Raw genomic sequence first — 56,448 nt, 5'->3', positions numbered from 1 at the left:
GGCAGCGTGGTTTCCATGCTGCGAAGTGTACCGTGCTGGAATGCGCAGGGGTATGAGTAAAATTGCCTGCTGGAACCTCACTTTTTCGCATTACGGATCGCGCCGTGGATTTTGCTGCACCTGCCTCGATCGACAGTTTTCTGGACGCCGTCTGGCTCGAGGACGGATTGGCGGAAAATACGCTGTCCGCCTACCGGCGCGACCTGACCGCCTTTGCGCGCTGGCTGCATGACAACCATCGCAAGGACATCGACGCCGCGCAAGCGGCCGACATCCAGGACTGGTTCGTCGCCCGGCATGCCAGCTCCAAGGCGACCACCGCCAACCGCCGCCTGGCGGCGCTCAAGCGATACTATCTTTGGGCCCTGCGCCAGGGCCGGGTGGGCGCCGATCCCTGCCTCACGCTCAAGGCGGCCAAACAGGCCGCGCGCTTTCCCAAGACCTTGTCCGAAGAGCAGGTCGACGCCCTGCTGCAGGCGCCCGACGACCGCGCGCCGCGCGGCCTGCGCGACCGGGCCATGCTCGAGACGCTGTACGCCACCGGGCTGCGGGTGTCCGAGCTGGTGGGCCTGAACGTGCTCGATGTCAACCTGAACGAAGGCGTGCTGCGGGTGAACATGGGCAAGGGCGGCAAGGACAGGCTGGTGCCGCTGGGCCAGGAAGCCGCGCATTGGATAGATCGCTATCTGGCCGAAGCCCGGCCTGCGTTGTTAGGGTCGCGCCGCTGCGACGCGCTGTTCGTGACCGCTCGCGCGGCGCCGATGACCCGGCAGTCGTTCTGGCTGATCGTACGCAAATATGCCCTGCAGGCCGACATCCACGTACCCCTGTCGCCTCACGTGGTGCGACATGCTTTCGCCACCCACCTGCTCAACCACGGCGCCGACCTGCGCGTGGTCCAGATGCTGCTGGGACATTCGGACATCTCCACCACCCAGATCTACACGCACGTCGCGCGCGAACGGCTGAAGACGCTGCACGCCGCGCATCATCCCCGCGGCTGACAATCGGAACATCTCATGGCCAAGGACAAACACGTTTCGGAAACACCCGCCACGCAATTGCTGCGGCGGCACAAGATCGAGTTCGGCGAACATCCGTACGAGTATGTGGACCATGGCGGCGCCATGGAATCTTCGCGCCAGCTTGGCGTGGACCCGCATCAGGTGGCCAAGACGCTGATCATGGAAGACGAGAACGGCCAGCCGCTGGTCGTGCTGATGCATGGCGACTGCGAGGTGTCGACCAAGAACCTGGCCCGCCAGATCGGCGCGAAAAAAGTGTCGCCCTGCGCCCCCGCCACGGCGCAACGGCATTCGGGCTACCTGGTGGGCGGCACTTCGCCCTTTGCGACGCGCAAGAAGATGCCGGTGTGGCTGGAAGAAACCCTGCTCGACTATCCCGTCATTTATCTCAATGGAGGGCGCCGGGGCTATCTCGTCAGCCTCGCTCCGTCGGCGATCGTGCAATTGCTCGGCGCCAAACCCGTTCAGGCGGCGCTGCCCAAGCATTAATCGGGCATGGGTATGCCGTAGGCTTCCAGCTCCCGGCCCACCGAACTGTCCCACAGCTGCGCAATCTGCCCGACCGTCCAGCCGCCCGCACTGTAGGCGTAGCGGATTTCTTGCGGATGGCTCCACAGCGAAAGCTTGTCGCCGCCCAGGCCGATGCACTGCCCGGTAATTCCCTGCGCCGCCTGCGAGGCCAGGAACACGAACAGCGGCGCGACGTCTTCCGGCAGGCCCAGGCCCATGCCGGCGCGCAGCTCGGGCGGAAGGTCCTTGCCCTGGGCCAACAATTCGGCATAGGGCGCCATGGCCGGAATGCCGGCCACCATCTGGGTAAAGGCCATGGGCAGCACGGCATTGACGGTGACGTCCAGGCGGGCGCACTCCAGCGCCCAGGTGCGGGCAAAGGCGGCGATGCCGGCCTTGGCCGCCGCATAATTGGTCTGGCCGAAGTTGCCGCGCTGCCCCGCCAGGGACGAGACCAGGATGAGCCGCCCGCCCTCGCCCTGCTCGCGGAAGCGCCGCACCGCGGCGCGCGCGCAGGTAAAGGTGCCGCGCAGATGCGTCTCGATGACGGCGTCGAAATCGTCGTCGGTCATGTTCCACAACACCTTGTCGCGCAGGATGCCCGCGTTGGCGCACAGGATGTCCAGGCGACCGAAGGCCTGCACAGCCCTGTCCACGCAGCGCTGCGCCGCCTGCGACGAGCCTATGGCCACGACCTCGGCCACCGCCCTGCCGCCATCGGCGTGGATGGCCTCCACGGCCTCTTGCGCCGCCTGCTCGTCCACGTCGTTGACGACCACCGCGGCTCCCGCCTTGGCCAGCGCCTTCGACACCGCCAGCCCCAGCCCTCGGCCGCCACCGGTGACGACGGCCGCTTTTCCATTGAGATCTATTTCAGTTGCCATATAAACGCTCGTTGATTTGCTATTTGCCCCGATATACCGGAGCGCGCTTTTCCATGAAGGCGCGCGGCCCCTCCCGGGCGTCTTCGGTCGCCATCACCCTGCGGTAAGCCTGCTTCTCGAGCTTGAACGCCTCTTGCCGGGACAGACCGATGGAGTCCACCGCCGTCTTCTTGATTTCGGCCGCGGCCAAGGGCGCGTTGCCGGCGATGCGCCGCGCGATCCGCTCGGCCAGGGGAAGCACCTCGGGCCCGTGCACCACGTAGTTCACCAACCCCCATTGCAAGGCCTTTTGCGCATCGATCGCTTCGCCCGTCAGCATCAATTCCATCGCCCGGCAATAAGGCAGTTGCGCCGGCAGCCGCGCCAGCGAGCCGGCAAACGGTATCAGCCCCCTTTGCACCTCGGGCCAGGCAAAACGGGATTCGTGCGAGGCGATGCGGATGTCGGTGCCCAACAGCAGTTCAGCGCCGGCGGCCACGCAGACGCCATTGACGGCGGCGATGATGGGCTTGTTCATGGCCCCGTCGCACAAGGACGACACAGGCATCACCTCCGGATCATTGAGCAGGCGTTCGTCCCAATCGTCTTGCGGCAGCCGGTCGCCCGTCAGCAAGGGCAGCGTAGAGCCAAGATCGCCGCCGGCGCAGAAAGCCTTGTCGCCCGCGCCGGTCAAAATGACGACGCGCACCGCCTCGTCGAGACGGGCATCGCTCAGCGCATCGGCAAGGCGGCACAGCATTTCGGGCGTCAAGGCATTGCGCGCCTCGGGCCGATTCAGCGTGATCGTGGCGATATGTTCTTGCTTTTCGTATTTGAGCACTTCAGCGGTCATGATCGTTTGTCCCGTATGAGCTGGGATGATCATAGCAAGCCTCGGATCATGAGCTTGTCATCAAAAAGAATGACGCGGCGGGCGGAAACGGCGGGCGCGGCAGCGATGCAATCGGCCTCAAGCCTCGGCACTAAAGAATTCAGACTGGATCAATTCTCGGTCAAATGCCTGATGGAATTCTCAACCGCACTCGATCATGATCTGAAAAATCACGATCCGCCCCGCCTTCAATACAGCCAGGCCCGTGCATGGCAGATTGTTTTTGACCTTTTGCACGCTCGGGCACAGGAGATCGACATGAATCACAATCATTTGTTGTTGGGCGCGGCTTGCCTGCTGATCAGCGGTACGGCATTCGGCCAATTCAAGATTGTTTATGGCTCTGAGGGAAGATCCAGCAGTTATTCACAAGAAGCAAGTGCGATAGCAACATATTCCACCAATTGCCGTAGGCACTCCGACTACCCTTCGTTGTATCCCGAGCCCGAGGCGGCGAACATCATAGAAGAAAGCACCGGGAAAGCCACGCCTATTGATTGCTCTTCAGCAAAAAAAATGCTGGAGGCGCACAACGCGAGGAAACAGCAAGAAACCAAGCAAAAGATCGAACAAAAGGCAGAAGCGGACGCAGGCTGGGAGGTCCAGGTCCAGCAGAAGAACGGCTCCTGGCGGAGCTCATATAAAAAATCGACGGAGGATCGTGCGCGCTATTTTGCAGGCATCGAATGCTTGAAATGGAAGTCCCCGATAAGAATCGTCGATACTGCCTCTGGCAGGGAGCATGCGCTGTATTGCGACCCCAGGGTCGGAAAAATCACCGACGACGGCAAGCCCGCGCCAGTCGCCCTGCTCACGGAACCGGAGGCCGGCCAGCGCGCGAAAGAAGTGAAGGCGCAATGTCGCAGCAATGCTTTCATGAGTGCCATGCTCGATTGCGACTGTATTGAAAAAAATGCCAAGGTCGAGCTGCTGCAAAGCGAGGCCCGCGTCGGTGTGGACGCCATCCTCAAGAAGGTCACTCATCCCGTCAGCAACGAATGCGTCAGTCGCACAAATGCATATGCATGGACCCGCAGCTCTTGTGTGTCGGTGATGGAGGCCCACCGGCCGCAGGACGTCGAGGAATTTTGTAGTTGTACAGCCGATGCAACGGCATCCGGCTTCGTGAAAGACCCGACGTTCAACCTGGCTCACTACGAGAGGCTGCGCAAGGCAGCGATGAAGCAATGCGGACTCGGCAAGAAGGCCGGTTGACAGGCTATTGGCGCCCCCGGCAGGAATCGAACCTACAATCTTCCCTTAGGAGGGGAAAGTTATATCCATTTAACTACAGGGGCAAAGCAGCGAAAGTATAGCAGGCGCGAGGCGGCCTCCGCCGCCCGCGCCGCCGCGAAACGGCCTCGGCGGGCCCATGCGGCCCGCCTCGGTTCGCTCAGGCCTAGCCCGCGTCCTGCTTGAGGCAGTCGCTCATGCAACGGGTGTTTTGCGTGTCGGGGCGGTCATCGACATAGAAGCCGTCGCGGTTGGGCATCTTGACCTGCGGCAGGCTTTTCGCGTCGAGGGTGGCGTCCTCGTCCAGTATGCCGTTCATGTGCAGTATGTACGCCGTGACGCTGTAAACCTCGTCGTTGCTGAGGCTTTGCGGCGTCTGGAAAGGCATGGCGCGGCGAATATAGTCGTACAGCGTCGTGGCATAAGGCCAGTAGCTGCCCACCGTCTTGAGCGGCTTGGCGGTGGCCAGGCTGCCCTGCCCGCCGATCAGGGCCGGCCAAGGGGCGGTTCCTTTCAGATCGGCGCCATGACAGGCCAGGCAGTTCGCCTGGTACACCTGCTTGCCCTGCATGACCGTACCCGAGCCGGGCGGCAAGCCGTCGCCATCGGGCAGGACGTCGATATGCCATCCGGCGATCTGTTCAGGAGTGGCCGGCGTGCCCAGCCCATAGCCTTCCTGCGCCACGGCGGGCGCGGCCATCGACATCGCCGCCAGCGCGGCGAGCACCGTTGATTTAAGCGCGACCATTCGTCACCTCCCCGTTCGCATCCACCTTCCAGGGCTGGATGGAGTTATTGTGATAGAACGATACCTGCCCGCGAACGGCGGTAAGCTGTTCGAGCGTCGGCTGCACATAGCCGGTTTCGTCCACGGCCCGGCTCATCAGCGTCAATTCCTCGCCGTTCCATTCGAAAGGCGCGCGGAAGGCCGTCAGGGCTTTGTTCAACACCGGCTGCTGCAGTTGCGCCTCGGTCCAGGTATTGCCTCCATCGACCGAGACGTCCACGTGCGCGATGCGTCCGCGTCCGCTCCAGGCGATGCCGCGCATTTCATGCTTGCCCTTGCGGGTGAGCTTATGGGTGCCGGACGGATGGGTGATGATGGACTTGCACTCCATGATGAAAGAGAATTTGCGGGCGCGCCCGTCGTCCATGAGGTCGGTGTACTTGGCGGTTTCTTCACGCGTGTAGCCGGCCTGCTTGACGACATGCAGGCGCCGCAGCCACTTGATGTGCGTATTGCCTTCGTAACCGGGCACGAACAAACGCAGGGGATAGCCCTGCTCGGGCCGCAGGCGCTCGCCGTTCTGGCTGTAGACCAGCAGCACATCGTCCATGCACTTGGACATGGGTATGCTGCGCGTCATGGCCGCGCCGTCCGCCCCTTCGGCAATGATCCATTCCGCGGCCGGGTCGACGCCCACCTCCTGCAGAACGATCTTCAGCGGCACGCCGGTCCACTCCGCGCAGCTCACCAGGCCCGCCACCTCTGCAGCGGTCTTGCCCCAAGGCGGCAGGAACGACGGGTTGCCCGAGCACTCCATGAAGTAGATGTGCGACTCGGATGGAAACTGGCGCAGCTCGTCAACGGTGAAGACCAGAGGCTTTTGCACCAGGCCGTGGATCATCAGGCGATGCTGCGCCGGATCCACTTGCGGCACGCCGGCATGATGGCGCTCGTAGAACAGGCCGTTGGGCGTGATGATGCCGTCCAGTTCCTGCAGCGGCGTCGTACTGTAGGCGGACATCGGCTCGGTCAGGCCGGGATACAGATTGCGCACGGCGCGGGTTTCAAATTTGGAGGGCTTGCCGTAAGGGCTGGCGGTGGGCTCTCCCAACTGCTTGGTCCACGGCGGCACGTTGGGCGGCAGATTGGCGGTCTCGGCGCCGGCGGCCGTCCCGGACTGGGCCAGGCTGTGCTCGGACAGCCCGAAAGTAGCCAGGGCTCCCGCCAGGGCGCCCCCCTTGGCCAGAAATCGGCGACGCTCGGGAACCGGCGCATCCGGCGCCCCTTGCTCGCTCAACTGTGTGGATGCCGACCGCACAGCCGAGTCTCGATGTTCAGTCATTGTCTACCCTCCATTTTCTCGTTGGCTTCCATACAGACCGATCGGTCTGTATGATTTCACATTCTAGCGGCAATTTCCGAGCGCCGCCAAAGCGACGGTAAAATATTGATTTTTTTGACGAAGACGGAATGCTTGCTACCGCGCAGAAGCATCTACCTGTGACCGACACGACTCTTTCCCAGCTCTCTTCCCGAGAGCGCATCATCCGGGCGGCCGCCCGGCTTTTCGCCGAACGCGGCTACCACGCGGTCGGCGTCCAAGACTTGTGCGAGGCGGTGGGCCTGAGCCGGGGGGCGCTGTATCACCACATCGAAAGCAAGGAAGAAATCCTTGAAGAGATTTGCAGCAGCTATATGTCGCAGCTGGGCGCATTGGCGCAGCGAACGCTCGCGCAAGAGTCCGATCCGCAGGCACAACTGCGCAAGCTGGGATACGACCTGATAGACATCATCGCCCGTCACAAGGCCGAGCTGACCGTCTGCTTCCGGGAAATACAGTCATTTACAGCCGAGCGGCGCGAAAAGGTGCTGGCGCTTCACGCCGCTTACGAGTCTGCGTGGGCGCAAGTATTGAAAGCGGGCCATGCCGCCGGCACATTCCGGCCCTACTCGAAGGTGCGGCTGAAAGGGCTGCTGGGCATGTATTACTACAGCTATATCTGGATTCGCCCCAATCATTCCGAGATGGTCCGGGAAACGGCCGACACTTTCCACGATATTGTCATGCAGGCGGTGCTGGCGGGCAGTTGAGCCCCAAGCCCTGGTGGGCATGCATGTCCGGCCAGCGCCACGTGCTGCCGAACATGCGTGCCGCCACGCGCTAGCGGGCTTACTCGGGCCGCCCGGGGCGCTGGTCCTCGGCCTTGGCTTGCGAACGCGCCTTGCCGCGCTCGATCCAGTTCTGCAGCAGCTGATGCGCGGTTTCGCGGCCGCCCAGGCCGAAGGCCAGGGCGCAGGCGACGGCCGCCGATCCCAGGATCAGGCCGAAGGCCAGGTTCACGATTTCATTGGCCAGCCCCATAAAGCGCAAGCCCATGGCGACGGCCAAGGCGATGATGGCGTACTTCAATATCGAAGGCAGGCCGCTTTCGCCCACCGAGTCGCCCACCAGACGCGCAACCAGACGCGCCATGACGACGCCCACCACCACGATCACGCTGCCGAATATCACTTGGCCTCCCAGTTCGGTCGCCTGGCTGAGCATCATGGCCACGATGCCGAAATCGAGCAGGCTGGCGGCCTCGATGGCGGCGAACAGCATGATGGCAACCAGTGCGATCCAGCCCGCCACGCGGGACGGCCGGGCGCCTGAAGAAAGACTCGCCACGCTGGAAAGCGCATTATCGAACCCCAGGGTGGCAAGCAGTTGCTCCAGCAGCCTTCGCACCCATTGCGCGATGAAATAGGCAATGGCCAGAAGCAGCGCGGCCGCGAAAATGCGCGGGATGGCGTCCAGTACAGTATGCAGCACCAGGACGGTGGGCTCGACGATGGAAGAAATACCCAATGTCTGCAGCGCCGAAATGGCTACCGGGATGACGATGAGGGCGAATACGATCGCGCCCGCCAGGCGAATCAGCCCCGCGCAGTTCGTCGGGGCGCTGTCCGGCCCGGCGGCGGCGCCGATCCCGGCCGGCCCCACGCGGTTGAAACGCTCGCACCATCTGCGCCAGTTCACGGCGCCCAGGGCGGTCTCGACGATGGTTCTGACAATACGGGCGATGAGCACGCCGACGAAAAGAATGATGCCCGCGCCGATGACCCTGGGCAGGAAGACCATGACTTCGCCGGTCAGCGCATTGATCGGCTCCATGGCCTGCGTCAGGCCCAGCGGCTGGACGGCGACCAGCAGGCCGATGAGCCAGACCAGCCAGTAGCCCAAGGTCCCAATCGAATCGGCGAGATTGGGCTGCGGGCTATTCGGGTCTTTAGAAAGAACGGGCAACTTGTTGATGCCCTTGACCAGCCCCCATCGCACGGACTTGGCGACGAAATAGGTGATCACCAGAATTGCAATGACACCCAGAAGCTTGGGCCCCCAAAAAGCGACTTGGCCGCTCATGTATCCGAACTGCGGATTGCCTTGGAACATATGCCGAGCACCTCCCTTTCTAACTAAATAATTGCCAAAAGCCCTTTGATCCTAACAATCATGCGTATATGTCGCCATATTAATTTCCATACAAATTATTTCACTATGAATTAATCGGAAGTTCAAGCCGATGCTTTGGAAGAACCAATGACGGCAATGCCGACAAGGGCAAGAAATAGTCCTGCCGTCAAGCGAACAAGCGGGGCAAGTTGTTGTATGAGCGCAAATATGGTCAAGCCGCCTGCGGCAGATTTTTCTCTTTCCCTGCGCCGGTTTAAACATGGAATTTAAAGTCAAGGATAATGAATGCCGAATTGAATGCCGAATATCGCCGAATCGTCTTCCCGCCTCTTTCCTGCGGGCGGCGCGGCCGACTTCAAAAAATATCGACATGAAAGAAAACCAATCTTTAGCCGAAATTAACGTCTATTTGAAAGACGAAGAAAGCACAGAGCTGCTTGCCAAGCAGCTTGCCCCGCTCCTGTCCACGCAGGGCGAATACGGGCAGGCGGGCGGCCGGGTACACCTGAAAGGCGAACTGGGCTCAGGCAAGACCCACCTGGTGCGAGCCCTGCTTCGGGCCTGCGGCGTGACCGGCCGCATCAAGAGTCCCAGCTACGCCCTGCTTGAAAGCTATAAAGTTTCTAACTTATACTTCTATCATCTTGATTTTTATAGATTTAGCGATCCCAGGGAGTGGATTGACGCGGGATTCCGAGATCTCCTGCAAAAACAAGCAGTTGTGTTGATCGAGTGGCCGGAACAGGCTGGCGCGCTGCTATCGCCCCCCGACCTCGAAATCTCTCTGGAGTACGCGGGCGCCGGTCGACTGGCGCGCCTTACCGCCTATAGCAACAAAGGAAAATCATGGCTGACTTCACTGGTGCTCCCCCCGCAGGAATTTCCGCCAAGGGACTCGCCCGCCGCCGAGTCCTAGCCACAGCCACCACGCTGCTGGTGCTGCCGGTCGTACCCCGGCTGGCTATGGCCGCAACCATACTCGCCGTCCGTACCTGGCCCGCCGACGAGTACACGCGCGTCACGCTCGAAATGGACAGCGAGCTCAAGGCCGAACACTTCACGCTCGAAAACCCCAATCGCCTGGTCGTCGACATCGACGGCCTGAGCATGAGCAGCAAGCTCGACGATCTGGTGTCCAAGATCCGCCCCAACGATCCCTATATCGCATCGGTGCGGATCGGGCAGAACCGGCCGGACGTGGTCCGCATGGTGCTGGACCTGAAGCAGCCCATCGCTCCGCAGGTCTTCACCCTGAAGCCCATAGGCGAGTACAAATACCGGCTGGTTCTTGATCTATACCCCCAGGTAGCGCAAGACCCGCTGGTCGCCATCGCCAACTCCTTCCAGGATGAAGACCCGCTGGCGGACGTGCTGGAAAATCTGGCCCAGAATCCGCCCAGCACCGCGCCCGTTCCTTCGGTGGAGGGCCAGAAGCTGCCCACCAACCCTCCCATCGCCAGCAAGCCCACGGCGCCGCCGGAGCCACCCGCCATGGCCGCCCCGACGCCCTCTTCCCGCCCTGTGCTGGTCGCGCTGGACCCCGGCCATGGCGGCGAAGACCCGGGCGCCATAGGCCCGCGCGGCACGCGCGAAAAAGACATCGTGCTGAGCATCGCCCGGCGCCTGAAGAAACTGATCGATGCGCAGCCCAATATGCGCGCATACCTGACCCGGGACAACGATTACTTCGTGCCGCTGCACGTGCGGGTGCAGAAGGCAAGGCGTGTCAAGGCCGACCTCTTCATTTCCATCCATGCGGATGCGTGGATCAAGCCCTCGGCGCGCGGGTCGTCGATCTACGCGCTGTCGCAGAATGGCGCCACCAGCACCACCGCTCGCCTGCTGGCCCAGAAGGAAAACAATGCCGACCTCATCGGCGGCGTCAACCTGGGTTCGCACAACAAGCAGGTGGCCAAGGTGCTGCTGGAACTCTCCACCACCGCGCAGATCAATGACTCGATGAAGGTGGGCGGCAATGTGCTGTCCGAAATCGGCAAGATCAATCGCCTGCACAAGAAAAGCGTGGAGCGGGCCGGCTTTGCCGTCCTGAAGGCGCCGGACATCCCTTCCATCCTGGTGGAGACAGCCTTCATCAGCAACCCTGAAGAAGAGCGCCTGCTGCGCAGTTCGTCTCACCAGGACCGCATTGCCCGGGCCATGCTGACGGGCATCACCGGCTATTTCGCCTCCAGCCCGGGCCTGGCCCGGCGCGCCTGACCGGTCGGGGCCGCGGGCCCCGCGTCAGCCTTTGCCTCTGGTTGAAAACTGCTACCATAAGGTCCGGCACATTCATTGAACACCAGATGCAATTCAGCGACACCCGCACCCCCTTGAGCGAAACGCTTTCCCGTGCCGTGGACGGTATCGAAGGCGAGACCATCACGTTGCGCAAGCTCATGATGGCCATCGGTGAACAAGGCCTGCTCGTGCTGTGCGCCATCGCGACCCTGCCCTTCCTGATTCCGGTCTCCATTCCCGGCGTGTCCACGGTGTTCGGCGCGGCCATCGTGCTGCTGGCGGTGGCCATCACCATGAACCGCCTGCCGTGGCTGCCGCAGCGCATCCTCGACCGTCCCCTGGAAACGGCGCGGCTGCTGCCTGCGCTGCGCAAGGGCGTGGCCATCGTGTCGCGGCTCGACTCATGGGTGCTGCCGCGCATCATGATGCTTACCTCCGGCCCCATGGCCCGATTCAATGGACTGGTGCTGGTTTTTGCCGGGCTGCTGCTCATGGCGCCGTTCGGCCTGATCCCCTTTTCCAATACTGCGCCGGCGGTGGCCATTCTGCTGCTGACCATGGGCATGCTGCAGCGCGACGGCCTGTTCGTTCTATTGGGCTATCTCAGCACGGTGCTGACCGTGGTGTATTTCTCCGTGCTGATCTACGGGGCCTGGCGAGCGGGCGGCGCGCTGCTGGGATGACCCCGCCGCCACTCCAAGAGTTCCGTTCCATGCCACAACGCCGCTCCATTACACCGCTTCCCGACCCGCTGGTCAGCCAGATCGCGGCCGGCGAAGTCATCGAGCGCCCCGCCTCGGTCCTTAAAGAGATTCTCGAAAACGCCATCGACGCGGGCGCACAAAGCGTCGAGATCCGGCTCGAGGGCGGCGGCATACGCCGCATCGCCGTCAGCGACGACGGCTACGGCATTCCGCAAGACGAGCTCGGCCTGGCGCTGACGCGGCACGCCACCAGCAAGATACATTCACTGGACGAGCTCGAATCGGTGGCCTCGATGGGATTTCGCGGCGAAGCGCTGGCTTCCATCGCCTCGGTGGCGCGCCTGACCCTGATTTCGCGCACCGCCCTCGACGACCATGCCTGGCAACTGACGCCCGGTTCGCCCGCGCCCGAAGCGGCGGCGGGGCCGGTGGGCACCACGGTGGACATCCGGCAGATCTTTCACGACATTCCGGCGCGGCGCAAATTCCTGCGCGCCGAAGCCACCGAATACGGCCATTGCGTGGACGCGCTCGAACGCATCGCGCTGGCTCATCCTCATGTGGCCTTCCGCCTCTTTCACAACGACAAGCCGCAGAAGCATTGGCGCGCGGGCCCCATCCGGCAGCGCATACTCGACGTGCTCGGCCGCGAGTTCTGCGAACAGTCGCTCGACGTCGAGCTCGAAGCGGGCCTGATCGCGCTGCGCGGCATGGTGATACGGCCGGCCTTCGCACGGCCGCGCGCCGACAGGCAGTATCTGTACGTCAACGGACGCTACGTGCGCGACCGCGTCGTCGCCCACGCCATACGGCAAGCCTACGCCGACGTACTGCATGGCGACAGGCAGCCGGCCTATGTGCTGTTCCTGTCGGTCGACCCGGCAACCGTGGACGTCAATGTCCACCCGGCCAAGCACGAGATCCGTTTCCGTGAGAGCGGGGCCGTCCATCGCTTCGTCGCGCAAGCCATAGACCAGGCGCTGGCCCATGCCGCCGGAGCCTCCCATCCGTCCCAGCTGCCGCAAACGGATGAAGATCGGGGTGCGGCCGAAGGCATGCCGTTCGGCGGCGAGCCTTCCGGCGGCCAGGCTGCCGCCCCGCAGCCGCTCGGCGGCACGCTTGCCGCAACCGGACGCGAAGCGCCCCCCGCGGCGGGCGGCTATGCTTTTGCGCCCAGGCAGACCGCGTTTCGCCTGAACGACTATCCGAAGAGCCAAGGCGAAAACTGGCGCACGCTATACCAGCCTCTGCAGCCGCCGGCCGCCCGGACCACGGAGGCGCCCCCTCTGCCCGACGAAGCAAGAACCGACAATGAATTTCCCCTGGGCATGGCCCTGGGCCAGCTGCACGGCGTCTACATTCTGGCGCAAAATCGCGACGGACTGATTCTGGTCGACATGCACGCCGCGCACGAGCGGGTGGTGTACGAGCAGCTGAAGAACGCCATGGACGCGCGCGAGCTGCCTCGCCAAGAGCTTCTGGTGCCCGTCGTGTTCTCGGCCACTGAAAAAGAGCTCGGCCTGATCGAAGAGCACGAGGACAGCCTGGCCGAACTGGGCCTGACACTGCGCCCTTCTGCGCCGACCGCCATCATGGTGCGGGCCGTGCCGGCCCTGCTGGCCAACGGCGACGTGGAATCCCTCGCCCGCGGCGTGCTGCGCGACCTGGCCCAGGTGGGCAGCTCCGCCCTGCTGACTGAACAACGCAACACCTTGCTCTCGACCATGGCCTGCCATGGCTCAGTGCGTGCCAACCGCCGCCTGACGCTCGATGAGATGAACGGTCTGCTGCGGCAGATGGAGCGCACGGAACGCGCGGACCAGTGCAATCATGGCCGCCCCACATGGATACACTGGAAGCTGGGCGAACTCGATCGCCTCTTCCTGCGCGGCCAATGAGCCTCCCCATCGTCTGCATCGCGGGCCCCACGGCCGCGGGCAAAAGCGCCTCTACGCTTGCACTGGCCGCCGACTGGCCCATCGAGATCATCAACGTCGACTCGGCCACCATCTATCGGGGCATGGATATCGGCACGGCCAAGCCCTCGCCGGAAGAGCGCGAGCTCATACCGCATCATCTGCTCGACATCCGCGACCCGGCGGAAAGCTATTCCGCCGCGGCGTTCCGCGACGATGCATTGCGCCTGATCGACGAGATTCTGGCGCGCGGCCGCATCCCCTTGCTGTGCGGCGGCACCATGCTGTACTACAAGGCCTTGCGCGAGGGCCTGGACGACCTGCCCCGCGCCGATCCGGCGCTGCGGGCGCAGATCGATGCGCAGGCGCGAGAGCAGGGCTGGCCGGCCCTGCATCGCGAGCTGGCCATGGTCGACCCCCGCACCGCGGCCCGTCTCGCGCCCAACGACAGCCAGCGCATACAGCGCGCCGTGGAAATCTATCGCCTGACGGGCACGCCCATGTCCGAGCTGCTGGCCAAGCGCCCCGCAAGAGAAGACGACAAGCGCTTGCGCTACCTGACGATCAGCCTGGAACCATCGGACCGCCTGGCCCTGCACGAGCGCATACGCCAGCGCTATATGGCCATGGTGCAGGCCGGCCTGGTGGAAGAGGTCGCCCGGCTGCACCGCCGGCCCGACCTGCATGCCGGCCTGCCTTCGGTGCGCTGCGTGGGCTATCGGCAGCTATGGGACTATCTGGATGGCGCAACGAGCCTGGATGAGGCCATCGAGCGAGCCGTTGCCGCCACGCGCCAGCTGGCCAAGCGGCAGCTGACCTGGCTGCGTTCGCAGCCCGACCGCATGGTGGTGGACTGCCTGGCCGGCGATGCGGCCGACCAGGTCAGACAGCTGGCCGGCCCGATCTGGCGCCAGGACTTCCGGGCCCGTTGACGGGTCCTGGGGCCGGTTGACGGCCCTAGATGACGACGGTCTGAGGCGCATCCGGCGCACGGGCCACGATGTGACCGATGCGGCTGACTTGTTCGCCATGCTGCGCCAGCGTTGCCGCGACGGCGTCGGCCCGATCGGCCGGCACGACGATGACCATGCCGATGCCGCAATTGAACACGCGGTGCATTTCGGCATCGGCCACGCCGCCGTTCTGCTGCAGCCATTGGAAGAGTTCGGGCATTTCCCAGGCGTCCCGATGAAGCTCGGCGGCCAAGCCGGGCTGGAGAATGCGCGGCACGTTGTCGAGCAGCCCCCCGCCGGTGATGTGGGCCAGGCCCTTGATGGCCTTGCCGTGCTCTTTCAAGGCCGCCAGCACCGGCTTGACGTAGATGCGGGTGGGTTCCATGACCACGTCGGCCAGTTGCCGGCCGCCCAGCTCCTGCGTGGGGCGGGCGTTGGCGTGCGTGAGGATCTTGCGCAGCAGTGAAAAACCGTTGGAGTGCGCGCCGCTGGAAGCCAGGCCCAGGACGACGTCGCCTTCGGCAATGGACTTTCCGTCGATGATGAGCGATTTTTCGACCGCGCCCACCGCAAAGCCGGCCAGGTCGTATTCACCGTCCGGATACATGCCCGGCATTTCGGCCGTTTCGCCGCCGATCAGGGCGCAACCGGCCAACTCGCAGCCGCGGGCGATGCCGCCCACCACGCTGGCCGCCGTGTCGACGGAAAGCTTGCCGCAGGCAAAGTAATCGAGAAAAAACAGCGGTTCGGCACCCTGGACCAGGATGTCGTTGACGCTCATGGCCACCAGGTCGACGCCCACGGTGTCGTGGCGCTGCCACTCGAACGCCAGGCGCAGCTTGGTGCCCACGCCGTCGGTTCCCGCCACCAGCACCGGCTCGTCGAAGCGCTTGGGCACCTCGAACAAGGCTCCGAATCCGCCTATGCCGGCCATGACCCCCGCGCGTAAGGTCTTGGCTGCCAGCGGCTTGATTCGGTCGACGAGCGCCTCGCCGGCGTCGATGTCCACTCCGGCATCGCGGTATGTCAGGGAGGCGGAATTTTTGGTAGTCATGAGAAAAGCTGTGGGATGTGTAAGAATTGCGTGTTGAACTGAATCATCCAGCGCATTTTACGCTTTTACCCCCGGCAATGCCCCGACAACTCATTCTCGACCTTCTGCCCCCCCCGCCGCCGACGCTGGACAACTTCATCGTCGGCGACAACGCGGCAGCCGTCGATGCGCTGCGCCAATGGCAGCCGGGGCGAGCCATCTATTTATGGGGTTCGCCCGGCTCCGGGCGCAGCCACCTGCTGCGCGCCCTGAGCGATGCGCAAGACGCCCTGTATATCGATGCCGGCCAAAGCCGGCATATCCTGGCCGGCCTGGCCGCTCGCGACCAGATCGACTCTCGCCTGATCGCCATCGACGGCGTCGACCTGCTCGACGGCCCGGCCCAGGCCGCCCTGTTCACCCTGTACAATCGCTGGCGTGAAGCGGCGGCCGCTTCCAGCGCCTTTGCCCTGCTGCTGTCCGGCGACCGCGCGCCCATGGCCATGCCGCTGCGCGAAGACCTGCGCACCCGGCTGGGATGGGACCTGGTCTACCGCCTGCAGCAGCTTTCCGACGACGACCGCGCCCAGGCGCTGCATGCGCGCGCCGCCGAACGCGGCCTGCATCTGGCGCCCGAAGTCGTCAATTGGGTGCTTACCCACTACACCCGCGACATGAACCACCTCAGCGCCCTGATAGATGCACTCGACCGTTACTCGCTCGAGAAGCACAGGGCCATCACACTGCCTCTTTTGAAGGACCTGCTGGCGGCCGATGCGCCGCCCGATGAAACGAAAACCGTATGACCACCCCGAGAAACCTGGCCCTGTTCGACCTGGACCACACCCTGCTGCCGCTGGACAGCGACTATCAATGGGCCGATTTCCTGGCCCGCACCGGCCGGGCCGGCGACCCCGTGCAAGCCCAGCGGCTGAACAACGAACTGATGGAACGCTACAACGCCGGCAACCTCACCGCCCAGGAGGCCGCCGAGTTCATGCTGGGCCTGCTGGCCGCCGCCACGACCTCCGACCTGGACGAATGGCATAAGGTGTTCATGCGCGAAGTCATCGAGCCCAACATCCTGCCCGTAGCGCGCCGCCTCGTCGACCGGCACCTCGAACAAGGCGATCTGTGCGCCATTGTCACGGCCACCAACGAGTTCGTCACCGCCCCCATCGCCCGCGCCTTCAACATCCCCCATCTGATCGCCACCGTGCCCGAGATGCGCGAGGGACGCTACACCGGCGTCATCCAGGGCGTGCCCAGCTTCAAAGAGGGCAAGGTCACGCGCGTGCACGACTGGCTGGCTTCGCAGGGACTCAGCCTGGGCGGGTTCGAGCGCTCCTACTTCTACAGCGACTCGACCAACGACCTGCCCCTGCTCGAGGCCGTCACCGATCCCGTCGCCGCCAATCCCAGCCCCACGCTCCGGCAGGTGGCGCAGGCACGCGGCTGGCTGGTCCTGGACATTTTCAAGGACATGCAGGACGCAAAGTCCTAAAATACGCCCATGCTGAAAGAGACAATAAAAAACTTCGTCGGCCGTCTGTTCTCCAGCCCGGCGCGCGGCCCGGAGCGCCTGACGCGCGACAAGCACGGCATCGATCGGCGCAACGTCTCGCGCCACGCCATCAAAGTCTGCGAAGTGCTGCACCAGAAGGGCTTCGATGCCTACATCGTGGGCGGCGCCGTCCGCGACCTCATCGTCGGGCTCGAACCCAAGGATTTCGACGTCGCCACCAATGCCACGCCCGAACAGATCCGCCCCCTGTTCCGGCGCGCCCGCATCATCGGCCGCCGCTTTCAGCTCGTGCACGTGGTCTTCGGACAGGAAATCATCGAAACCTCCACCTTCCGGGCTCCGGCCGAGGCGGGCGACCAGGAAACCGACGAGCACGGACGCATTCTGCGCGACAATCTGTTCGGCACCCACGAGCAAGACGCGGCGCGGCGCGACTTCACGCTCAATGCGCTGTACTACGACCCCATCAACGAAGTGGTCATCGACTACCACCGCGGGGTCGCCGACCTGAAGAAACGCGTGGTGCGCATGATCGGCGACCCCGACACCCGCTTCCGCGAAGACCCCGTCCGCATGCTGCGCGCCGTACGCTTTGCCTGCAAGCTCGACGGCACCGTCGATCCGGCCACGATGGCGCCCATCGCCAAACTGGCGCCGCTCATCCAGAACGTGCCCGCCTCGCGCCTGTTCGACGAAATGCTCAAGCTGCTCACCTGCGGCCATGCCATGAACTGCCTGCGCCAGCTGCGCGAGCTGGGGCTGCTTCAGGGCATGCTGCCGGTGATCGACACACTGTTCCAGACGCCGGAGGGCGAAGAATTCGTTTCCCTGGCGCTCGAACGCACCGACGCGCGTGTCCGTTCCGGCAAATCGGTCAGCCCCAGCTTCCTGTTCGCCGCCCTGCTCTGGAAGCTCGTGGACAAGCGCTGGGCCGAAATCACGGCCCATGGCGAACACCCCGTCCAGGCGCTGGTGCTGGCCGCCGACGACGTCATCGACCGGCAAACCCGCACCCTGGCCATCCAGCGCCGCTTCCAGGCCGACATGCGCGAAATCTGGTTCATGCAGCCGCGTTTCGAACGGGCTTCGCCGCGGACGATCTGGCGCATGCTCGATCACCAGCGGTTTCGCGCCGCGGTCGACTTCCTGCAGCTGCGCGCCGAGGCACGCGAGGTCGACAGCGTGCAGGCGCAGTGGTGGATGGATCTCGCCAACGCGGACAGCAACGACCGCGCGCACATGATCGACGAATACCAGCGCCAGAATGCGGGCTCCGCTTCCAGCAAGCCCCGCAAGCGCCGTCGCCGCCGCAAGCCGGCCGCCGCGAGCTCCGACGGCGCGCCGGCCTGACGCCGCGCACGTCGATCCGGATCCGCCCCGCTCATGCCTTTTGAAACGCCCGATACCGAGCCTGATGCAGCGTGGGTCACGGTCTATGTCGGCCTGGGCGCCAACCTGGGCGAAGCGCGGCAAAGCCTGCTGCAGGCGGCGGAGCAACTGGCCTGCACCGAGGGCATCGGCGAACTGAGGCTTTCCCCCCTATACCGGACCGCCCCGATCGAATCGAGCGGCCCCGATTACGTCAACGCCGTCGCCTCGCTGCGCACCCGCCTCGAGCCGCATGCGCTGCTGGACGTGCTGCAGTACATAGAACAACTGCATGGACGCGAGCGCCCCTATCGCAATGCGCCGCGCACGCTGGACCTTGACCTGCTGCTGTACGGCGCGCAGCGCATCGACACGCCGCGCCTGGCCGTGCCGCATCCGCGCATGCACTTGCGGGCGTTCGTATTGCGCCCCTTGTGCGACCTGGCGCCCGACATCAAGCTGGAGGGCAAGAGCCTGCCCGAACTTCTGAAGGCGTGCGCCGATCAGCCCCTGCAAGCGCTGCCCTGAACCCGCAAGGCTCTCGAATGAACAAGGCGGCCAGGTCTATGGAGACCTGGCCGCCTTGGCGTTCTGAATCCGTCGCTTGGGCCGCGCTCAGGCGGGAACGACCGGAATCTGCGCGATGCGGGCCGCCCATTGCTTGGGCCCGGTCTCGTGCACCGACGTGCCGCTGGCGTCCACCGCCACCGTCACCGGCATGTCCTTGACGTCGAATTCGTAGATGGCTTCCATGCCCAGGTCTTCGAAGGCCACGACCTTGGCCCCGCGTATCGCCTTGGACACCAGGTAAGCCGAGCCGCCCACCGCCATGAGATAGGCCGAGCCGTGCTTGCGGATGGACTCGATGGCCGCGGGACCTCGCTCGGCCTTGCCTATCATGGAGATCAGGCCGGTCTTTTCAAGCATCATGTCGGTGAACTTGTCCATGCGGGTGGCCGTGGTGGGGCCCGCCGGGCCCACGACTTCCTCGCGCACCGGATCGACCGGGCCCACGTAGTAGATGACCCGGTTGGTGAAGTCCACCGGCAGCGGTTCGCCCCGCTCGAGCATCTCCTGGATGCGCTTGTGGGCGGCGTCGCGTCCCGTGAGCATCTTGCCCGACAACAACAGCGTCTGGCCCGGCTTCCAGCTGGCGACCTGCTCTTTGGTGAGCGTGTTCAGATCCACCTGCAGCGACTTGTTGTAGTCGGGCGCCCAATTGACGTCGGGCCAGTCGGACAGCGCGGGCGGCGCCAGCTGCGCGGGACCGGAGCCATCGAGCACGAAATGCACGTGGCGGGTGGCGGCGCAGTTGGGAATCATGGCCACGGGCTTGGAGGCCGCATGGGTAGGGAAGGTATTGATCTTGACGTCCAGCACGGTGGTGAGCCCGCCCAGGCCCTGGGCGCCTATGCCCAGCGCGTTGACCTTCTCGTACAGTTCGATGCGGAGCTCTTCGAGCTTGTTGCCGGGGCCTCGAGCCAGCAGTTCGTACATGTCGATGTCGTCCATCAGGGCCTGCTTGGCCATCAGCATGGCTTTTTCGGCCGTGCCGCCCACACCGATGCCCAGCATGCCCGGCGGACACCAGCCCGCGCCCATCTGAGGCACGGTCTTGAGCACCCAGTCGACCAGCGAATCGCTGGGATTGAGCATGACGAACTTGGTCTTGTTCTCGGAACCGCCGCCCTTGGCCGCCACCTGCACGTCCACCGTGTCGCCGGCGACGAGCTCGACGTTCACGATACAGGGCGTGTTGTCGCGCGTGTTCTTGCGCGTGAAGAGCGGGTCGGCCAGCACCGACGCGCGCAGCGGGTTGTCCGGATTGGTGTACCCCTGCCGCACGCCTTCGTCACAGAGCTCTTGCAGGCTGCGCTGGGAGTCCAGGCGCACGTTCATGCCTATCTTGAGAAATACGTTGACGATGCCGGTGTCCTGGCAGATGGGCCGGCGCCCTTCCGCGCACATGCGCGAATTGGTCAGGATCTGGGCGATGGCGTCCTTGGCGGCCGGGCTTTCTTCACGCTCGTAGGCGCGCGCCAGGTGCTGGATGTAGTCGGCGGGATGGTAGTAGCTGATGAACTGCACCGCGTCAGCCACGGATTGGATCAGGTCGTCTTCTTTGATGAGGGTCGTCATAACGGTCTAGGTCGTACAAATGTGAAGCGCCGCGCCCTGGGGCGGCACGGCCGCAGGATTGGACTGCTATTTGCCCGTCCAGACGGGCTTGCGCTTCTCGGCGAAAGCCGTGGCGCCTTCTTTGGCGTCGGCCGACGCGAAAATGGGCGCGGTGCGCGGGCGCTGCAGATCGAACATATCGGATTGGCGCCAGTCTTTCGAGGCCGAAATGATTTCTTTGGCAGCCTGCACGGCCAGCGGGCCGTTCTCGGCGATGACGCGGCCCAGCGCCAGCGCGCCTTCCAGCGCCTTGCCCGGCTCGACCAGGCGGTTGACCAGGCCGAAATGATGGGCGCGCTGGGCGGGCAGCATTTCACCGGTCAGAATCACTTCGAGCGCGATGTGATGCGGAATGCGCTGCGGCAGGCGCAGCATGCCGCCCGAGCTGGGCACCAGCCCGCGCTTGGTCTCGGGCAGGCCGAAATTGGCGTTCTCGGCCGCGACGATCATGTCGCAGGCCAGGGCGAGTTCACAGCCGCCTGCCAGCGCGTAGCCTTCGACCGCGGCGATGAGGGGCTTGCGGGGCGCTTTCTCGCACAATCCGCCGAAGCCGCGGCCCTCGACCAGCGGGCGCTGGCCGGTGGCGGCAAAAGCCTTCAGATCCATGCCCGACGAGAATGTGCCGCCTGCGCCGGTGAGTATGCCCAGCGCCAGGCTGTCGTCCGCGTCGAGCCGCTCGAATTCTTTGGCCATGGCAAGCGCGGTTTCGTAGTTGATGGCGTTGCGGGCCTCGGGGCGGTTGATCGTAATGACGAGCACGCCGTCGACGACGTCCGTCTTGACTAGATCCGACATAGATAGGTCTCCATGGGGCCGCGGGCGGGCGCGGCAAAGCAGAAAATTGGCGATAACCCAGTATCATACGACCAATGCCCTCTTCACGAAAATCGGCGCATCGGCCCCGTCCGCAGCCGCCGTTCCCCACCGCCGCCGGTTCGCCGCCGCGAACCACGCTAAAATTGAAAAATTTTGCGGCTTTTCGCTTTACTGGCTCTTGCTCATGCTCACCTTTCAGCAAATCATCCTGAAACTCCAGCAATACTGGGATCAACAAGGCTGCGCCCTTTTGCAGCCCTACGACATGGAAGTGGGCGCCGGCACCTCTCACACGGCGACCTTCCTGCGGTCCATCGGCCCGGAGCCCTGGCGCGCGGCCTATGTGCAACCCTCGCGGCGCCCCAAGGACGGCCGCTACGGCGAAAACCCCAACCGCCTGCAGCACTATTACCAGTACCAGGTGGTGCTCAAGCCCGCCCCGCCCGAGATCCTCGATCTGTACATCGACTCGCTGCGCGCCCTGGGCATCGATCCCACGCAGCATGACATCCGCTTCGTCGAAGACGACTGGGAGAACCCCACGCTCGGCGCCTGGGGCCTGGGCTGGGAGGTCTGGCTCAACGGCATGGAGGTGACCCAGTTCACCTACTTCCAGCAGGTGGGCGGCCTGGACTGCAACCCCGCGACGGGCGAGATCACCTATGGCCTGGAGCGCCTGGCCATGTATCTCCAAGGCGTCGAAAGCGTCTATGACCTGGTGTGGACCACCGGCCGCGACGGGCGTCCCGTCCTGTATCGCGACGTTTTCCATCAGAACGAAGTCGAGCAGTCGACCTACAACTTCGAGTACGCATCAACCACCATGTTGTTCGCCCATTTCAACGACTACGAGGCAGAGGCCAAGCGGCTCATAGAAGTGCCTCTTGCGCTTCCTGCCTACGAGGCAACGCTCAAGGCCGCCCACACCTTCAACCTGCTGGACGCCCGCGGCGCCATCAGCGTGACCGAGCGGGCCGCCTACATCGGCCGCATCCGCAACCTGTCGCGCAGCGTCGCCCAGGCCTATTACGATTCGCGCGAACGGCTCGGCTTCCCCATGCTTGCCGCGGAGGCCGCGCAATGAGCCAGGCCGAAACCCGCCCCCTGCTGGTCGAACTGCTGACCGAAGAGCTTCCTCCCAAGGCGCTGCAGAAGCTGGGCCTGGCCTTTGCGGAAGGCATACGCGGCGTGCTCGAGAAAAAGCGCCTGCTCGGCACCGGCTGCCGCGCCGTCGATTTCGCCACGCCGCGGCGCCTGGCCGTGCTGCTGGACGCCGTGCTGGCCCAGGCACCCGAAGAGCGCTACAGCGAAAAACTCATGCCGGCCAAAGTGGGGCTGAGCGAAAACGGCGCAGCCACGCCGGCCCTCGTCAAGAAATTGGCAAGCAAAGGCCTGCAGCATTTGCAGCCCTCCGATCTCGCACGCGAATCGGACGGCAAGCAGGACTATCTCTATGCCCAGGGCGTGGCGGCGGGCGCCCTGTTGGCCGACGGCCTGCAAGAGGCCCTGGACACGGCCATCGCCAACCTGCCGATTCCCAAGGTGATGCGCTACCAGCTGGCCGACGGCGTCACGTCGGTCAAGTTCGTGCGCCCTGCGCATGGACTGGTCGCCCTGTGGGGCAGCGACGTCGTTCCCGTACGGGCCTTGGGCCTGCAGGCGGGCCGGCGCACCGCCGGCCACCGCTTCATGGGCAGCCAGGACATCGACATCGCGTCGGCCTCTGCGTATGAAGCACTGCTTCAGGACGAAGGCATGGTCGTGCCCGCCTTCTTGCGGCGCCGCGACGACATCCAGGCGCAGCTCGACCAGCACGCCTCGCGCCTGAACGCGACGCTGGGCGACGACCCCGAGGTCGCGGCGCTGCTGGACGAAGTCACCGCACTGGTTGAGCATCCCACGGTCTATGCCGGGCAATTCGACCCGCGCTTCCTGGAAGTGCCGCCCGAGTGCCTGATCCTGACGATGCGCCTGAACCAGAAATATTTCCCGCTGTTCGATCCCGCCACCGGCAGGCTCACGCATCGCTTCCTCATCGTCAGCAATATGCGGGTGGACGACCCCGTCAACATCGTCCAGGGCAACGAGCGGGTGGTGCGCCCCCGCCTGGCCGATGCCCAGTTCTTCTTCGAGACGGACCGCAAGCAGCCGCTGGCCGAGCGCGTGGCGGCGCTGGCCGACAGCGTCTATCACAACAAGCTGGGCTCGCAGCTGCAGCGCAGCGAACGCGTGCGCAAGATCGCACTCTATCTCGCCGGGCGGCTGGGCGCCGACGCCGCGCTGGCCGATCGCGCCGCCCTGCTTGCCAAGGCCGATCTGGTCACCAACATGGTGGCCGAATTCCCCGAACTGCAAGGCATCATGGGGGCCTATTATGCGCAAGCCGATGGCGAACACGCCGATGTGGTCGCGGCCTTGCGTGGACAGTACCGCATCCGTCTGGACCAGGCTGTCGACGCCGCCTCGCTGGTCGGCGCCATTCTGTTCATCGCCGAGCGCGCCGAAGCCCTGGTGGGAATCTGGGGCATCGGTCTCGTGCCCACCGGCGAGCGCGACCCCTATGGGCTGCGCCGCGCGGCGCTGGGCCTCATCAGCGCCTTCGAGCAATTGAGCGCGGGCGGTTATTTATCGGTGCCGGACGACTCGCGCCTGACCATTGACGGACTGCTCGATATCGCTGCCGGCACCTTCTCGCAGTTCGGCATCGACGCGCAAGCTCCCCAAGCCGTCAAAGGCTTCATCTACGAGCGCTACCGCAACCAGCTCAACACGGATCACGACAAGAACGTCGTCGAGGCCGTGCTGGCGCCCGAGCCCCCCTTGCACGAGGTGCGCGCCCGTATCGAGGCCTGCTCCAGCTTCGCCCGGCGGCCCGAAGCCGAAAGCCTGGCGGCGGCCAACAAGCGCATCGGCAACATTCTCAAGAAAAGCGACGAAGCTTCCGCCGAAGTCGATCCGGCCAAGTTCACGGAGGACGCCGAACGCGACCTGGCCCAGGCCATTGCGCAGATCCAGCCGGCCGCGCAGGCACAGTTCCGGCAGGGCGACTTCACGGGCAGCCTGGCGACACTGGCCCAGGCCAGGTCCGCTGTCGACAGCTTCTTCAATGACGTCATGGTCATGGCCGACGACCCGGCCGTACGGGCCAACCGGCTCGCCTTGCTGCAGGAGCTGCACGCCACCATGAACCAGGTCGCCGACCTTTCAAGGCTTGCATCGTGAAGCTGGTCATACTCGATCGCGACGGGGTCATCAACCACGACAGCCCCAGCTTCGTCAAGAATCCGGCCGAATGGGTGGCGCTGCCCGGCAGCCTCGAAGCCATCGCCCGCCTTTCCCAGGCAGGCTGGAGGGTGGTCATCGCCAGCAACCAGTCCGGCCTGGCGCGGGGCCTGTTCAACATGGAAACGCTCAATGCCATCCATGCCAAGATGCGCACCGAGCTGGCCCAGTTGGGCGGCCACGTGGATTCCATCTTCATCTGTCCGCATGGCCCGGACGACAACTGCCAATGCCGCAAGCCCAAGCCGGGCATGTATTTGGACATTGCGCGGCGCTACGACGTCAGCCTGAAGAACGTGCCGGCAGTCGGCGATTCGCTGCGCGACCTGCAAGCCGCCGCCGAGGCGGGCTGCACGCCCTGGCTGGTATTGACCGGCAATGGGCTCAAGACGCGCGACAGCGGCGAACTGCCGCCCGGCACTCAGGTGGCCGACGACCTGGCCCGGATCGTCGACCGCTGGCTCGAAGCCTAGCGCTTACAGACAGGCACGAGGCAAGCGACCAGACATGCGAATAATCGACTATCAGACCGCGATGCGCAGTCGCGAAGGACTCTAGCCATGGCGGCGCTGCGTTCGGCCCTGTTCCTGCTGTTCATGATCGTCACGGTGATCCCCTACGCCGTCGCGTGCCTGATCTGGGCGCCCCTGCCCTTGAAGTGGCGCTATCGGCTGACGGTCGGCTGGCCCCGCATGGTCATGTGGGCGGGCCGCATCATTACCGGCATGCGCTGGCGCGTCAAAGGCTGGGAGAACCTGCCCGACTGCCCGGCGGTCGTGCTGAGCAAGCATCAGTCCGCCTGGGAGACCCTCTTCCTGCCGGCCTATTTGCCGCGCGAAGTCTGCTTCGTCTACAAGAAAGAGCTCAACCGCATTCCGTTTTTCGGCTGGGGCCTGGCCCTGCTGCGCATGATCCCCATCGACCGCAGCAAAGGACGGGACGCCTTCGAACAGGTCGTGCGGCTCGGCCAGCAGCGCCTCGACGAAGGCCGCTGGCCCCTGCTGTTCCCCGAAGGCACGCGCGTTTCCCCCGGCAGGACGGGCCGCTATAAAATGGGAGGCGCGCTGCTGGCCACCCGAACCGGCGTGGTGGTGGTGCCCATCGCGCACAATGCGGGCGAATGCTGGCCCAGAAATTCCTTTGTCAAAAGGCCGGGCCTCATCACCGTCTCCATCGGCCCTCCCATCGAGACCGCCGGGCTCGATGCCGAAGAGGTCAATCGCAAGGTTCAGAACTGGATAGAGAATGAAATGCGCCAGCTCAACCCGGAACGCTATGCCGCTCGGGAATAAGCAGCTCAGCCTGTTCGAGCCGGGCGATGCCGCACCCGTTGCGCCGCCTCCGGCGCCTCCCCGCAAAGCCGCCCCGAGCGAGGCGCCCATTCCCACCGTCCGTCCCCCCTCGCTGCCTTCGGGCGCCCGCTGGCGCGAAGTGCAGACCAGCCAGCAAATCATCGGATTCGTGCTGCGCCGATCGCGCCGCAAAAGCATCGGGCTGGTCATCAATGACGACGGCCTGCAGGTGACTGCGCCCAACTGGGTCACGTTGGCGCAGATCGACGCCGCGGTACAAGAAAAAACGCGCTGGATACTCGACAAGCTGCGCTGGCGCCACGAACGCCAGCAGCACCTGGCCATGGTGGACACGCACTGGAAAGACGGCGCACGCGTCCCTTATTTCGGCCGGCGCATCGAACTGGGCCTGGGGCACCCGGGCCATGCCCATGTATTCAGCGGCCAGCGCTTCGCCCCGCAAGACGGCGACCGCCTGCTGCTCGCCCTGCCCGGCGATGCCGATCATCTGCGCGTGCGCGACAGCGTTCATGCCTGGCTTCAAGCGGGCGCCACCGAATGGTTCGAACAGCGCATGAATCACTTCCTGGCGGCCAGCGGCCTCACCATCAAGCGCTGGCGGCTGTCGTCGGCCAGCACGCGCTGGGGCTCATGCAGCAGCGATGGCAGCATCATGCTGAATTGGCGCCTGATCCACTTCGGGCCCGACGTCATCGACTACGTCATCGTCCACGAAATCGCGCACCTGCGCCAGATGAACCACAGCAAGGATTTCTGGCGCGAGGTCGGCCGCATCCTGCCGGGTTTCGAGCCGGCCCGCGATGCGCTGCGCCGGCACGACCCGGCTTCCCTGCCACTGATCTGAATCAAGGAGAACGAAATGCGTTTACTTCACACCATGCTTCGCGTCGGCGACCTGGAGCGCTCATTGGCCTTCTACACCGAAGTGCTGGGCATGAAGCTGCTGCGGCGCAAAGATTACCCGGACGGCAAATTCACCCTCGCCTTCGTGGGCTACCAGCCCGAAAGCGAAGGCGCCGTCCTGGAATTGACGCACAATTGGGACACCTCGTCGTACGAGCTGGGCGCCGGCTATGGCCACATTGCGCTGGAAGTCGACGACGCCTATGCAGCCTGTGAGAAGATCAAGCAGAAAGGCGGCCGCGTGGTGCGCGAGGCCGGCCCCATGAAGCACGGCAAGACCGTCATCGCCTTCGTCGAGGACCCGGACGGCTACAAGGTCGAACTGATCCAGGCCGATTCGCGCGTGGATTAGGCGCTTTGGGCGGCCGCCAAAGCCGCCGGCTCCTGCTCTTCTCCGGCGCGCCCGTCATGGATGCAAATGACGGCATCCGCCAACGATACGACGTCCTCTTCATCGTGCGTGATCAGCAACATGGGTATGCCCAGCTGGTCGAGCAATTCGCTCAATTCCTGTCGCAGACGCCGGCGCAATGAACGGTCCAGGGCGGCAAAGGGCTCGTCCAGGAGCAAAGCGCGGGGTTCGGCCACTAGGGCGCGCGCCAGCGCGGTCCGCTGGCGTTGCCCGCCCGACAATTGTTCCGGATACTGGTTCGCCACCGACTCGAGGTGAAAGGCCTCGATCCAGCGCGAGACCGCCTCATGCCGGGGGCCGCGGCGGGGATTGGCCAGGCCGCGATGCAGGCCGAACGCGATGTTCTGGACGACGGTCAGATGGGGAAACAGGGCGTAGTCCTGAAAGACATAGGCCAGGCCACGGCGCTGCGGCGAAAGATCGATCTTCCGCCGCCGGTCGTACAGGCTTGCGCCGCCCAGGCGGACATGGCCGTCGTCGGGCGTTTCCAGCCCCGCGATCATTTTCAGTGTCAGGCTCTTGCCGGCGCCCGAAGGCCCGAACAGCACGAGCTTGTGCGTATCGCTCCGGAACTGTACGTCCAGTTCGAAACCGTGGGTCCGCCCCACGAAGCGCTTGCGCAGATCCACATCCCAGATCATCGATGCATCCTCACGATCGCCCGGGAACGCGGCCCGGCACCAGCCTTCCCGCCGCCAGAAGCACCACGATGCAGGTCAGCGACGTGACCAGCACGAGGAAATTGGCCAGGCCGTCCTGCCCTGCCTGCACCGCCTCGTAGACGGCGATGGACAGGGTTTGTGTCTTGCCGGGGATGCTGCCCGCCACCATCAGCGTAGCGCCGAATTCGCCGGCCGCGCGGGCGAAGGCCAGCAGCAGGCCCGCCAAAATGCCGCGCCAGGCAAGCGGCAGGGTCACGCGGAAAAAGATCGCCAGTTCGCCGACGCGCAGCACTCGCGCCGCCTGCTCGTATTGCGGATCCACCACCTCGAAGGCGGCGCGCGCCGACTTGAACGTCAGGGGAAAGGCGACAATGGCGGCGGCCAGCACCGCCCCCTGCCAGGTGAAGATCAGGTTGATGCCGAAGGTGGACATCAGCCACTCGCCGACGGGACCGTTGCGGCCCACCAGCACGAGCAGGTAATAGCCCATGACCGTGGGCGGCATGACCATGGGCAGGGTCAGAATGGCGTCGAGCAGGTCGCGCCCCGGAAACCGCGTGCGCGCCAGCAGATAGCCCAGGACAACGCCAAAAATCAGGTTGAGCAGGGTTGCCCAACCTGCGACCTTGAGCGTCAGGCCCAAAGGAATCCATGCATCCGCCATGTCCGGCCATCAAGGCTTGCCGAAGCCGTACTTGGCCAGCACGGCCTGGGCTTCATCAGTGTGAACGAAATCGACGAAGCGCTTTGCCGCGTCGGGGTTGGCGCCGCTGGCCACAGGTGCAATGGGGTACAGGATGGGAGCCTCGGTAGGAGCCGTGAACGCCACTTTGACCTTGTCGGGCATGATGGCCGCGTCTGTGGCATAGACGAAGCCGGCGTCGACCTCGCCGCGCGCGACATAGTCCAGCGCCTGGCGCACGTTCTGTGCGCCGATCATCTTGGGTTCGATGGCCGCCCAGAGCCCGGCCTTTTCGAGCACGGCCTTGGTGTAGCGCCCGACCGGTACGCTGGCCGGCAGGCCGATGGCGATGCGCTCGTAGGCCGGCTTGGTCATGTCCTCGAGCGAAGCCGGCGCCGCGCTGCTTTGCACGGGCACAATGACCACGAGCGCATTGGAAACGAAATCGCTGCGCTGATCCGCCTTGATCAGGCCCTGCTCCTGCGCCTGGTTCATGGTGATCTGATCGGCGCTGGCAAAGACGTCGACCGGCGCGCCCTTGGCGATTTGCTGCAGCAAGGCGCCCGAACCGGCAAAGTTCAACTGCACTTTGGTGTCGGGATGCTTGGCTTCGTATAAGGGAGCCAGTTCGCGAAAAGCGTTGGTCAGGCTGGCGGCCGCCGATACAGTGAGTTCGGCGGCCATGGCCTGCAAGCTGAACAACAAGCCAAAAACGAGAATCGGAAGTCGAATCATGGTCCGGTCGGGAAAAGTGTGACGAATAAACCGCAATATACAGACATATACTGCGCTTGTCACGCCGGCCCGTGTCGATCCACGCCCTCATCAAGCTCGTAGGAACGGCCGCGGCCTGCCCGCCGGTTCCGGCAGACCGGTTCCCGACTCCGCTCCGGCGCAGCCGGCCGGTCAGTGTCCTGAACGGGCAAACTCGTCCGCCGCGAAGTCATCCACCTGGATGACGCGCGCTGCGGCTTTCTCGGCCTCTTCCAGGACTTGCGCCTGCTGGTCGCTGATGGCGCCTTTGGCATGCGCAACGCGCCAATCCTTGAGGCCGCTGTGCCTAACGCTGTCCATGAGAGGCTGCGCCTTCACGACCAGATCGAAGGCCTGCTCCAGATCTTCCACAGCCCGGCCGTTGCAGTTGCTCCAGACCTCGCCAACCAGCCGCATGCGCGCCTCGCTGGGTTCGAGGAGAATCTGCGCGCAGCCCGCCAGCGCCGCGTCGGTAGGCGGCCGCACCCGGGTGAACGGAGGCAGGACCATCAGCCGCAACAAGCCGGCCAGCCAGCGCGATGGATAGTTGTGCAGAATATCGTCGATGCGCTTCTCTATGGTCGAAAACCCCTGGAACGCGCATACCTTGACCAGCGGCAGATCGGCCTCGTGCTGCCCTTCGTCGTGCCAGCGCTTGAGCATGGCCGACAAGAGATAGAGTTCGGCAAGAATGTCGCCCAGGCGGGCCGACAGCATCTCGCGGCGCTTGAGCGAGCCGCCCAGGCTCAATACCGTCATTTCGGACAGCACCGAAAACGCCGCGGCGTAGCGGTTGATGCGGCGATAGAACGGCGCTGCGCGGCCCACGCCCTTGGGCGAGGCGGCGAAAAGCGCGCCGCTCCATGCGTGGCCGATTGCCCTCAGCATGGTGCCGGCGCTGTGTCCGATATGCTTCCAGATCAGCCCGTCGAAGGCGTCCATGCCGGCTTCCTGGTCGCTGTCGGCCAGGGCCTGCAGCTCTTTCATCAGATAGGGATGGGCCCGGATGGCGCCCTGGCCGAATACGATGAGGTTGCGCGTGACGATGTTGGCCCCTTCGACCGTGATGCCCACGGGCAATGCGCGATACAAGCCGCCCAGGTAGTTGGAGGGGCCGTCGATGACCGCCTTGCCGGCATGCACGTCCATGGCGTCATTGACCGACTGCCGCATGCGCTCGGTCGCGTGCAGCTTCATGATGGCCGACACCACCGAAGGTTTGTGGCCCATGTCCAGCCCCGAGCAGGTAAAGCGCCTCGCGCCTTCGACCAGATAGGCATTGGCCGCCGTGCGGCCCAGCTTCTCCTGCACGCCTTCGAATTTGCCTATGGGCACGCCGAACTGCGTGCGCACGCGCGCGTAGGCGCCCGCCGTATGGGCGGCGAATACGCAGGCCGCCGCGGCAAGCGATGGCAGCGAGATGCCGCGCCCGGCGGCCAGCGCGCTCATCAGCATGGCCCAGCCGTGCCCCGCCTTGTCGATGCCGCCGATCAGCGCATCCAGGGGCACGAAAACGTCTTTGCCCTCGTTGGGCCCGTTCTGAAAGGCCTGCATGGCGGGCAGATGGCGCCGGCCTATCGTGATGCCGGGCAGGTCGGTGGGCACCAGGGCCACTGAAATGCCCAGATCGGTCTTGTCTCCGACGAGGTGGTCGGGATCGTACAGCTTGAAGGCGAGGCCGAGCACGGTCGCCACCGGGCTGAGCGTGATGTAGCGCTTGCGCCAGTTGAGCAGAATGCCGATCTGCTCGACTCCGTCGACCACGTGCCGGCAAATGACGCCCGTGTCGGTCATGGCCGCGGCATCGGAACCCGCCTCGGGGCTGGTCAGCCCGAAGCTGGGAATCTCCTGGCCCCTTGCCAGCCGGGGCAGCCAGTGGTCGCGCTGCGCCTGGGTGCCGAACTGCATCAGCAGCTCGCCGGGCCCCAGGGAATTAGGCACCATGACGGTGACCGCGGCGGTGACGGACTGCACCGAAATCCGCCGCACCACCTCGGAATGCGCGTAAGCCGAAAACCCCAGGCCGCCATACTCGCGCGGGATGATCATGCCGAAAAAGCCCTGTTCTTTCAGGACGCTCCAGACCTGCGGCGGAAGGTCGTATCGATTCCAGGAGATGTCCCAATCGTCGAGCATGGCGCAGAGCCGCGCCACCGGACCATCGAGAAAAGCCTGTTCATCGGGCGACAGCTTGGCCGGCGGAGTGGCCAGGAAACGGTTCCAGTCGGGCCGGCCCGAAAACAGTTGCGCATCCCACCAGACGTCGCCCGCCTCGATGGCCTCCTGCTCGGTGGCCGACAGGCGCGGCATGGCGCCCTGCGCCATGCGGTACAAGGGTTCGGTCAGCCATTTGCGGCGCCAGCGCCGCCAATCCCATTCCATGAGCCACCTCGATAATTGATCAAGTTCGATTATCCCTCATTAGCGCCACAGGCCCTAGCGTCGGCAAACACCGACAGCGTTGCGGGACGGCAACCCGGCGGCCGCGAAACCGAACGGCGCCGGGAAGTAAACCGTGCCCGGCGCGAGAGACTCTGCGACAATCCTGGTATTTGACCACGCGCTGAAGCGCAGGCCTCGCCCATGCTCAACACCCTTTGGTTCGCATTCTTCATCGTGGCCTTGCTGGCCGGCCTGTACCAATGGATATTCCTCCACGATCCCGAGGTTTTTTCCCGTATCGTGCTGAGCCTGTTCGACATGGCCGAACTGTCGGTCCAGCTGATGATATTGCTGTTCGGCACGCTGACGCTGTGGCTGGGCTTTCTTCGCATCGCCGAAGGGGCGGGCCTCATCCAGCTGCTGTCCAGAGTCCTGTCTCCGCTGTTCGCCCGGCTGATGCCCGGCGTACCCCGGGGCCATGAAGCGATCGGCCTGATCACCCTCAACTTCGCCGCCAACGGCCTGGGGCTGGACAACGCCGCCACGCCCATCGGCCTGCGCGCCATGCATTCCCTGCAGACGCTCAACACCGAGCCGCGCACCGCCAGCAATGCGCAGATCCTGTTCCTGGTGCTGAATTCGTCCTCGCTGACCCTGCTGCCCGTCACCATCTTCATGTACCGCGCGCAGCAAGGTGCGCCCGACCCTGCCATGGTGTTCCTGCCCATACTGCTGGCCACCTCGGCTTCCACACTGGCCGGCTTATTGTCCGTGGCCTTCATGCAAAGGCTCAGGCTCTACGACCCGGTCGTGCTGGCCTGGCTGGGCGGTGCGGTCGTGCTTCTGGGCACATTCATGGCAGTGCTGGCCACGCTTTCGGCCACCGCCATCGGCGCCTTGTCGTCCTTGATGGGCAACCTGACGCTGTTCGGCATCATTGCCGTCTTTCTCATCGCCGGCTATCTGAAGAAAGTGCCCGTCTACGAGGCCTTCATAGAGGGCGCCAAAGAAGGCTTCGACATCTCCAAGAACCTTCTGCCTTATCTGGTGGCCATGCTGTGCGCCATCGGCGTGCTGCGCGCCTCCGGCGCCTTGGACGCCGCGCTCGACGCGTTGCGCTGGGCGGTGTCCGGCGCGGGCTGGGATACGCGCTTCGTGGACGCCATGCCCACTGCGCTGACCAAACCCTTTTCGGGCAGCGCCGCCCGGGCCATGCTCATCGAGACCATGCAGCACTTCGGGGTGGACAGTTTCCCCGCGCTGCTTGCGGCCACCGTGCAGGGCAGCACTGAAACCACCTTCTACGTGCTCGCGGTCTACTTCGGCGCAGTCGGCATACAGCGCGCCCGCCACGCCGTCGGATGCGCCCTGCTGGCGGACCTGGTGGGCGTACTGGCCTCGATCGGCGTGTGCTACTGGTTCTTTGGCTGAGCCGGCTTTCCGAGCCACGCCCACCTGCCTGCCTGGACTTTGCCGTCCCGTGCGGCGGCTTTCCGGAGTCGACGAACGCTAAACGCCCGCATCATGAAGGTGATCGGCCAGAGCGATGAACTGGCCCACCGACAACTCCTCGGCGCGCGCGGTCTCGGACACGCCCACGGCGTCCCAGTCGATGAGTTTGGCCCAGTCGCCCAGCCCCCTGCGCAGCATCTTGCGCCGCTGGGCGAACGACCTGGTCACGACCTGGGCGAAACAAGCCTCGTTCTTCGCCCGCGGACGCTCCGCCGGAAGCGGCTTCATCCTGACCACCGCCGACACGACGCGCGGAGGCGGATCGAAGGCCTCGGGGGGCACGTCGAACAGCTTGACCATGTCGTAGCGCGACTGCAGCATGACCGACAGCCGTCCGTAGTCGGAAGTGGCGGGTTCGGCCACCATGCGGTCGATCACTTCGCGCTGAAGCATGAAGTGCTGGTCGAGCACATGTTCGGCGCTGTCCATGAGATGAAACAGCAAGGGACTGGAAATGTTGTAGGGCAGATTGCCCACGATGCGCAGGCCGCTGCCGAGCCGGGCAAAATCGACCTGCAGCGCGTCGGCCTGCACCACCGTCAGGCGTTCGGGGGAATGCTGGCGCAACAGGCGCGCCGCCAGGTCCCGGTCGATCTCGACGACCGTGAGGTGCTCCAAGGCCTGCAGCAAGGGGCCGGTCAGGGCCGACAGGCCCGGCCCGATCTCGACCACGCGGTCCGATGCGGCAGGCGCGATCGCCCGCACGATGGCGTCGATCACGCCCTCGTCGACCAGAAAATGCTGGCCGAAACGCTTGCGCGCCTGATGCTGGGCCATGCCCGAATCAGCGCGGGCGCCGGCTGGATTGAGGATCCAGGCGGTTGTCGATGTAGGCCTGGCCACGCAGCTGGCTGAGCCAGTCTTCGAAGGCCGGTTCGACCCGGCGCTGGAACAGGGCCTGACGCGCCTGCATGCGGCGGTATTCGTCTTCCATGTCCTTTTCGCGCCGCTCTTCGACCCGGATGAGATGCCAGCCGAACTGCGTAAGGACCGGTTCGCTGACCTGGCCCGGCTGCAAGGCGTTCATGGCCTGTTCGAAGGCGGGCACGGTCTCGCCGGGCGTGAGCCAGCCCAGGTCGCCTCCCTGGGGCGCCGAAGCGTCCTCGGAATAAAGCCTGGCCAGCTCCTCGAAGTTTTCGCCCATGGAGAGGCGGTGGCTCAGTTGCCGCAGGCGCTCGAGAGCGCGCTCTTCGGTCATGGCCGGGGTGATCTTGATGAGAATGTGGCGCGCATGCGTCTGCGTGACCATCATCGGCCCCTCGGGCGCGGGGGACCGCTGCGGCTCCGCCACGGACGCCGGCGCCTGCGCCTGCTGCGGCTCTTGGCCGCGCGTCACCACTTTCAGGATATGGAAGCCATTGCCGCTCTGGATGATGTCGCTGACCCCGCCCGTCTGGACATTCTGCGCGGCCTGCAGGAAGAGGTCCGGCCATCCTTCCGGCGGCCGGACGCCGAGGTCGCCGCCTTGCAAGGCTTCGGGAGCATCCGACGACGAAGCGGCCAGGCTTGCGAAGTCGGCGCCGCCGCGCAGGCGGGCGAGCAGCTCTTCGGCCTTGCCGCGCAAGCGCTGCACTTCGGCGGCCGGCGCCCCCTCGGGCACGGCGACCAGGATCTGCGCCAGCCCCAGCACGCTGGGCTGGGCCTGCTGGGGCGGCTGAGCCTGTCCGCGCTGCTGTCCCAACGAACTGAGGCCCGAGCGCTTCTGGGTTTTCAGGAAGGCGTCGACGTCGGCGTCGGAAATATGGATGTTTCGGTCGACGGTGCGCTGGCGCAATTGATCGACCATGACTTCGTGGCGCAGGTCCTTCAGGTAGTCGGCCCACGATACGCCGGAACGCTCGATTTCAGCGCGCAACTGCGCCACCGTCATGCGGTTGCGTTGGGCGATGACCTCGGCGGCCTGCTGGGCGCCGGCTTCGGTCACCTGGATGTTGAGCCGTTCGGCCTCCTGGCTCAGCAGCGCGTCGGTGATCATGCGTTGAAGCACCTGGCGGCGCAGAATCTGCTGGTCCGGCACGGCGATGTTCTGCTGCTTGAGCTGGGCCTGCGCCTTCTGGGCTTCGATGTCCACCTGACGCAGCGTGATGACCTGCTTGTTGACCACGGCGGCGATGCCGTCGACGGCCTGGTGCGCGGGGGCGTTCGCGGCGGACGGCTGAGCCTGTCCCGCGGCCGTCTGCTGGGCGGCGGCGGACGCGGTGGCGCCCAGCAGCACGAGCAGCAAAGACGCGAGCCGGCGCGTCATGGTCGGACTACGCATTATTCGTACCTCTCGAAGGTGGTTTTTTCAGGTATGGGAGGAGTGACCGTCTGGTAACCATTGATGGTGCGTGACAGCATCCCCATCGGATCGGTGCCCAGCGAACCCAGCCCGCTAAGCTCGAGCTGGAAGAACACCGCCGTATTGGCATCCTGCTCGGACACCGCATAGCGTTGATAGACGACGCGCGCGGCCCAGCAGCAGTCTCCTTTGTATTCCAGGCCGAATATCGACTGTGTGGATCGTTTCTCTTGTAAAGAATAGTCCACTCGACCCAGCGCATACAACTTGTTGTGCAAGGGCCACTGGCCGTATACGGAGACTTGTTCCCTGCTCCTGTCCACGTACCAGGACTCGTCGACGATGGATGGATTGCTGATCTGGCTCGGATCTCGTTCATAGCGATAGGAGGTGGCGAGCATGGCCAGCCGCTGAGGCTGCCACCTGAAACCCGCCGACATGCGGTTGCGGTCGCGGTTCTCGGGGTTGAACTGGGCATCGAAGCGCACGTCGAGCTTATCGGTCAGCGCAGCGGTTGCGCCCACCAGGTAGTCCGACTTGGTGTTGGTACGCGGTCGGGCTCCCGGCAGGGTGACCTTCTGGTCTTCAAAGTAGATGCGCTGCGCCGCCGAAAGCGACAGGCGCTCGAAGCCGGTATCTTCGTCCAGCCAACGCGTGGTCAAACCCACGGTAACCTGATTGGCGTTGGCGATGCGGTCCCAGCCGCCGCTGAACAGATTCTCGTCGAAAGCCTGCGAGAAATTGAAGGTGGCAAGACTGGTGTCGAACACCGGCAACGTCGATTGGTCGCGATACGGTACGTATAGGTAATAAACGCGCGGCTCCAGTGTCTGGATAGAATCGTTGCCAAAAAGGGTGGTCTCGCGCTCGAAGGTCATGCCCGAGTCGAGCGACAACAGGGGCACGGCGCGAGACTGAGTACGAGGCGTGCCCGGCACGATGCCGGTGATCGGGTCGCGCGCCAAGGTGAAGCCGTTCCAGTGAGTGGTGTACTGGCTCAGATGCAATGCCGCCTTGGGCGTCACATACCAGCCCGGACGCACAATTGGATAGGAAATCGCGTTGTAGGAACTCAGGCGCGTACCATCGTACGCCTGATAAGGAAAGGTGGGCCGGCTGTCGAGGTTCTGGCTGGGAAACATATCCACGACGCGCGACCTGAATTTGGGCATCGAGAACTTGGTCGCATAGTTGTCAGTCGCTACATCAAAGCCCCCCCAGTTGTAGCGCGCGCCGCGCACATAAAACTCGGGAAGCTTGTCGAACTGTGGCCGGCGATAGGTCGACGTGCGATCCTGCAAAGTCTGATACGTATACGTCTGGAGATAGGCTTGCCAGTAAGGTGAGCCGCTCCAATTCAGTCGCGCGATGCTTGGAAGCGCGTCAATAGTCGCTTCGTTCAACCCAAAAGTTGTGAAATCCCGGAAATAATCATCGTCCGACACACGGCGCACATCGAAATACGCGCTGAACCCGCCCCCGAGACTGTGGCGATGCTGCCACCAGTACATCCAGCGCTGATCCTCGGTAAGCTTGTCGCGGTTCAGGTAGGTGCCCGTCAACTGGCCGTTGTAGCCACGCCCCAGATAGCGAAACTCGGCGCCCAGCTGCAGGCCCCGCTTGGCCATGTAGCGCGGCGTCAGCGTCAGGTCATAGTTGGGCGCCAGGTTGAAGTAATACGGCAGCGTGAATTCCAGGCCGCTGTTGCTCGAACCACCGTAGGTGGGCAACAGGAAGCCCGACTTGCGCTCTTTGCGCAGCGGAAACGACAGATAGGGCGAAGCCAATATGGGCACGCCCTTGAAATACAAGACGGCGTTGCGCGCCACACCCTCGTTTTCGTCGAAGTCGAAATCGACCCGGGGTGAGGTGATGTACCAGGGCGGGTTCTCGCAGGGGCAGCCCGCATAGCGGGCCGAATTCAGCCGCATCTGACTGCGGCTGAATATGTCGGCTTTTTCGGCCGTGCCCGAGCCGCCATCGGCGCCCAGCCAGAAATTGGGATCGTTGACCTCGCCGGTTTCGGCATCGACGTTGTAGCTGAGTTCGGGGCCGCGCACGATATTGCCTTCGCGCATGATGAGGCCGTTGCCCCGCACATTGACCTGCCCCGTCTCGCGCTGATAGTCGATGTGGTCTCCCTTGACGACGGAATCGATGCGCCGCACCTCGGCGTTGCCGGTGAGGATCACCTTGCCGTCCTCGTCGGTCTCCATCTTGTCGGCCACCAGGATGGACGTCATCTCGTCCTCGCCCAACTGGGTATGCAGCCGGAGCTTGGGGGAGACGATCAGCGCACCCGTCTCGGCCGACGCGGCGGGGGCCGTTTGGGCCTGAGCCGTCGACGCAAGGCCGAACACGAGAAGGATTGCCCACCAGACCACACGCACGAGTACTTTGTCCCCTGAAAACAGACCATATTTTGGCATAACTGCCGACGTGGAAATGACCGGCAGCCAAGTATTATAGAGAAGCCGCACGGCCCCCGCCCGAAATTGGCGGCATAATTGATCTTTTATCCATCCTCCGACCGAGGGCATCAACTTGAACCCCAGCGACGACACTCGCCTTGACGCACTGAAACACTGGCTTGCTTCTTTCGCCGACGAACAGGGCCTCGATCTCGAAACGCTGCGCCCGGCTTCCAGCGATGCGAGCTTTCGCCGCTATTTCCGGCTCGAAGGCCGGGACGGCAGCGTCATCGCCATGGATGCGCCCCCCCGCCTCGAAGACTGCCAACCCTTTCTCTCGGTAGGCGAAAAGCTGCGGCAGGTGGGCGTCAATGTCCCGCGTATCCATGCGCAAGACCTCGACCAGGGCTTTCTGCTCATCTCCGACCTGGGCGGGCAAACCTATTATCAGGCCATCGTCGCCGGCCTGCCCGACGCCCCGCTGCAAAAGCTGTATCGCGACGCCATCGCGGCGCTCGTGCAGATACAACATGCGGATACCGCCGGGCTGCCACGTTACGACGAGGCGCGCCTGCTGGCGGAACTGCAGCTGTTTCCCCAATGGTATGTGGAAAGACACTGCCAGGCCCGGCTCAGCGACGCCGAGCAGGCCATGTTGCAGCAAGTATTCTCGGCGCTGGCCAAAGACGCCTCCACTCAACCGATCGTGCTGGTGCACCGCGATTTTCACTCGCCCAATCTCATGGTGAGCGACGGGCCCGGTCAGGGTCCCAACCCGGGGGTCATCGACTACCAGGATGCGTTGGCCGGCCCCATCACCTACGACCTCGCCTCCCTGGTGATGGATGCGCGCACCACCTGGGAAGAACCCCAGCAACTGGACTGGGCCATCCGGTATTGGCAAGCGGCCCGCGAGGCGGGCCTTCCCGTGCCCGCCGATTTCGCCGACTTCCATCGCGCCTACGAATGGATGAGCCTGCAGCGCAATCTGCGCATACTGGGCGTGTTCGCCCGGCTGTCCTACCGCGACGGGAAAAATCATTACCTCGACCACATTCCGCGGATGCAGGGCTACGTCAGGCAAGTGGCGGGACGCTACGGCGTGTTCGCCCCCTTGCTGCGGCTGCTCGACCGCCTCGAGAACCGGCCGGTCTCGTACGGATACACATTCTGATGCGGGCCATGATTCTTGCCGCAGGCCGCGGGGAACGCATGCGGCCGCTCACCGACACCCAGCCCAAGCCCCTGCTCAAGGCGGGCGGCAAGCCTTTGATCGAATGGCATATACATCGCCTGGCCCGGGCGGGCATCACCCAGCTCGTAATCAATCACGCCTGGCTGGGCCGGCAGATCGAGAACACATTGGGCGACGGCAGACGCTACGGCGTGAAGATAGCCTACTCGCCCGAAGAAGCGGCGCTCGAAACGGCCGGCGGCATCGCCCGGGCCCTGCCGCTGCTTGGGAGCGAGCCCTTTCTCGTCATGAACGGCGACGTCTGGTGCGACTGGGACCCCGCTCGGGCCAATGACGTTGCCGCCACGCTGCACGCCGGAACGCTGCACGCGTGGCTGCTGCTTACCGACAATCCCCCCCATCATCCCGGCGGAGACTTCTCGCTCGAGGCAAACGGGCTGCTGGCCGAGCCGCGCACAGGCGATACGCTGACCTTTACCGGTATCGGCATATACCGCCCGCAATTTTTCGAGGGGGTCGATGCCCGCCAGCCAGCGCGCCTGGCCCCTCTTTTGCATCAGGCCATCCGGCAAGGACGGATCGGCGGCGAACATTACAATGGCCGGTGGGTGGACGTGGGTACTCCTCAGCGTCTTGCCGAGCTGGATACGCTATTGTCTTCATAGCCCGAGCTTGCGTTACGACTTATTCCAAAGCGCAACCAGGCTCTTCGAACCGGCGGCAACGCGCTACATTCCGCGTTATGCTTTATGATTTTTCGAATCATTTATTCGCTGCGGTTTCAACGGCCTGCATCACGGAATCCTCAATATGGCCCTATTCTCTTCGAACAAGCGTGTCGTTTTCCAACCTACGGCCTATGGCAGCACGCGGCGCCGTCGCGGCATCCCGCGCTGGCTGGTGCTGATCTTGACCGGCATCGTGCTGGGCGCCGGCGGCCTGCTGTTTCTGCAGAAAAGCTACGGCCCGCCACGCCTTACCGCTGAAGAGTCCGAACGCCTGCACCAGGACCTGAACAGCGCCAACATCGACAAACAGCGGCTGCAGTCCCAACTGGCTCAGCAGACCCGCGACCTCGAAGAGGCGCGAAGCACGCTCTCGGGCCAGGACGGCCGTCTCGAGCAGCTGCAGACCCGGGTGAACTCTCTGCAAGAAGACATCCAGATGCTGGTCAAGGACATTCCCCCAGATCCCCGCGGCACTTCGCCCGGGATCCGGGCGGCTGAATTGACCAGCCAATCGGGAACGCTCAATTACCAGGTACTGGTGATGCAGGACGATCCCTCGGCGGCCACCTTCGAAGGCCGCATCACTTTCGTCGTCGAAGGCCGCTATCCCAACGGCCGCAGCAATACCATCACTCTGGATCCGGTGGAATTCAACGTCGATCATTACAAGTACGTCAAGGGCAGCGCGCCCCTGCCGGACGGCATGACCGGCCGGCTGGTGACCATTCGCATCACTCAGGGCGAAGCCACGCGTCTCGTCGCCACTCGCACCATTCGCGTCCGCTAACCCGAAAGGCGCAGGGGGTGCCTGGCCCGTACCCCCATTCCCGGCCTTCCGCCATGGCGCTCATGACTCGGGTTCGGCCAGGGTCGAAGACTCCTTCGGCACGTCCTCGCCGGTCTTTATGACGCTGAACTCGCCGTTAGGCTCCAGGTAGGCGCGCTTGACGTCGGCGACCGATTCGATGCCCTTGAGCCGAAGCTGCTCCATGAGTTCGCCGCGGCCGATATGCTCGCTGCGCAGGCCCGCGTGGATGATTCTGCCGTCCCGTATCAGGCAGACGCGGTTAGGCTCGAGCAGGCGGTGCACAAGAGGCGAATAGTACGCTGCGCGGTCCAGCAACACGCTCCAAACGACTATGGTAGTGACCACGATGACACCGTCGCCCACCGACGGGGAGTCCGCGGAAAGCGCATTGCCCACCGCATCGGCCACCAATACCAGCACCAGCAGGTCGGCCGTACCCAGCGCGCCGATTTCCCGCCGCCCCGCTATGCGGAGAAGAATCAGCACCGTCCAATAAACGGCGGTGCCCCGCACTATCATCGCGAGCACTCCTTCCTGCAACGCGAAGATGTCTCCAAAGTCCGGCACGTCAGACCTCCACCACAACACACATGGCTGGCGGTGAGCAAACAGCGTACCCGGCGGCGAGCATCGCCATCAGCAAGTTCTTTACCTCGGGGCGGAAAGGTGAAAGGGCCGGATCGCACGCACGACCCGGCCCCGATAGCCATGAAGCGACCCTCGGACCGCTGCCGCACTCCGGCCGCGATCCGAGGACGACGAAATCAGCTCCCGATTACGCCGCCGTCATCCTTCGTGATGACGATGGTGGCCGAGCGCGGCAGCGACGCGCCGCCATCCGGCCAATGGCTGTCGCCGTCTTCGCCGGGATGCTGGATATTGATGAAGAGGGTCTTGCTGTCGGGCGTGAAGGCGATGCCCGTCACTTCGCATTCCCTGGGCCCCACGAAGAAGCGGCGTATTTCCTTGCTGGCCGGGTCGGCGCACAGCATCTGGTTGTTGCCCTGACCCTCGTATTCGCCCTCGTTGCTGTAGTTGCCGTCGGTCTGGATCCACAGCCTGCCTTCCTGGTCGAACGCCAGCCCGTCGGGGCTGTTGAAGGTATTGTCGACGGTGATGTTTTCGGAACCCGACTTGAGGTCGGCGCGGTCCGTGTACTTGACGGGGTTGCCCGCGAGCACGAAGAGATCCCACTCGAAAGTCGTCGCTGCCGCGTCATCACCGGCTTCGCGCCAGCGGATGATCTGGCCATAGCGGTTGGCCGCGCGCGGATTGGCATCGTCGGTCTCGTCCTCGGCCCGGCCGCTGTTGTTGGTCAAAGTCACATAGACCTCGCCGCTGGTCGGATGCACGCTGACCCACTCCGGACGGTCCATCTTGGTGGCGCCCACCAGGTCGGCCGCCATGCGCGTCTTGATCAGGATGTCGGCCTGAGTCGGGAAATTGGTGTTGTCCGCCAGCAGCGCGGCGTTTTCATTCTTGTCCAGCAGCACCCATTTACCGGTGCCCATGAAGTCGCCGCTGGCCGCGCCGTCCTCGAATTGCGCGACATACAGTCTGCCCGAGTCGAGCAAGGCCGAATTGTCGCCGCCTTCCTTGAAGGTGCCGTCGGAAACGAATTTGTAGATGTAGTCGCCCGCCTGGTCGTCGCCCATGTAGACCACGATGCGATTGTCGCCGGTCAGGCGGTAGGCGGCGTTCTCGTGCTTGATGCGACCCAGCGCCGTGCGCTTCTTGGGTACCGAATTGGGGACGAAGGGGTCGATTTCCACGATCCAGCCGAAGCGGTTGGCTTCGTTGGGCTCTTTCACGTAGTCGAAGCGATCCACGAACTCTTCCCAGCGGTAGCCCGTTCCCTGGGCCGAAAGGCCATAGCGTTTTTGCACCTCGTCGCGCTGGTCGTTGCCCGAGGTGGTGCCGAAGTAGTTGTTGAAGTTTTCTTCACAGGTCAGATAGGTGTTCCAGGGCGTCCAGCCGTTGCCGCAATTGTTGAAGGTGCCCAGCACCTTGGTTCCCGTGGGGTCGTCCGTGGTCTTGAGCAGATCGTGGCCGGCGGCAGGGCCGGTCAGCTCCATTTCCGTCGAGGCGGTGATGCGGCGGTTGTAGTGGGAGTCGAGCTTGATCTCCCACTTGCCCTCGCCATTGCGAACGATGTGGATCACCGACACGCCGTGGGCGTTGATGGCCTTATGGGCCTTGTCGGCCGTCCAGGGCTCGGTGCCGTCCACGCCGAACAGCCACTGATAGCCGCTCCCGCCCGCAGTCGTGTACTCATGGTTCATCACCAGCAGGCCTTCGCTGCTGCTGCCGCTGATGGGGAAGAAGTGAATGCCATCGTGGTTGTCGCCGACCTGGCGCGCCTGGGCCGCCGCGTCGTCGCTGCCGTCGGCCTTCCAGTCCGGATCGCCGGCGAACAAGGGAGTGCCCCAGGGAGCGAACGGGGTGGCGGTATAGCCCTCGGCCACCACAATCGTGTCTTCGGTGGAAACCGGAATGGCCTTGAAGCCCAGCAGCGAAGTTTCCGGCGGGGTTTCTGAACCGCCATCGCCGCTGCTCCCGCTGCTCCCGCCACAGGCGGCCAAGGGGCCGGCCAGGAACACCGCGGCCGACAGACCCAGGCCAGACTTCAAAAAGCCGCGACGGCTGCGCGCGCGTTCGACGACTGCCTGAAAATGCTCGTTGGATGAAGTATTGGTGGGCAGATCTTCGGAATCAAGAACACGAATGTTTTTCATGTGAGGCTCAATAGAATGGCAACAGGGAGCACGCAGTATCCAACGCGCTTGTTGCAGACGTATTAAGCCAGACGAGTTTCCAGGGCCGCGCCCGGGGCGAGATCCGAATTCAGCGCCCGGGGTTCAGCGGCGCAGCCTCACGGACGAGGCCCGGTTCAAACGCGCCGCCTCTTCTTCCGCATAGTCGCGCTCTCCCGGTTCGTACCTGCCCTCGTACATGCAGCTGCTGCGGTTCCAGCGGCACTCGCCGCCCCGATCGGAAGCGTCGGAACCGATCAGCGAACAGCCGGAAACGAGCGAGACAAAAAACAGAACGAAGCCACATCGGCTCAAGGTTTGAATGGACATTGTTCCTACCCTACAGAGATGCTTTGGCCATTGTATGAGAAGACGTACACATTCTTGGTGCCGGCCCAATGAAAAGGCCGGCCCGATGTTTCAAGGGACCGGCCTTTCAGGCTGCTGCCTGCCTGCGGTTACGCAGGCAGGAAAATCAGAGCACTTGAATCTGTGTGGCGCAAGGGCCTTTCTGCCCCATGCCCGCAACGAAAGAGACGCGTTGGTTTTCTTCCAGGGATTTATGTCCAGTGCCCTGAATTTCACTGTAGTGAGCAAAGAGGTCCTTGCCACCGGACTCGGGCATGATAAAGCCGAAGCCCTTGTCGTTGTTGAACCACTTCACAATACCGATTTCTGTTTTCAATGTAGATCCTAAATGTACTAGGGAAAAATATCCCCACGGCCACTATGGACGGCTTCCCGCCATAAAGATAGGACTGTTACAAACTAACACGCCAAAAACGAATGGCTGGTCTCTTCATTGAAGGCTGGCGTGAGGGCACGACGATTGCTCAATCCTCCGGCCTGTTAATTGGGCCTTTTCCCAAATCACCTGCCAAGAGAGTTCAGCATGAATAAATCACAGATCCCCGCCGCCCAAAAGGACGTTCTCAGCCTTTTGCTGGACGATCACAAGAAAGCCAAAAAGCTGTTCAAGGAGTTCGAGGCCGAAAAAAGCGACGCCGCCAAAGAAGACATCGCGTTGGAGGTCTGTACGGAGCTTATCGTCCATACGACGATAGAAGAAGAGATCTTCTATCCCTTCCTCCGAGAGCAGAACCCGGAGGCCTTCGGAGACTTGCTCAACGAAGCGCTGGTCGAGCATGCGAGCGCGAAAGAACTCATTTCCCAAATTCGGGGAATGACCATGAAGGACGATCTCTATGAAGCGAAAGTGACGGTATTGGGCGAATACATCGACCACCACGTCAAGGAAGAAGAGGAAGAACTTTTCCCCAAGACCATCGCAAAAAAAATCGACCTACGCGAAATACTCGCGCCAATGACCGAGCGCAAGAAAGAACTGCTCAATTCTCCGGTTGCAGCGTAACCTCTCAAGACCGCCCAGCCGGCTTATAGCAGGGCGGTATGTTTCGACGACACGCTTCCAGACCGGGAACACGCCACCCTGCCAAACCACCAGTAGGAGCGAACCATGACGAAACCCAAGCTCGACAAGAATTCTCCCAGTCTGACGCCGCACGGGGATATTCTTAAGGTGCCTGATGGCAAAGCCAAGAATGGCAAGTCGATAGACAAGTCCATTCCCGAAACCAGTAGACCGCCAGCCGAGCCCGGCCCGGGAATCCCCGGTCAACCACGCCAGCCGATGCCTCATCCGGAGCCCACCGACGTGCCGGGGGAAACGCCAGAGCCGGAAGAACCCGGCCAAGGCCAGCCCATCCCACCGGAGTTGGCATCCACCGCGCGCCCCTAAGACTTCCGCGCCGGCTCCATCAGCGTCAAGGCGCGCATCTACGTCACTTGCCGGATCGGGTAATTTGATCGACAGGAAAGCCAAGAGTATTTGCATAGTCCAGCAGCGCCTCTACTGCGGCCTCGTCAGCTCGCTGATCCCGCGAAAGCACCCATAGGTACTTGCGATCCGGCGTTCCCACGAGCGAGTACTGATAATCGCCATCGAGCCTGAGTATCCAGTAATCGCCCCAGACCATGGGCAGCCAAGACGTCCACTCGGGAGCGAAGCGGACCTCGAGCTTTGCCGGATCGCGAGGGGAGGCAGACTTTGACAGCCTGCCTTCGCCCTCTGCCACATCTGTGCTTCCGTCTTCAGTCCGGCATTGATTCGTGACGCTGATGGCCTTGTCAGCCTGGAGCACGTAGTCCGCTCTGATGTCGCCCACGCAATCGTCCTGAAAGCGATTGGGCAGGCGGGCCTGTTCGTACCACGTGCCTGCGTACCTCTGTAGGTCGACACCTTGCTGCGTCGGCAGTTCCGGATGCGAAGCGGCACACCCCGAGAGCAAGACGAAAAACGAGACAGCAAGAGTTCGCTTCATTTCCTTCTCCTTGGGCCTGCCTGAACGTTGGGTCTGCCTGAACGTTGGGTCTGCTTGAACGTTGGGTCTGCTTGAACTATAGCTCCGCCTGAATATAGTAATCGACATCCTTTTCGCATCGACCGGCAGAGGGCGACAAACGCAAAAACGCCAGCCCGAAAGGCTGGCGTTTTTGCTTGAAATACTGGTGGGTTGGCCGGGGCTCGAACCCGGGACCAACGGATTAAAAGTCCGGTGCTCTACCAACTGAGCTACCAACCCGCTAAAAACCAAAGACCATGATTATTGACAATTTTTAAAAGCCTGTCAAGGAAGGGGCTGGTTTGCCTTAGCGGACACGCGAGATGCGCACCTCGGCGCCACGGCGCTTGACCTCGAGCCCTTCGGACGGAAGTATCTTCAGGCCTTCGAGTCCCTTGATGTAGCTGGAGCCCTGCATCTGCATCACGCGGATCTTGTTGCGCATGACGACCGGGCTGTGTTCGGGCATGCCGAACATCCAGACTTCGTCCAGGATGCGGGCCGAGTTGAACTCGCCGGTGTGCTGGGCGGCGGGCCCCAGGCACAGCATGTGGCCTTCGCGGCCGAAGATCGGCAAGCCGTCGAGTTCGACGTCGATGGAAAGCACGCTGCCTCCTTCGTAGCGCTGCCCGGTGCTCAGGTCCCACCATGCCTCGCCGGCGGGCAGATAGACCTTGTGCTGGTTTCCGGGCTGCAGCACGGGCGCGACCAGCAGGGCCGGCCCGAGCAGATACTGGGTGTCCCAGACATGGGCCGTCACGTCGCCGGGAAACGCCAGCGGCATCGAGCGCTGCACGGGCAGGCCCGTGCGCACGGCATCCTCGATGATGCCCAGCACATAGGGAATCAGCCGATAGCGCCATTGCAGCCAATGCCTGACCAGGGCGCGGGTGGACTCGTCAAAGCCCTGCGGCAGCAATTGCGGCAGGCCCTGGAAGCTGAAGTTGGCTGAAAGCACGCCGGCGGCCAGCCAGCGCACGTAGAGTTCGGCGCTCATGCCGGCGGTGGAGGTATGAGCGCAGCCTATGTTGTGCAGTTGGGCGGTGACGCCGCTGTTGCCCAGCGCCAGCGCGGTGCGAAGCGCATGGGCCAGGCCGTGCCAGTCGTTGTCCACGCGGGGCGCCGCCTGCCAGGCGTAGCGCTGCACGGCCGGGAAGAGGTCGGTGCTGAAGATCACCCCCTCCTGGGGTGTCTTGTGGCCGGCGACCGCGTCGAACAAAGCCTGGCGAGCCAGCAGCGGATAAATGGTTCTGAGCTGGGCGCCGGTTTCGCCGCCCCGGGCGGACACGCCGTCCGGAATGTCGAATTGCGCGTTGCAGTCGGGCGCCCCCAGGCCTTCATCGAAGACCTGACGCTGGCGCTCGGCCCACAGCTTGTACACGTCTTTGTAGGTAAGGTCCAGCAAGCCGAAAGGCCTGCCTGCGCTGGCTTCGGTGCCCGCGAAAACATAGGCCCCGCCGGAGTCGTCGGCAAGCAGCCAGCCGCGGTCCTCCCACTCTTCGAACAGCGGAGTGCCGGCCAATACACCGGGAAAAGACGGCGCGGCCACCTGCAGGTTCAATTCCTGGAACCGGGTCAGCATGGCACGCGGATCAGCCACCCGGCTCTCGTTCCACTCGAATACCGGCTTGTCGGCCTGGAACCCGTAGGCGGCCGGCTGCGCCAGCCTGACGGCATCGATGGCGAATTCGCCGGCGCGCATGCCCTGGGCGGCGGCGTGCAGTTCGTCGATGGACTGCCCCGGGGCCTGATCCAGCCACACGCCCATGGGCCACAGGCAAGGCTGGCCCGCCCGGCCCGTCAGCGCGGTGTACTGGTTGAGGATTTCGCCCGGTTCGCCCGCGAAAATGAAAAGATCGAGCACGGCCGCGTGCAAGGTCAGCTCGTACAGGTCGGGATCATGGGCGGCCACGTCGTGCTCGACCCGCTCGAGACTGTTGACATACACGCCCCAGCCGCGCGGGCTCCAGGCCAGCGGCAAGGCACGCGCGTCCGGCGCGTCCGACACCAGGCCCTCGCCGCGCCGGTCCAGGTCGCCGGCGGTTTCGCCCAGGCCGTAAATGGCATCATCGACGTCGAGTTCGAAGCTGAGCCGCCAGGCAGGCGCCGACTCGGCATCACCGCGCAGCAGCGCCGGCTCGCCCGTGCGCAGCAGGCACTGGTCGCCTCGGTACAGACCTATCTGCAACGGCGCAACAGCGATTTCAAGCGTGAGGTCGCCCTGTTCGAGACGCCATCCCTGTTTGCCGGGTACGGACGAAACGGCCAGTTCGCTTACAGGCTCTTGCCGCGCAAGCAGCATTTCCGCATGGGCTCGGGCCCGGGCGCTTGGCTTGTCGTTGTTCAGGACGGAGGCGGGCGCGCAACGCAGCCGGTATACGCCGGGAGCGGTCGCTTCTATTTCGAGCTGCAACTCGGAGTCCTGGAAGGCGAACACCGCATGGGTGGACTTCGCCGTCAAGAACTGCAGAGAGTCAAGTTGCGTCACGTGAGCAAGTTCAGACTTGGGCGGCACAGCGCAATCCTCGGCAATAGCCTGTAAAGCTTTCAAAAGACATTATTTTGACGGATTTACGCTATAAAATAAAATGACTTTGCTTGGCGGGCCTGCGCAGGCCCCGCCAAGCCCGTTCAGCGCGGCGCCACCGCAGCCTGTAAAGACCGCTCCAGGGGCAAAGGCTCGCCTTCCAGCGTGGCGGCCAGCAGGTCGCCGGCCAGCGCCGCCCATGTCAGGCCTCGCGAGCCATACGCGCAAGCAAGCCACAGGCCCGGCATGTTGGAAACCGGCCCGAACACTGGCAGACGGCCGGCCACCACAGCCCGCCAGCCGGCCCATCCGGCCCGCTCGTCCAGCCATCCCTCTACCCGGCCGGCGCCGACACCCAGCATGCCTGCCACCTGTTCCGCAATGGCATGATGGCCGTCATCCGTCACTTCGCTGGCGGGCGCATTGGCCAGGTAGGTGCTGCCCCCGACGTTCACCCCTTCCACTTCCGGCAGCCAATAGCCATCGGCGCTGAGCACCGTCGCCGGATCGTGCCCGGCGGCCGCCGAACGAAAATAGCTGACCTGGCCGGCCAGGCGCCAGCCGGATTCCAGCTTGGGTAGCCGGCTCAGGTCCATGCAGGTCGACAGCAAGGCGCCCGCATCGGAGGCGTTGGCCAGGACGACCGTCGCCGCCGAAAATACTTCGCCGTCTTCGCCCCGGGCCAGCCAGCCGCTTCCATCGCGCTGCAAGCGCTGAATGCGTGTCGCCCGGCAATCGATGCAAGCATGTTCGAGCAGGGCCTCGAGCAGCGGCTCGGGACGCACGAGCTGTCCATCGGCGAAGAATATGCCCGGGCGCTCGAGCCTCAGGCCCGCTCGGCGGGACACCTCGCCGGCGTCCATCCACCTGACCCATTCTTCGGGAAAACTCAGTGTTTCGAGCGTGAACCGGCGCTGTTCCTCCTGGGCGGCGTCCCGCAACAACTCGACGGTGCCCAGGCGCCGCGGACGCGCCGCTTCCGGCAAGGACTGCCAGCGGTGCAGCGCCCGCAATACCCCGGCACGGCTCAGGCGCGCGCGCAGGTCGTCGTCGCGCGACACCAGCGGCGTCAAGGCGGCGGCCAGATGCCCGCGATGGCTGGCTCCCCTGCCCTGGGCCAGCACCGGATCGGCCACCAGCACCTTGCGTCCCCTGGCGGCCAGGGCGTGGGCCATGCCGGCGCCCGCCGGGCCGGCCCCCACGACCAGCACGGGCCCGGGCCCGGCCGCGAGCAGGCCCCGGCCGAGCCCGGGCCGCAGCACGGCCCGGATCATATTCCACTTGCCGCCGAACCCCGGCGCCTTGCCGACCAGGAAACCGGCGTCCCGCAAGGCGCGGCGCACTTCGCCGCTGGCGCACCAGGTGGCCGCGGTCGCGCCGGGCCTTGCCAGCCTCACCAACTGGCCGAACAGCGCCGGCGACCACATTTCCGGATTCCCGGCCGGGGCAAAGCCGTCCAGAAAGAACGCGTCGACCCCCGCCTGGGCTTCGCGCGCGGTGTGCTCTATGCGTCCGAATACCAGCGTCAGCGTAAGGCGTCCGCCCTCGAATTCCAGGCGATGCACGCCGGGCAGCAGGACCGGCCAGGCCTGGACGAGCTGGCCGGCCGCCTCGTGCAAGCCCGCGGGCAGGCCGCGCGAAGCGATGGCCAGGTCGGCCGCCGAAAACGGATGCGCTTCGAACGACAGCATGTGCAAGCGGCCGCAACGCTGCGGATCGTCCCGCCAGGCCTGCCACAGCGCCAGGAAATTGCGGCCCAGCCCGAAGCCTGTTTCGCAGACGGTGAACGACGCCTTGCCGCGCCACCGTTCCGGCAGGCCATTGCCCCGCAAAAAAACATGGCGCGCCTGGTCCATCGCCCCCTGCCTTGCATGGTAGACGTCCTGGTGGCGTTCGCTGAAAGGCGTGCCCGTTGCGTCGAAGCTTAGGCTCGCCGGCACAAGGGGAGCGTAGCGGCCGCTCATGCGGCCTCCGGGCAGCGGGCCGCTGCGGACGGACCGAGGCGAAGCGCCGGGAAGCGGCATGCGGCCCGCCGCGCGACGTTGCCGGCAATGTTGCGTACACTAATGTCTTTCACTGACTGCTTGCCTGCCTGCGTATGCCTTCGTCTCAGTTTCATCTTAGCGAGTATCTCAATGCCGCCATCTCGGCCGCTCGTACCGGAGCCGCCATACTTCAGGCGCACTCTCTGCGCCGCTCGGACCTCGTCATCGACAAAAAGGCCCGCAACGACCTGGTCTCGCAAGCCGACCGCGACGCCGAAGCGGCCATTATCGAGCAACTGCGCGAAAGCACACCCGAATTCGGCATCGTAGCCGAAGAAACCGGCGGCCAGCCCGGCAGCGGCGCCACCTGGTATATCGACCCTCTGGACGGCACCACCAACTTCCTGCACGGCATTCCGCATTATGCGGTGTCGATCGGACTCATCGCCCATGCGGGCTCCAACGTCGACGGCGACCGGCCGCTCGAGGCCGATACCCCGGTGATCGGCGTGGTCTACGACCCCAATCGCGAAGAACTCTTCACCGCCATGCACGGCGTGGGCGCCTGGCTCAACGAGCACCGCCTTTCATGCTCCCAGACCGAGGCCCTTTCCGAAGCGGTTCTGGCGACGGGCTTCCCCTTCAGGGATTTTTCCTTCGCCGAAGAATACATGCCCATGCTGCATGCGGCCCTGCCGGTGTCGCGCGGCGTGCGCCGCATGGGCTCGGCGGCGCTGGATCTGGCCTGGGTCGCCTGCGGACGCTACGACGGCTATTGGGAGATGGGGCTGGCGCCCTGGGACGTGGCGGCCGGCACCCTGATCGTGCGCGAAGCCGGCGGCATCGCCCACGACATGCGCCACGCCGAGCCCTGGCCCCGCGGCGGCTATGTGTATGCGGGCAATACGCATATCGCCTCTGCCCTGGACGCCATGATCAGCCCGCATCTGAAGCCCCGCTAGAACCGGCTTCGTCGCGCAGCACCCGCCGCAACAGCTTTCCGGTATTGCTCTTGGGCAGTTCGCTGCGAAACTCTATCTCGCGCGGCCGCTTGTAGCCGGTCAGATGGCGCGCGCACCATTCGCGCAATTCGGATTCGGTCAGGGCCGGATCCTTCTTGACCACGAAGAGCTTGACCATCTCGCCGCTGTCGGCGCTGGGCAGGCCGACCACCACGCACTCCAGCACCCCGGGGTGCTGCATGACCACCTGCTCAATCTCGTTGGGATAGACGTTGAAGCCGGACACCAGAATCATGTCTTTCTTGCGGTCTACGATGCGCACCCGGCCTTCGGGGCTCATGATGCCGATATCGCCGGTCTTGAAATAGCCCTGGGCTGAAAACGACGCCCGCGTTTCGTCGGGCATCTTCCAATAGCCTTTCATGACCTGAGGCCCCCGGATCGACACTTCGCCGGCCTCGCCGAACGGCATTTCGCGCTCCTCGCTGTCCAGCATGACGACGTCGGTGGAAGGCAGCGGCAGGCCGATGTCGCCCGAATACTCGGTGGCATTGGTGGGATTGACGATGGCCACCGGCGAAGTTTCCGACAGGCCATAACCCTCGATCAGCGGCAGGCCGGTCACGCTGTGCCATCTTTCGGCCACGGCCTTCTGCACCGCCGCCCCGCCGCCGAAGCACAGGCGCAGCGCCGAGAAATCGAGCTGCTCGAACTCGGGACGGTTCAGCAGGCCGTTGAACAGCGTGTTCACGGCGGGGAAAATCGATACCGGATCGCGCCGCCAAGCCTCCAGTATGGTGTCGAGCTTGCGCGGATCGGCGATGAGCACGCTGCACATGCCGGCATGCATGGCGAACAGGCCGCAGACCGTAAAGGCAAAGATGTGGTACAGCGGCAAGGCGGTGAGCATCACCATGCCGGCTCCGCACTCCTCGCCCAGCACCGGACGCGCCACCGCCTGCATCTGGAGCACATTCGCCACCAGGTTGCCGTGGGTCAGCATGGCTCCCTTGGGCCTGCCCGTGGTGCCGCCCGTATATTGCAGCAGCGCAACGTCGTCCAGGCTCAATTCCGGGGCACGGAACGTGCCCCCCGCTCCCTTCCTGAGCACCTGCCTAAGCGGAATCGCGTCCTCCAGGCCGTGCCGGGGAACCATGTGCTTGATATGCCGCGCGGCGAAATTCAATACCATGCCCTTCACGCCGAGCAGGTCTCCGACCGACACCAGCACCACCTTGCCGGGCCGGGCCGGCCGATCGACCTTGGCCAGCGTCGCGGCGAAGCTCTCGAAGATGAAGATCATGTCGACTTCGGCGTCTTCGAGCTGATGGCGCAATTCGGGCGCCGTGTACATGGGATTGACGTTGACCAGCACCATGCCGGCGCGCAATACCCCCACCAGTATTGGCAGATAGGCCATGACGTTGGGCATCATCAGCGCGACGTGGCTGCCCACCGGCAGGCCCTGGGCCTGCACCCACGCCGCCACCGCGTCGGCATGGCGGTCGAGCTCGGCATAGCTCAGGTCGCTGCCCATGAACACCGCCGCGCGGCGCCGCCCATGCTTCTTGCAGGCCTGCCCGAGCAGGTCCGGCAAGGACCGATAGCCTTCGGTGCTGATCTGGGCCGGTACGCCCTCGGGATAAAGCGCGATCCAGGGTTTCTGCATTGCTCCTCGCTTTCGCCCTTGCGGCGGGGCGATAGTCTTATTGAACCGACGTTGATGATACGCTGTGATCAAGGTACAGTTTATCGTCAAGCATTTCAGGATCCGGTTTCATGAAATTAGTCGAACCCATCGTCGGTTGGCAAGCCGAAATGGCCGACATCCGTCGCGACATCCACGCCCACCCCGAGCTCGCCTACGAAGAGGTGCGTACGGCCGACCTGGTCGCCCGCCTTCTCGAGTCGTGGGGCATACCCACGCACAGAGGCCTGGGCATCACGGGTGTCGTGGGCGCGATCCATGGGGCGACGCAAACCGGGCGCGCCATCGGCCTGCGCGCCGACATGGACGCCCTGCCCATGCAAGAGGCCAACACCTTCGCCCATGCCAGCAAGCACGCCGGCGTCATGCATGCCTGCGGCCACGACGGCCACACGGCCATGCTGCTGGCCGCCGCGCGCTATCTGGCGCAGCACCGCGACTTCGACGGCACGGTCTACGTCATTTTCCAGCCTGCCGAAGAAGGCTTCAGCGGCGCAAAAAAAATGATCGATGACGGCCTCTTCCGGCAGTTCCCCATGGAGGCCGTATTCGGCATGCACAACTGGCCGGGCATCGACGCCGGCGCCTTCGCCGTGCATGACGGCCCGGTCATGGCATCCAGCAACACATTCGAAATCACCATCCGGGGCAAGGGCGCGCACGCCGCCATGCCCAATCTGGGCCACGATCCCGTCATGGCGGCCGTCCAGCTCGCCCAGGCCTTCCAGACCATCATCACCCGCGAAGTCGACCCCCTCGACCCGGCGGTGCTCAGCATCACTCAGATCCACAGCGGCTCGGCCGACAACGTCATTCCCGACGACGCCGTCATGCGCGGCACGGTGCGCACCTTCAGCGATGGGGCCGTCGACCTCATCGAAAGACGCATGCGCGAAATCGCCGCGCTCAATTGCCAGGCCATGAACTGCTCGGTCGATTTCGCCTTCCACCGCCGCTATCCGCCCACCATCAACCATGCCGATGAAGCGGCCTTTTGCGCCCAGGTGCTGCAGGACATCGTCGGCGCCGACAAGGTCGAGCGCGCGCGGCCGCCGTCCATGGGCGCCGAAGACTTCGCCTTCATGCTCAAGGAGAAACCCGGCTGCTATGTCTGGATAGGCAACGGACACGGCGATCATCGCGGCAGCGGCCACGGGCTGGGTCCCTGCATGCTGCACAACAGCAGCTACGATTTCAACGACGAAGTCCTCCCCCTCGGGGCCAGCTACTGGGTCGAGCTGGCCCGCCGCCGCCTGGCCCGGCCTCCCGGGGTCGACTGACCTTTCTTCCCCTTCACTTCCCCTCGCCGGCCGGCCCGCTTCCGTTACAATAGCGGGCCACCTCGGCGCCGAAGGCTCATCGCCCCACCCGGGGTCCGCCCCCGGCGAGCGATGCCATCCCGACCCAGATTCATCAACAAGGTTGCCTATGTCGGATCCGCAAGTCAGGCCTCAAGACGGTCCCATCACCATCCCGCGCCGGCTCGACCCCGAGGACGCCCAGCTCGCCCTGCAACGCCTGCAGGCGATTCTGAAGCGGCAAGAGGTCGTCGAGGCGCTGGCGCGCCGCCAATACGAAGCCGACGAACGATCCAACCTGCTCGAGGGCATGCTGCACCGCCAGCACGAAGGCGAGATCCGCAGCATCGTCAACGACCTGCACCCCTCGGACATCGCCTTCATCCTCGAATCCCTGCCCGAGCATGAGCGCCAGGCGGTCTGGCAGCTGGTCGACGCCGAACACGACGCCGACGTCCTGCTCGAAGTCGACGACTGGGCGCGCGAATCGCTCATCAAGTCCATGGACCTGCAGGACCTGGTCGCCGCCACCGGCACCATGGACACCGACGAACTGGCCGACCTGGTGCCCGACCTGCCGCCCGACGTCGTGGCCGAAGTGCAAAAAGGCCTGACCGACGAAGAGCGCGCCCAGCTCATCGAAGCCATGGGCTACCCCGAAGACACCGTGGGCGCCATCATGGATTTCGAGATGGTGCGCGTGCGCGAGGACGTCTCGCTCGAGGTGGTGCTGCGCTACCTGCGCCGCCTGCACGAGCTGCCTGACCACACCGACCAGATCTTCGTCGTCGACCGCCAGGACCGGCTGCGCGGCACCCTGGCGCTGTCCAAGCTGCTGGTCAGTGAACCCGAGATGGAAGTCTCGCAGGTCATGGACACCGACTACCTCACCCTCAACCCCCTGGACTCCGACGCCGACGCCGCCGGCGCCTTCGAGCGCTACGACCTCGTCTCGGCGCCCGTCACCGACGACCAGGGACGCCTCATCGGCCGGGTCACCATCGCCGAGGTCGTCGACGTCATCCAGGAAGACTCGCAAGAACAGGCCCTGTCGCGCGCCGGCCTGCAGGAAGAGGACATCTTCGCACCCACCCTCAACGCACTCCGCAACCGCGCGCCCTGGCTGCTCGTCAACCTGTTCACCGCCTCCACCGCCGCCTTCGTCGCCTCGCGCTTCGAAGGCACGGTCAGCCACATCGTCGTCCTGGCCTTCCTGATGTCCATCGTCGCCGGCATAGGCGGCAACTCGGGCAACCAGACCATGACCCTCGTCATCCGGGCATTGGCCGTGGGCCGCGTCAACAGCGCTAACATCTGGCAGCTCGTCAAGCGCGAACTCATGATCACCCTGCTGGTGGGCGTCTGCGGCAGCATCGTGGCGGCCGTGTTCGCCTGGTACATCTCCGGCTCCTGGTCCATCGCCATGGTGATGATGGCCGCCATGGTCGGCAACATGCTCATCGGCGCCGCGGTGGGCGTACTCATCCCCCTCATCCGCGACCGCGTCGGCAAAGACCCCGCCATGGGCTCATCGGTGCTGCTCACCTTCTTCACCGATTCGCTGGGCTTCTTCATCTTCCTGGGATTGGCGACGGTGTTCTTGCTGTGATGGCGGCCATGTCTGCATCGTTCGAAACATCGACACAGTGAGGCGCGGGGCGGGGCCGTATTTTGGGCGACGTCCGAGCAAGCCGAGTACCCTGTTATTTTTGGGGAGGCAAGCCCGCAACTGTTTGAGCGCGACGGTTGCGGACAGTCCGGGGGACTGTCCGCCGCGCGAGTTTTGCGGGCGCCCCAAAAATGATAGGGTGCGAGGGCAGCCGGCGAAGCCGGCCGCAGCGAGCGGCGCCCAAAATACGGCCCCGCCCCGCGCCGCTTAAGAATCTATGGTCAGCCCGCATTTTGCAAGCGTGACGGTGTTGACGTAAATTAGGCTTGCTTGAATCTATCCGGAGTCAGTTGGGGTTCCATCCCCGCTCCATGATGAGAGCCGCGCCGGGCAAGCCTAAGAACTCAATCAGCGTCGATGCGCTTTTCTTAAGCTCAGGTTTCCTGCCCGGCCGTTGAGCCGTTTATGTCTTCACGTATCTCGC

Annotated in this window: 52 protein-coding genes and 2 tRNA genes (1 of these 54 only partly in view); 28 read left to right on the top strand and 26 right to left on the bottom strand. The window is 64.3% G+C overall.

Translation table 11 applies throughout. The annotated features are described in order from the left end of the window. Window positions 1-17, bottom strand: the 5' portion of a protein-coding gene (locus tag CSC67_RS07450; RefSeq protein ID WP_118993899.1) for a PD-(D/E)XK nuclease family protein. It extends 2,641 nt beyond the left edge of the window; 17 of the gene's 2,658 nt are visible here — the first part of the coding sequence; its start codon is at window positions 15-17; its stop codon lies beyond the left edge, outside the window. Between the two features lie 87 nt (window positions 18-104). On the opposite strand from CSC67_RS07450, the gene xerD reads away from it, so the two are divergent. Next, complete coding sequence (gene xerD, locus CSC67_RS07445; protein WP_118993898.1) at window positions 105-1,004, top strand: site-specific tyrosine recombinase XerD; 900 nt, start codon at window positions 105-107, stop codon at window positions 1,002-1,004. 15 nt (window positions 1,005-1,019) lie between these two features. Next, a complete protein-coding gene (ybaK, locus tag CSC67_RS07440; RefSeq protein ID WP_118993897.1) occupies window positions 1,020-1,514 on the top strand; it encodes a Cys-tRNA(Pro) deacylase in 495 nt (164 codons plus the stop codon). Here the strand turns inward: ybaK and CSC67_RS07435 are convergent. After that, window positions 1,511-2,419: an SDR family NAD(P)-dependent oxidoreductase gene (locus CSC67_RS07435; protein ID WP_118993896.1), complete on the bottom strand. Its 909-nt coding sequence runs from the start codon at window positions 2,417-2,419 to the stop codon at window positions 1,511-1,513. The genes ybaK and CSC67_RS07435 overlap by 4 nt on opposite strands. Window positions 2,420-2,438: 19 nt before the next feature. Beyond that, window positions 2,439-3,251, bottom strand: a complete 813-nt coding sequence (locus tag CSC67_RS07430; protein ID WP_118993895.1) for an enoyl-CoA hydratase/isomerase family protein — start codon at window positions 3,249-3,251, stop codon at window positions 2,439-2,441. 48 nt (window positions 3,252-3,299) lie between these two features. Here CSC67_RS07430 and CSC67_RS07425 point away from each other — a divergent pair, with 48 nt between their 5' ends. Then, window positions 3,300-4,505: a hypothetical protein gene (locus CSC67_RS07425; protein WP_135227440.1), complete on the top strand. Its 1,206-nt coding sequence runs from the start codon at window positions 3,300-3,302 to the stop codon at window positions 4,503-4,505. 8 nt (window positions 4,506-4,513) lie between these two features. On the opposite strand, the gene CSC67_RS07420 is transcribed toward CSC67_RS07425, so the two are convergent. From CSC67_RS07420 to soxC, 3 genes are all read right to left on the bottom strand, one after another. Next, a tRNA-Arg gene (locus CSC67_RS07420) sits at window positions 4,514-4,588 on the bottom strand. Window positions 4,589-4,689: 101 nt separating this feature from the next. Then, window positions 4,690-5,271: a c-type cytochrome gene (locus tag CSC67_RS07415; protein ID WP_118993893.1), complete on the bottom strand. Its 582-nt coding sequence runs from the start codon at window positions 5,269-5,271 to the stop codon at window positions 4,690-4,692. Beyond that, a complete protein-coding gene (gene soxC, locus CSC67_RS07410; protein ID WP_118993892.1) occupies window positions 5,258-6,592 on the bottom strand; it encodes a sulfite dehydrogenase in 1,335 nt (444 codons plus the stop codon). The genes CSC67_RS07415 and soxC overlap by 14 nt, the downstream gene beginning before the upstream one ends. 128 nt (window positions 6,593-6,720) lie before the next feature. Here soxC and CSC67_RS07405 point away from each other — a divergent pair, with 128 nt between their 5' ends. Next, on the top strand, window positions 6,721-7,341 hold the full coding sequence (locus CSC67_RS07405) for a TetR/AcrR family transcriptional regulator (protein WP_167752794.1): 621 nt from the start codon (window positions 6,721-6,723) through the stop codon (window positions 7,339-7,341). 79 nt (window positions 7,342-7,420) lie between these two features. On the opposite strand, the gene CSC67_RS07400 is transcribed toward CSC67_RS07405, so the two are convergent. Beyond that, window positions 7,421-8,653: a mechanosensitive ion channel gene (locus CSC67_RS07400; RefSeq protein WP_118994332.1), complete on the bottom strand. Its 1,233-nt coding sequence runs from the start codon at window positions 8,651-8,653 to the stop codon at window positions 7,421-7,423. A gap of 421 nt (window positions 8,654-9,074) precedes the next feature. Here CSC67_RS07400 and tsaE point away from each other — a divergent pair, with 421 nt between their 5' ends. The 5 genes from tsaE (at window position 9,075) to miaA (ending at window position 14,494) form a co-directional block, all read left to right on the top strand. Beyond that, window positions 9,075-9,620 (top strand): tRNA (adenosine(37)-N6)-threonylcarbamoyltransferase complex ATPase subunit type 1 TsaE, encoded by a 546-nt coding sequence (gene tsaE, locus CSC67_RS07395; protein ID WP_118993890.1) that lies wholly within the window; start codon window positions 9,075-9,077, stop codon window positions 9,618-9,620. Further along, window positions 9,551-10,921, top strand: coding sequence for an N-acetylmuramoyl-L-alanine amidase (locus CSC67_RS07390; RefSeq protein WP_118993889.1), 1,371 nt, complete (start codon window positions 9,551-9,553; stop codon window positions 10,919-10,921). The genes tsaE and CSC67_RS07390 overlap by 70 nt, the downstream gene beginning before the upstream one ends. A gap of 86 nt (window positions 10,922-11,007) precedes the next feature. Then, complete coding sequence (locus tag CSC67_RS07385; protein WP_118993888.1) at window positions 11,008-11,625, top strand: exopolysaccharide biosynthesis protein; 618 nt, start codon at window positions 11,008-11,010, stop codon at window positions 11,623-11,625. Between the two features lie 29 nt (window positions 11,626-11,654). After that, the gene (gene mutL / locus CSC67_RS07380; RefSeq protein WP_118993887.1) at window positions 11,655-13,544 is read left to right on the top strand and encodes a DNA mismatch repair endonuclease MutL; all 1,890 of its coding nucleotides are present in this window, start codon (window positions 11,655-11,657) and stop codon (window positions 13,542-13,544) included. Further along, entirely contained in the window at window positions 13,541-14,494 is a 954-nt protein-coding gene (gene miaA, locus CSC67_RS07375) for a tRNA (adenosine(37)-N6)-dimethylallyltransferase MiaA (RefSeq protein ID WP_118993886.1), read from the top strand. Before mutL ends, miaA begins: the two co-directional genes overlap by 4 nt. Before the next feature lie 25 nt (window positions 14,495-14,519). Here miaA and purM read toward each other — a convergent pair whose 3' ends face one another. Beyond that, the gene (gene purM, locus CSC67_RS07370) at window positions 14,520-15,569 is read right to left on the bottom strand and encodes a phosphoribosylformylglycinamidine cyclo-ligase (protein ID WP_118993885.1); all 1,050 of its coding nucleotides are present in this window, start codon (window positions 15,567-15,569) and stop codon (window positions 14,520-14,522) included. Between the two features lie 77 nt (window positions 15,570-15,646). Between purM and hda the strand changes: the two genes are divergently transcribed. Genes hda through folK form a run of 4 tightly spaced genes read left to right on the top strand, consistent with a single transcriptional unit; the run spans window position 15,647 to window position 18,969 of the window. Next, window positions 15,647-16,354: a DnaA regulatory inactivator Hda gene (hda, locus tag CSC67_RS07365; protein ID WP_118993884.1), complete on the top strand. Its 708-nt coding sequence runs from the start codon at window positions 15,647-15,649 to the stop codon at window positions 16,352-16,354. Next, entirely contained in the window at window positions 16,351-17,052 is a 702-nt protein-coding gene (locus tag CSC67_RS07360; protein ID WP_118993883.1) for an HAD family hydrolase, read from the top strand. Before hda ends, CSC67_RS07360 begins: the two co-directional genes overlap by 4 nt. Window positions 17,053-17,061: 9 nt before the next feature. Continuing rightward, complete coding sequence (pcnB, locus tag CSC67_RS07355) at window positions 17,062-18,423, top strand: polynucleotide adenylyltransferase PcnB (RefSeq protein ID WP_118993882.1); 1,362 nt, start codon at window positions 17,062-17,064, stop codon at window positions 18,421-18,423. Between the two features lie 33 nt (window positions 18,424-18,456). After that, complete coding sequence (gene folK, locus CSC67_RS07350) at window positions 18,457-18,969, top strand: 2-amino-4-hydroxy-6-hydroxymethyldihydropteridine diphosphokinase (protein ID WP_118993881.1); 513 nt, start codon at window positions 18,457-18,459, stop codon at window positions 18,967-18,969. 87 nt (window positions 18,970-19,056) lie between these two features. Here the strand turns inward: folK and CSC67_RS07345 are convergent, their stop codons facing one another. After that, window positions 19,057-20,580: a fumarate hydratase gene (locus CSC67_RS07345; RefSeq protein WP_118993880.1), complete on the bottom strand. Its 1,524-nt coding sequence runs from the start codon at window positions 20,578-20,580 to the stop codon at window positions 19,057-19,059. A 66-nt stretch (window positions 20,581-20,646) separates the two neighbouring features. After that, on the bottom strand, window positions 20,647-21,414 hold the full coding sequence (locus CSC67_RS07340; RefSeq protein ID WP_118993879.1) for a crotonase/enoyl-CoA hydratase family protein: 768 nt from the start codon (window positions 21,412-21,414) through the stop codon (window positions 20,647-20,649). Between the two features lie 205 nt (window positions 21,415-21,619). Here CSC67_RS07340 and glyQ point away from each other — a divergent pair, with 205 nt between their 5' ends. From glyQ to gloA, 6 genes are all read left to right on the top strand, one after another. After that, complete coding sequence (gene glyQ, locus CSC67_RS07335) at window positions 21,620-22,519, top strand: glycine--tRNA ligase subunit alpha (RefSeq protein ID WP_118994331.1); 900 nt, start codon at window positions 21,620-21,622, stop codon at window positions 22,517-22,519. Next, entirely contained in the window at window positions 22,516-24,657 is a 2,142-nt protein-coding gene (gene glyS, locus CSC67_RS07330) for a glycine--tRNA ligase subunit beta (RefSeq protein WP_118993878.1), read from the top strand. Before glyQ ends, glyS begins: the two co-directional genes overlap by 4 nt. Beyond that, window positions 24,654-25,190, top strand: coding sequence for a D-glycero-beta-D-manno-heptose 1,7-bisphosphate 7-phosphatase (gmhB, locus tag CSC67_RS07325; protein ID WP_118993877.1), 537 nt, complete (start codon window positions 24,654-24,656; stop codon window positions 25,188-25,190). The genes glyS and gmhB overlap by 4 nt, the downstream gene beginning before the upstream one ends. A gap of 87 nt (window positions 25,191-25,277) precedes the next feature. Continuing rightward, window positions 25,278-26,009: a lysophospholipid acyltransferase family protein gene (locus CSC67_RS07320; protein WP_118993876.1), complete on the top strand. Its 732-nt coding sequence runs from the start codon at window positions 25,278-25,280 to the stop codon at window positions 26,007-26,009. After that, window positions 25,993-26,874 carry a M48 family metallopeptidase gene (locus CSC67_RS07315; RefSeq protein ID WP_118993875.1) on the top strand — a complete coding sequence of 294 codons (882 nt, stop codon included), beginning with the start codon at window positions 25,993-25,995 and terminating at the stop codon, window positions 26,872-26,874. The genes CSC67_RS07320 and CSC67_RS07315 overlap by 17 nt, the downstream gene beginning before the upstream one ends. Window positions 26,875-26,889: 15 nt before the next feature. Beyond that, window positions 26,890-27,285, top strand: a complete 396-nt coding sequence (gene gloA, locus CSC67_RS07310) for a lactoylglutathione lyase (protein ID WP_118993874.1) — start codon at window positions 26,890-26,892, stop codon at window positions 27,283-27,285. On the opposite strand, the gene CSC67_RS07305 is transcribed toward gloA, so the two are convergent. The 4 genes from CSC67_RS07305 to CSC67_RS07290 all read right to left on the bottom strand — a co-directional run bounded on the left by CSC67_RS07305 (window position 27,282) and on the right by CSC67_RS07290 (window position 31,824). Further along, window positions 27,282-27,986 carry an ATP-binding cassette domain-containing protein gene (locus CSC67_RS07305; RefSeq protein ID WP_118993873.1) on the bottom strand — a complete coding sequence of 235 codons (705 nt, stop codon included), beginning with the start codon at window positions 27,984-27,986 and terminating at the stop codon, window positions 27,282-27,284. The genes gloA and CSC67_RS07305 overlap by 4 nt on opposite strands. 10 nt (window positions 27,987-27,996) lie before the next feature. Next, window positions 27,997-28,671 (bottom strand): molybdate ABC transporter permease subunit, encoded by a 675-nt coding sequence (modB, locus tag CSC67_RS07300; RefSeq protein ID WP_118993872.1) that lies wholly within the window; start codon window positions 28,669-28,671, stop codon window positions 27,997-27,999. A 9-nt stretch (window positions 28,672-28,680) separates the two neighbouring features. Next, window positions 28,681-29,424 carry a molybdate ABC transporter substrate-binding protein gene (gene modA, locus CSC67_RS07295; protein ID WP_118993871.1) on the bottom strand — a complete coding sequence of 248 codons (744 nt, stop codon included), beginning with the start codon at window positions 29,422-29,424 and terminating at the stop codon, window positions 28,681-28,683. 171 nt (window positions 29,425-29,595) lie between these two features. Further along, the gene (locus CSC67_RS07290; RefSeq protein WP_118993870.1) at window positions 29,596-31,824 is read right to left on the bottom strand and encodes an acyl-CoA dehydrogenase; all 2,229 of its coding nucleotides are present in this window, start codon (window positions 31,822-31,824) and stop codon (window positions 29,596-29,598) included. 201 nt (window positions 31,825-32,025) lie between these two features. Here CSC67_RS07290 and CSC67_RS07285 point away from each other — a divergent pair, with 201 nt between their 5' ends. Then, window positions 32,026-33,255: a spore maturation protein gene (locus CSC67_RS07285; protein ID WP_118993869.1), complete on the top strand. Its 1,230-nt coding sequence runs from the start codon at window positions 32,026-32,028 to the stop codon at window positions 33,253-33,255. Window positions 33,256-33,333: 78 nt separating this feature from the next. Here the strand turns inward: CSC67_RS07285 and rsmA are convergent, their stop codons facing one another. The 3 genes from rsmA to CSC67_RS07270 are packed head-to-tail and all read right to left on the bottom strand — an operon-like array spanning window position 33,334 to window position 38,007. Next, window positions 33,334-34,113: a 16S rRNA (adenine(1518)-N(6)/adenine(1519)-N(6))-dimethyltransferase RsmA gene (gene rsmA, locus CSC67_RS07280; RefSeq protein WP_118993868.1), complete on the bottom strand. Its 780-nt coding sequence runs from the start codon at window positions 34,111-34,113 to the stop codon at window positions 33,334-33,336. Window positions 34,114-34,120: 7 nt separating this feature from the next. Beyond that, a complete protein-coding gene (locus tag CSC67_RS07275) occupies window positions 34,121-35,599 on the bottom strand; it encodes a peptidylprolyl isomerase (RefSeq protein WP_209304301.1) in 1,479 nt (492 codons plus the stop codon). Beyond that, window positions 35,596-38,007 (bottom strand): LPS-assembly protein LptD, encoded by a 2,412-nt coding sequence (locus CSC67_RS07270; protein WP_209304300.1) that lies wholly within the window; start codon window positions 38,005-38,007, stop codon window positions 35,596-35,598. Before CSC67_RS07270 ends, CSC67_RS07275 begins: the two co-directional genes overlap by 4 nt. Before the next feature lie 154 nt (window positions 38,008-38,161). Here CSC67_RS07270 and CSC67_RS07265 point away from each other — a divergent pair, with 154 nt between their 5' ends. The 3 genes from CSC67_RS07265 (at window position 38,162) to CSC67_RS07255 (ending at window position 40,738) form a co-directional block, all read left to right on the top strand. After that, a complete protein-coding gene (locus CSC67_RS07265) occupies window positions 38,162-39,202 on the top strand; it encodes an aminoglycoside phosphotransferase family protein (protein ID WP_118993866.1) in 1,041 nt (346 codons plus the stop codon). Next, entirely contained in the window at window positions 39,202-39,888 is a 687-nt protein-coding gene (murU, locus tag CSC67_RS07260; RefSeq protein ID WP_118993865.1) for an N-acetylmuramate alpha-1-phosphate uridylyltransferase MurU, read from the top strand. Before CSC67_RS07265 ends, murU begins: the two co-directional genes overlap by 1 nt. Window positions 39,889-40,033: 145 nt before the next feature. Beyond that, a complete protein-coding gene (locus tag CSC67_RS07255) occupies window positions 40,034-40,738 on the top strand; it encodes a hypothetical protein (RefSeq protein WP_118993864.1) in 705 nt (234 codons plus the stop codon). A 60-nt stretch (window positions 40,739-40,798) separates the two neighbouring features. Here CSC67_RS07255 and CSC67_RS07250 read toward each other — a convergent pair whose 3' ends face one another. The 4 genes from CSC67_RS07250 to CSC67_RS07235 form a co-directional block, all read right to left on the bottom strand. Further along, the gene (locus tag CSC67_RS07250) at window positions 40,799-41,326 is read right to left on the bottom strand and encodes a DUF421 domain-containing protein (RefSeq protein WP_245220166.1); all 528 of its coding nucleotides are present in this window, start codon (window positions 41,324-41,326) and stop codon (window positions 40,799-40,801) included. 197 nt (window positions 41,327-41,523) lie between these two features. Next, window positions 41,524-43,494: a PhoX family protein gene (locus CSC67_RS07245; RefSeq protein ID WP_118993863.1), complete on the bottom strand. Its 1,971-nt coding sequence runs from the start codon at window positions 43,492-43,494 to the stop codon at window positions 41,524-41,526. Between the two features lie 123 nt (window positions 43,495-43,617). Then, on the bottom strand, window positions 43,618-43,842 hold the full coding sequence (locus CSC67_RS07240) for a hypothetical protein (protein WP_118993862.1): 225 nt from the start codon (window positions 43,840-43,842) through the stop codon (window positions 43,618-43,620). A 145-nt stretch (window positions 43,843-43,987) separates the two neighbouring features. Then, window positions 43,988-44,197: a cold-shock protein gene (locus CSC67_RS07235; RefSeq protein ID WP_118993861.1), complete on the bottom strand. Its 210-nt coding sequence runs from the start codon at window positions 44,195-44,197 to the stop codon at window positions 43,988-43,990. A gap of 207 nt (window positions 44,198-44,404) precedes the next feature. Here CSC67_RS07235 and CSC67_RS07230 point away from each other — a divergent pair, with 207 nt between their 5' ends. Together CSC67_RS07230 and CSC67_RS21205 are read left to right on the top strand one after the other, a co-directional pair. Then, entirely contained in the window at window positions 44,405-44,884 is a 480-nt protein-coding gene (locus tag CSC67_RS07230; protein ID WP_118993860.1) for a hemerythrin domain-containing protein, read from the top strand. Window positions 44,885-44,989: 105 nt separating this feature from the next. Further along, window positions 44,990-45,271 (top strand): hypothetical protein, encoded by a 282-nt coding sequence (locus CSC67_RS21205; RefSeq protein WP_135227439.1) that lies wholly within the window; start codon window positions 44,990-44,992, stop codon window positions 45,269-45,271. Between the two features lie 43 nt (window positions 45,272-45,314). On the opposite strand, the gene CSC67_RS07225 is transcribed toward CSC67_RS21205, so the two are convergent. From CSC67_RS07225 to mnmC, 4 genes are all read right to left on the bottom strand, one after another. Further along, window positions 45,315-45,854: a lipocalin family protein gene (locus CSC67_RS07225; RefSeq protein ID WP_167752793.1), complete on the bottom strand. Its 540-nt coding sequence runs from the start codon at window positions 45,852-45,854 to the stop codon at window positions 45,315-45,317. Between the two features lie 185 nt (window positions 45,855-46,039). Then, window positions 46,040-46,115, bottom strand: a tRNA-Lys gene (locus tag CSC67_RS07220). Between the two features lie 67 nt (window positions 46,116-46,182). Further along, entirely contained in the window at window positions 46,183-48,390 is a 2,208-nt protein-coding gene (locus CSC67_RS07215) for a glycoside hydrolase family 31 protein (protein WP_118993858.1), read from the bottom strand. A gap of 116 nt (window positions 48,391-48,506) precedes the next feature. Continuing rightward, complete coding sequence (gene mnmC / locus CSC67_RS07210) at window positions 48,507-50,366, bottom strand: bifunctional tRNA (5-methylaminomethyl-2-thiouridine)(34)-methyltransferase MnmC2/FAD-dependent 5-carboxymethylaminomethyl-2-thiouridine(34) oxidoreductase MnmC1 (RefSeq protein WP_118993857.1); 1,860 nt, start codon at window positions 50,364-50,366, stop codon at window positions 48,507-48,509. A gap of 134 nt (window positions 50,367-50,500) precedes the next feature. Between mnmC and CSC67_RS07205 the strand changes: the two genes are divergently transcribed. Next, on the top strand, window positions 50,501-51,349 hold the full coding sequence (locus CSC67_RS07205; protein ID WP_118993856.1) for an inositol monophosphatase family protein: 849 nt from the start codon (window positions 50,501-50,503) through the stop codon (window positions 51,347-51,349). On the opposite strand, the gene CSC67_RS07200 is transcribed toward CSC67_RS07205, so the two are convergent. Further along, window positions 51,324-53,018, bottom strand: a complete 1,695-nt coding sequence (locus CSC67_RS07200; protein ID WP_118993855.1) for an AMP-binding protein — start codon at window positions 53,016-53,018, stop codon at window positions 51,324-51,326. The genes CSC67_RS07205 and CSC67_RS07200 overlap by 26 nt on opposite strands. 110 nt (window positions 53,019-53,128) lie before the next feature. Here CSC67_RS07200 and CSC67_RS07195 point away from each other — a divergent pair, with 110 nt between their 5' ends. Together CSC67_RS07195 and mgtE are read left to right on the top strand one after the other, a co-directional pair. After that, entirely contained in the window at window positions 53,129-54,337 is a 1,209-nt protein-coding gene (locus tag CSC67_RS07195; protein WP_118993854.1) for a M20 aminoacylase family protein, read from the top strand. 148 nt (window positions 54,338-54,485) lie between these two features. Further along, the gene (gene mgtE, locus CSC67_RS07190) at window positions 54,486-55,964 is read left to right on the top strand and encodes a magnesium transporter (RefSeq protein WP_118993853.1); all 1,479 of its coding nucleotides are present in this window, start codon (window positions 54,486-54,488) and stop codon (window positions 55,962-55,964) included. Window positions 55,965-56,448 lie beyond the last annotated feature (484 nt).

The sequence above is a fragment of the Pusillimonas caeni genome, from assembly GCF_003545815.1.
Lineage (GTDB): Bacteria > Pseudomonadota > Gammaproteobacteria > Burkholderiales > Burkholderiaceae_B > Pusillimonas > Pusillimonas caeni.
This window is presented reverse-complemented; position numbering and strand designations above follow the sequence as displayed.

Coding starts and splice junctions, on each gene's coding strand:
- hda (WP_118993884.1), top strand. CDS start 15,647: ATGCCCCGACAACTCATTCTCGACCTTCTGCCCCCCCCGCCGCCGACG.
- miaA (WP_118993886.1), top strand. CDS start 13,541: ATGAGCCTCCCCATCGTCTGCATCGCGGGCCCCACGGCCGCGGGCAAA.
- rsmA (WP_118993868.1), bottom strand. CDS start 34,113: ATGGCCCAGCATCAGGCGCGCAAGCGTTTCGGCCAGCATTTTCTGGTC.
- ybaK (WP_118993897.1), top strand. CDS start 1,020: ATGGCCAAGGACAAACACGTTTCGGAAACACCCGCCACGCAATTGCTG.
- CSC67_RS07425 (WP_135227440.1), top strand. CDS start 3,300: ATGAGCTTGTCATCAAAAAGAATGACGCGGCGGGCGGAAACGGCGGGC.
- CSC67_RS07290 (WP_118993870.1), bottom strand. CDS start 31,824: ATGGAATGGGATTGGCGGCGCTGGCGCCGCAAATGGCTGACCGAACCC.
- CSC67_RS07225 (WP_167752793.1), bottom strand. CDS start 45,854: ATGAAGCGAACTCTTGCTGTCTCGTTTTTCGTCTTGCTCTCGGGGTGT.
- CSC67_RS07230 (WP_118993860.1), top strand. CDS start 44,405: ATGAATAAATCACAGATCCCCGCCGCCCAAAAGGACGTTCTCAGCCTT.
- CSC67_RS07435 (WP_118993896.1), bottom strand. CDS start 2,419: ATGGCAACTGAAATAGATCTCAATGGAAAAGCGGCCGTCGTCACCGGT.
- folK (WP_118993881.1), top strand. CDS start 18,457: ATGCCTTTTGAAACGCCCGATACCGAGCCTGATGCAGCGTGGGTCACG.
- glyQ (WP_118994331.1), top strand. CDS start 21,620: ATGCTCACCTTTCAGCAAATCATCCTGAAACTCCAGCAATACTGGGAT.
- soxC (WP_118993892.1), bottom strand. CDS start 6,592: ATGACTGAACATCGAGACTCGGCTGTGCGGTCGGCATCCACACAGTTG.
- murU (WP_118993865.1), top strand. CDS start 39,202: ATGCGGGCCATGATTCTTGCCGCAGGCCGCGGGGAACGCATGCGGCCG.
- CSC67_RS07315 (WP_118993875.1), top strand. CDS start 25,993: ATGCCGCTCGGGAATAAGCAGCTCAGCCTGTTCGAGCCGGGCGATGCC.
- CSC67_RS07400 (WP_118994332.1), bottom strand. CDS start 8,653: ATGAGCGGCCAAGTCGCTTTTTGGGGGCCCAAGCTTCTGGGTGTCATT.
- glyS (WP_118993878.1), top strand. CDS start 22,516: ATGAGCCAGGCCGAAACCCGCCCCCTGCTGGTCGAACTGCTGACCGAA.
- CSC67_RS07240 (WP_118993862.1), bottom strand. CDS start 43,842: ATGTCCATTCAAACCTTGAGCCGATGTGGCTTCGTTCTGTTTTTTGTC.
- CSC67_RS07320 (WP_118993876.1), top strand. CDS start 25,278: ATGGCGGCGCTGCGTTCGGCCCTGTTCCTGCTGTTCATGATCGTCACG.
- CSC67_RS07200 (WP_118993855.1), bottom strand. CDS start 53,018: ATGCAGAAACCCTGGATCGCGCTTTATCCCGAGGGCGTACCGGCCCAG.
- CSC67_RS07340 (WP_118993879.1), bottom strand. CDS start 21,414: ATGTCGGATCTAGTCAAGACGGACGTCGTCGACGGCGTGCTCGTCATT.
- CSC67_RS07245 (WP_118993863.1), bottom strand. CDS start 43,494: ATGAAAAACATTCGTGTTCTTGATTCCGAAGATCTGCCCACCAATACT.
- purM (WP_118993885.1), bottom strand. CDS start 15,569: ATGACTACCAAAAATTCCGCCTCCCTGACATACCGCGATGCCGGAGTG.
- CSC67_RS07405 (WP_167752794.1), top strand. CDS start 6,721: ATGCTTGCTACCGCGCAGAAGCATCTACCTGTGACCGACACGACTCTT.
- CSC67_RS07390 (WP_118993889.1), top strand. CDS start 9,551: ATGGCTGACTTCACTGGTGCTCCCCCCGCAGGAATTTCCGCCAAGGGA.
- mnmC (WP_118993857.1), bottom strand. CDS start 50,366: ATGAGCGGCCGCTACGCTCCCCTTGTGCCGGCGAGCCTAAGCTTCGAC.
- gloA (WP_118993874.1), top strand. CDS start 26,890: ATGCGTTTACTTCACACCATGCTTCGCGTCGGCGACCTGGAGCGCTCA.
- modB (WP_118993872.1), bottom strand. CDS start 28,671: ATGGCGGATGCATGGATTCCTTTGGGCCTGACGCTCAAGGTCGCAGGT.
- pcnB (WP_118993882.1), top strand. CDS start 17,062: ATGCTGAAAGAGACAATAAAAAACTTCGTCGGCCGTCTGTTCTCCAGC.
- CSC67_RS07305 (WP_118993873.1), bottom strand. CDS start 27,986: ATGATCTGGGATGTGGATCTGCGCAAGCGCTTCGTGGGGCGGACCCAC.
- mgtE (WP_118993853.1), top strand. CDS start 54,486: ATGTCGGATCCGCAAGTCAGGCCTCAAGACGGTCCCATCACCATCCCG.
- CSC67_RS07360 (WP_118993883.1), top strand. CDS start 16,351: ATGACCACCCCGAGAAACCTGGCCCTGTTCGACCTGGACCACACCCTG.
- CSC67_RS07345 (WP_118993880.1), bottom strand. CDS start 20,580: ATGACGACCCTCATCAAAGAAGACGACCTGATCCAATCCGTGGCTGAC.
- CSC67_RS07285 (WP_118993869.1), top strand. CDS start 32,026: ATGCTCAACACCCTTTGGTTCGCATTCTTCATCGTGGCCTTGCTGGCC.
- modA (WP_118993871.1), bottom strand. CDS start 29,424: ATGATTCGACTTCCGATTCTCGTTTTTGGCTTGTTGTTCAGCTTGCAG.
- mutL (WP_118993887.1), top strand. CDS start 11,655: ATGCCACAACGCCGCTCCATTACACCGCTTCCCGACCCGCTGGTCAGC.
- CSC67_RS07255 (WP_118993864.1), top strand. CDS start 40,034: ATGGCCCTATTCTCTTCGAACAAGCGTGTCGTTTTCCAACCTACGGCC.
- CSC67_RS07415 (WP_118993893.1), bottom strand. CDS start 5,271: ATGGTCGCGCTTAAATCAACGGTGCTCGCCGCGCTGGCGGCGATGTCG.
- tsaE (WP_118993890.1), top strand. CDS start 9,075: ATGAAAGAAAACCAATCTTTAGCCGAAATTAACGTCTATTTGAAAGAC.
- CSC67_RS07195 (WP_118993854.1), top strand. CDS start 53,129: ATGAAATTAGTCGAACCCATCGTCGGTTGGCAAGCCGAAATGGCCGAC.
- CSC67_RS07205 (WP_118993856.1), top strand. CDS start 50,501: ATGCCTTCGTCTCAGTTTCATCTTAGCGAGTATCTCAATGCCGCCATC.
- CSC67_RS07430 (WP_118993895.1), bottom strand. CDS start 3,251: ATGACCGCTGAAGTGCTCAAATACGAAAAGCAAGAACATATCGCCACG.
- CSC67_RS07385 (WP_118993888.1), top strand. CDS start 11,008: ATGCAATTCAGCGACACCCGCACCCCCTTGAGCGAAACGCTTTCCCGT.
- CSC67_RS21205 (WP_135227439.1), top strand. CDS start 44,990: ATGACGAAACCCAAGCTCGACAAGAATTCTCCCAGTCTGACGCCGCAC.